Origin of the sequence: Streptomyces inhibens (genome assembly GCF_022221585.1) — a bacterium.
Classification (GTDB): domain Bacteria; phylum Actinomycetota; class Actinomycetes; order Streptomycetales; family Streptomycetaceae; genus Streptomyces; species Streptomyces inhibens.
This window is the reverse complement of record NZ_CP084681.1, coordinates 8,494,259-8,550,217: the sequence shown is the minus strand read 5'-3', so window position 1 is coordinate 8,550,217 and position 55,959 is coordinate 8,494,259. Positions and strand designations below refer to the sequence as shown.

The following is a 55,959-nucleotide window of genomic DNA, read 5'->3' as shown; positions in this document are numbered from 1 at the left end:
CCGTGGTGAACGATCCGATGTACGCGCGCCGGCCGCTGTCGTTCGTCCCCACTGGTCCACCCTTCGTCCGCCTGCCCGTTGAGGTGCTGCGGCGACGCTAACAGCCACGGCCGGGGCGTCCGCGGTGATGGCCGATTCTCGCCCATCGGCTCCCGCACACCGGCCCGCGACCGTACGATCCGCCGGTCAGGCCCCGACCAGCGGGGAGGGCCGGGTGCTGCGCAGGGGCGCCGCCAGTTCGGCCAGTGCCTGCTCCAGGCCGTGCAGATGGGTGAGCGCGGGCTCGGGCGCCGGCTGCTCCGGTGCCGCCGTGACGACCCCTGCCGTGTCGCGCGCCTTACCCGGTGTGGTGAGTGCTTCCACGGCAGCCTCCACCCGCCAGCAGGCGGCGGCGAGCCGGTCGTCGTGCGAAGCCTCCGGGTCCGCGGCGATGGACGCCAGTCCACGGACTTCGCGGGCGCAGTCGTCGAGGAGCGCCAGGACGCGACGGGCCTTCTCCTTGCGGGTACGCAGCGGACTCAGCGGATGCACCAGCGGAGCGAGCGAGAGCCGCACCCTGCTGAGCAGCAGCTCCAACTCGGCGATCCGAGGGGCGGGGTCGGCGGACTCGGAGCCGGCGAGACGGGCCGCGGCCTCGGCGGCGCAGGTGTGTACGCAGCGAAGGGCGCGCTGGATCCAGGCATCGGTGGCGGCATGGGTGGTCACGGGCAGCACCACGAGAACGGCAAGTGCCGCGCCGATCGCCCCGACGCCGGTCTCGGCCAGCCGGAGCGCGAGCAGACTTGAGTCCAGGACCCCGAGAAGCCCGTAGAGCAGGCCGGCCATCACCGTCACCGCGAACATCATCCACGTGTACGAGACGGCGGCCGTGTAGAAGATCCCGAAGACGCATACCGCGACGAGAGCCACGGTGGGGACGGCGGCCCCGTGCAGCGGTATGGCGACGACCGCTCCGACGGCGATGCCGATCACCGTGCCGAGGATCCGCCGGAAACCGCGTACCAGGGTCTCGCCGCGGGAGGCGGTGTTCACGAAGATCCACCAGGTGGCGCCCACGGCCCAGTACCAGCGCTGGTCGGACAGCAGTTGCCCCGCCATGAGGGCGAAGGCGCCGCCGAAGGTCGCCTGGATGGCCTGGCGGGTGGTCGTACGGGCGAGACCGGTCCCGCCCGGCGGAGCAAGCGCGACGACGGGAGGCAGCCGCCGCTCGTAGCACCACAGGCCGAAGCGCACGGTCGAGGACGCCAGCAGGGAGAGGACGACGGCGGCAAACAGCTCGGGCAGTTGCGCGGGCACCGCGTGCAGGAACTGCGTCGCGAAGAAGGTCATGAACGCGAACACCCCGAGGGCGTGACCGCGAGGCCCCCAGCGCCGGGCATGGACGCCCGCCCCCATGACGGCGAGAAACGCCACGTCCCGCACCAACGGCTGGTCGTGCAGTCCTGTCGCGAGGGCGAGCACCGGGAGTCCGGCCGCGGGCAGCAGGGCCGTGGTGAGCGCCTGGTCGCGGACCGTCGCGTCGGTCACCGTGAAGAGCGCGAGAAGCGCGGCGAGCCCGCCGGTGATGGCCGCGACGAGTGAGTGGCCGGCGAGGCCACAGACGGCCACGGCCAGACTGATGCCGAGGACCGCCCGAGTAGCGCTGCGCAGCCGCAGCCGACCCGGGTCCGGAACCACGAACACCCTCTTCAGCACTGCTTCCCGCCCCTTCTGTGCCCGCATGTTCCGTGCCTGCACGAAACCCGCATGAAAAAGGCGCCGCGGAGTTCCGCAGCGCCATCGACGACCCCATCAGAGCATCACTTCGGCTGATGGCTCAACAGAGCCGAAAAGTACTGAGCCATTGGCACAGTCCTGGGCTCTTCGGCTGGGCCAGGAGGGTGCCAATGGCAGAGCGGCGAGCGAGGGCGCCACACAGGGACTCCGCCGGGCCCGCGCGCGGGTGCGGGCAGATCGACCGAGGGACCGGGATGTAAGGAATCACGGTTCGGCTGGTTCAATGTCCGTCGAGGTGAGAGACATGGTGTCGACCGACCGGCTGCTGGCTTTCGCGGCGATGTCGCTGCTGGTGATCGTGATCCCGGGACCGAGCGTGCTCTTCGTGATCGGCCGGGCGCTGGCCCACGGCCGCCGCACGGCGCTGGCAACGGTCCTGGGCAATGTGCTGGGCTCGTACCTTCTGGTGGCCGCGGTGGCGCTGGGCCTCGGCTCGCTGGTCGAACGGTCCGTCACGGTCTTCCTGACCGTGAAGCTGGCGGGTGCGGCGTACCTGGTCTACCTCGGAGTGCAGGCGTTCCGGCACCGCAAGGACATGAAGATGGGTGCCGCGGAGGCACCCGGGCAGCCGGCACGCGGCGACCTGCGGACGGTCGTCGACGGCATCCTGGTCGGCGTCACCAACCCGAAGGGCATCGTCTTCTTCGCCGCCGTACTCCCCCAGTTCGTGGACCCCACGGCAGGCGGGCTGCCCACCCAGATGCTCATCCTGGGCCTGGTGCCGATCTGCATCGGCCTGATCACGGACACGCTGTGGGGGCTGACGGCCTCGGCGGCCCGCAACTGGTTCGCCCGGTCCGAGCGCCGGCTGTCGATGATCGGCGGCGCGGGCGGCTTCGCCATGATCGGCCTGGGTGTGACGGTGGCGGCCACCGGCCGCGCGGACTGACCACCGCTCGCGTCGGCATCGGCGCCCGCGTCCGCCTGGCCGAAATGGCGGCCCCGAGGGACCTCACCCCGTCAGCCGGCTCAGCCGGCGCTGGGTGTAATGGGCCGTTGGTACAGTCGCAAGACGATTTCACCGACAGCGAGGGGACCGTTGGACCATGGCCGTGGATGCCCTGGACGCCAAGATCCTCGGGCTGCTGCTGGAGCAGCCGCGCACCAGCGTGCGGGAGTATGCGCGCCTTCTCGGAGTCGCCCGGGGCACGGTCCAGGCGCGGCTCGACCGGCTGGAGCGGGACGGTGTGATCACCGCATACAGCCCCCGCCTGTCCCCCGCCGCGCTCGGCCACCCCGTACTCGCCTTTGTGCACATCGAGGTCACCCAGGGGCACCTGGAGGAGGTGGCCGCCGCGCTGGCGGAGGTGCCGCAGATCATCGAGGCGTTCTCGACGACCGGCGGCGGCGATCTGCTGACCCGGGTGGTGGCCCGGGACGCGGCGCATCTGGAGGATGTCATCCAGCGGCTGATCAGCCTGCCGGGCGTGGTCCGTACCCGTACGGAAGTGGCGCTGCGCGAGCGGGTGCCGCATCGGATGCTGCCACTGGTCGAGACGGTGGGCGGTAGCGCGAAGCCGCGCTGAGCCACCTGGGGCAGGCTCGCAAGCCGTGCCGGACGGTGTCTTGGCATGCTGGTGGGCATGAGCACTTCCCCCGCTTCCCAGATCGCGCCCGTCACTCCCGCCCCGCCCGCTCCGGTGATCTTCGATCTCGACGGCACGCTGGTGGACAGCGAGCCGAACTACTACGAGGCGGGGCGCCGGCTGCTCGCCAACTACGGCGTGGCGGACTTCAGCTGGGAGCACCACACCCGCTTCATCGGCATCGGCACCCGCGAAACGCTGGAGATCCTGAGCCGGGAGTTCGGCCTCGACGCACCGATCGAGGAGCTGCTGGCCGGCAAGAACCGCACCTATCTGGAGCTGGCGCGGGCGCGCACCCAGGTCTTCCCCGAGATGCGCGCGTTCGTGGAGCGGCTGTCCGCGGCCGGGCATCCGATGGCGGTGGCGTCCGGTTCGTCGCGGGCCGCGATCGAGGCGGTGCTGGCCGGTACGGGGCTCGACGCGCTGCTGACCACGCTGGTGTCGGCCGAGGAGGTGGCGCACGGCAAGCCCGAGCCCGATGTCTTCCTGGAGGCCGCGCGCCGGCTGGGTGTCGATCCTGCCGACTGTGTGGTGCTGGAGGACGCGGCGCCCGGCGCGCTCGCGGCACACCGGGCGGGGATGCGGTGCATCGCCGTCCCGTATGTGGCCGGCACCGCCGACGACCCGGCGTTCGCGAGCGCCGGGCTGCTGTTCAGGGGCGGTCAGGGAGAGTTCACGGCGCGGGCGGCATACGACTGGCTCGGGCAGCCGGTTCGGTCTTCCTGATCTTGCCGGTGGCGGTCATCGGGAACGCCTCGACGATCTCCACCAGCGGCAGCTTGTCGCTCGCCGTGCTGCCGCTCGCCCAGCCGCGCAGCGCCTCGGCGGTGAGTGCGCTGCCGTCGACGGTACGGACGTAGGCGTACGGGCGCTCGCCGCGGATCGGGGAGTCGACGGCGACCACGGCCGCGGCGAGGACGTCCGGATGCCGCCCGCCAGCGTCCGCGTAGCTCGGGCGTGAGCTTGCGGATGAAGGAGACGGTGAGCGGCGTGGTGAGGGTGGACCGATCGCGCTGCGGCAGATCGGGGTGGTCGAGGAGGGCGAGGTGGTTCTCGACCGTGCCTGCCATGGTGGCGACGTGGTGGCGTTCGACGGCGGCGAGGACGGGACGTCGGCTATCGCAAGGAGCTGGCGGCGGTGGCGGACCCCGCCGAGCGGCAGCGGGCGTTCGAGGCGCGGGTGACCGAGCTGTACGAGCACGGCAAGGCGGTGAACGCGGCGGCGGCGCTGGAGATCGACGCGGTGATCGGCCCTGCGGGAACGCGGAGTTGGGTGACGGCGACGCTGGGCGGCCACGCCCCGCGTCCGTTCACGGAGGTGGCCGCCAAGCGCCGGCCGTTCATCGATACCTGGTGACGAGCTGACTCACAGTCCGTCAGCCCCGGTAACTGAGGGTCTGTCACTCCAGGCCCAGGGACTTGCACACGGAGGCGAGATCGTCGGCGCAGAGCAGATCGGTCCGGACCACGCCGTCGCGGACGACGGTGTCCTTCAGATTCTTCTTGGTGACGATCTGCGCCTTGAAAAGCTGGGCGGGAATGCCGGACTTGGTGTTGTTACCGGCGGTCGTTGTGGTAAGGGAGTTGATGCTCTTCCCGCGCAGCAGACGGAAGGCGATTTCGGCGGCGGTTTCGGCCTCCGGCCTGACTTCCTTGTAAATGGTGAAGGACTGAGTACCGGCTACCAGCCGCTGCAGCGCAGGGAGTTCGGCATCCTGACCACCGAGCGGAACATTCTTGATACCGGCCGCCTTGAGCGCCTCGGCGATGCCGCCGGCCATACCGTCGTTGGCCGAGTAGACCGCGTCAAAACCCTGCGCGCCACGGACGTTGATGACATCGGTCATCTTCTTCTTGGCCGTCGCCGCCGACCAGTCGGGGATGTCCTTCTCGTAGACGACCTTGTGGACCTTGCCGTCGAGGACGTCATGGGCGCCCTTCTTGTAGGCCGGCGCGTTCGGGTCGGTCGGCGAGCCGTTCATCATGACGACGTCGGCGGCGCCCGCCTCGGAGCCGAGGGCGGCGAGAATGCCCTGGCCCTGGAGCCGGCCGATCTTCTCGTTGTCGTAGGAGACATAGGCTGCGACATCGCCCTCGGCGAGTCGGTCGTACGCGACGACCTGGACGCCCTTCTTGGCGGCCGAGTCCACCCAGCTCTTGGCCGCCTGCGCGTCGACCGGGTCCAGGATGATGACCTTGACGCCCTTCTTCACCAGGGCTTCGAACTGTCTCTTCTGGGTATTGACTTGCTGCTCGGCATTCCCGTAATCGACCTTGCATTCGAGGCAGAGTGACGCTATACGGGCCGAAATGATGCGGTGGTCGAATTTCTCGTAACGAGCCGCCTTGTTCTCCGGGAGGAGTAGACCAATCGCATCCTTGCCTGCGCCGGCGTCCTGGTGATCTTTTCCACAAGCCGCCAAGGGCGCTGCGAGCGAAAGCGCCATCGCGCCGGTGAGGGCGCGCCGCATTATTGCATTCATTTTCCGGTACCTCCCAAGGGGCCGCCTGACCGGCCCAGAACGGCTGAAGTGAACGTCACCGTCCACCCCACCGTCAAGAATCGAAGCAAGAACGATATGAAAGTGAGCTGTCGACTGGCGCCCTGAACGACCCTTCACCGACCGGGCGTTCGGGACCGTACCCAATCGTTCAATTCATCTGGATCATCAAGATCACCGGCAGATCACCACGGATCACTTCGGATGGCTCTATATGGCTGCGGATAGCTCTGTATCGTTCTCTTCCCACCGGAACTCGACGGCTCGGGTCATCTCGGGTGCTATCTCCACAGCGCGGATGCACCCTTCGACCCCACATGTCAGACTTATGGCTGAGACGTCGGACCGGCCGGGCTCCGCGCCGGAAAGCGGCGATCCGCCCCCCTTCGCCGCCGGGTTGAGTACGCGTGTGCGCCCCGCCCTCGTCCGCACCCCTCCACGGCCGATACCGCCCCCTGCCACCCCGCCGCACCAAGTGATCTTCGTTCGGGTTTGGGGCAAGGTGACACATATCGGGTTTGGGGCAAGGTGACACATATGAGCACGGTGAGGAACCACACTCCCGTCTCCACTTCCGGGCGCCTGGGCCGCCCGGACCAGCACCCCGGGCGTAGCGACCCGGCGTATCTGCGGCGCCGCGGCGCCCTGGCCGCACCGGCCGACGCACACCGTGTCGGGGCGCCCTACCCGGCCGTCGACTACACCGAGGAGGAGCAGCGCACCTGGCGCGTGGTGCACCAGGCCCTCGTCCCGGCACACCGCGCCCACGCCTGCCGTGCGGTCCTGGAGGCCGGGGAGGAAGCCGCCATCCCGGGCGAGCGGATCCCGCAGCACGCGGAGGTCAGTGTCCATCTCATGGCCCGCACCGGGTTCGCCTTCACACTGGCCGGCGGAGTGGTGCCCAACGAGCGATTCCTGGGCGCGATGGAGCACGGCTACTTCCACGCCGTGCAGTTCGTCCGCCACCCGGCCGTCCCGCTCTACACACCCGAACCCGATGTGCTGCACGACGTCTTCGGACACGGCGTCCATCTGTCCTGTCCGCGCTTCGCCCGCCTCTACCGGCTCATCGGCCGGGCCGCCAACCACGTCACCACCGAGGAAGCCCTCGACATTCTCAGCCGGGTCTACTGGTTCACCCTCGAATACGGGCTGATCACCGAATCCGGCATGCCCAAGGCCTACGGCGCGGCCCTGCTGTCGTCCTACGGTGAGATCGCCGCGCACGACCGGCGGGAGGTCCGCGAGCTGGACCTCCGCACCGCGGCCGGCACCCCGTACCGCATCTCCGGCTACCAGCCCGTCCTGTACGCCGTGCGCTCCCTGGAACACCTCGAAGACACCCTCGGCGCCTTCTGCGAGGACTTCGACGACGACACCGCGCACCGACTGGGCATCCCGGCGCTCTCGCGCGATCGGGCCTAAGGGCTGTCCCGCAACGGCTGGTCATGGTGCCATGATCTTGACGTGTCTGGTGTGATCACGGCGTCGGAGCCGTCTTGGACAGCCCCGTTCACTGGACTGAGCCCACAGCAGTTCGGCAAGTTGGTCACCGCGCTACGGCGCGAAGGCGTGGACCCGACCTGCAAGGGCAGGCCGTGGAGTCTGCCGCTGCAGGACCGGGTTCTGCTGGTCACCGTGTACTGGCGCACGAACCTGATGCTGCGGCAGCTGGCCCTGCTGTTCGGGGTGTCCAAGTCGGCTGCCCGCCCGGATCGTCGATCATCTGGGGCCGTCACTCGCCCTGCAGCAACGCAAGCGGTTCCGCAAAGAGACCGTGCTGATCGTGGACGGCACCCTGATCCCCACCCGTGATCACACGGTCGCCGAGCAGTCGAAGAACTATCGGTACTCCACCAACCGCCAGGTCGTCGTCGACGCCGACACCCGTCTCGTCGTCGCCGTCGGCAAGCCGGTCCCCGGCAACCGCAACGACTGCAAGGCGTGGGAACTGTCCGGCGCCAAGGCAGGCGTTGGCCGTACCACGGTGATAGTCGACGGCGGCTACCGAGGCACCGGCCTGGTCATCCCGCACCGACGGGAAGATCCTCCGAGACTGCCGCCTCAAAGAGGACGGCGTCCACCACGCCATGCTCGGATCGCTCGCCTGCACAACCCCACCCTCGCCGGGTGACCGGCAGGGAAAAGACGGGACGGCCAGCACGGCAGAGACCCAGGAAACAGGCCGGCTACAGCTCCTCTCTCAATCGCGCCCAGGTATGCGTGTCCAGGCTGTCATGGGGGCCAAAGCGGGAGAGTTCGGCGCCATCGCGTCCCAGAGCCACGATGACGGGACGGACTCCGCGGCTGATGCGGGGGGACTTCCAAACAGCGATGAGCCTGCGCTGCTCGGGAGCCACGATCCGGCGGGCGCCGATGAGGACGTGACCCACGTCCCGCCCGAGGCGAACTTTGACGTAACCGATCCATGGGGCCGCGGCGATGGAGTGCGGAAGGTCCAGGCTGCGGGTGAGGCTGAGTACGCCACCGCCGTTGCATACGTCGAGCACATCGACGTCAACAGGATCGTCTCCGGGGCCGCTGCCGCCCCCCACGTACCGCCACTGCTCGCCGTACCACTCCACGAGCTCAATGTGCTCACGCATCCGCGGTGACTTCGGACGCCGCACGATCCAGATCGCCCCGACACCGGCAGTGCCGTCGACATCGGCCGACACCACGGTCAGCACGCGCCGAGGCATCCACCACGGCTGCGGCTCATCTCCCGCCAGCGCCCGCCTCACAACGCCCCGCAGAAAGGTCTCCAACCAGGGTCCCGTCCACACGGCCTCTCCCCACGCCTGCATGCACCTGCGATACCCGGCGTGCGAGGGCATCAAGCCCCAAGCCGCTGAGGCAACGCCCCACAACTCTCCGACCAAAGGATCATTAAGGGACAGCCCTTAGGTGTGTTGTCCGGCCCAGGATCCTCGCGGTCACCCGGACCGGCCGCACCGGCCGCACCGGCCGGGATGATCCGGCGGCACGCCACGTATGCCCGGCCTCAGTGCCCGATCGTCCGGGCGATGTCCAGAGTGAGCCGCTGCCAGGGGTCGCGTGGGTCGCGGGTGGTGAGGTCGGCGATGCGGCGCAGGCGGTAGCGCAGCGACTGGGGGTGCAGGCCGAGGCTTCGGGCGGCGGCGGTGGCGGAGCCCGTGTCGAGGTAGGTGGTGAGCGCTTCCAGCAGATGGCGCCGACCGGGGTGGACGAGCGGGCCGAGGATCAGACGGCCGATCTGTTCGGGAGTGGTGGCCGGGCGTCCGGCGAGGAGCGCGAGCACATGGGCGTCCCCGTCCGTGAGGACGCGCGCGGGGTGGTGCGCATGTGCGGGTGCGGCGTCCAGGGCGTCGGCGGCGAGGCGATGGGCGACGGCGATCCGGTCCAGGCTCTCCCCCGAGATCGCACAGCCGCGCAGGGCCCGCTCGCGCAGCGCCTCAGGCGCGGTCGCACCGGCCGCGGCCGGCAGCATCAGGACGACCCGCGAACCGCGGACCGTCGCCAGAGAAGTGACATCACCGCCGCGGCCGGTGAGCGAGGCGAGGAGCTCACCGGCCGCCTCCTGCGTCACGCCCGGACCCTCCGCGTCGAGCGGCTCCGCCACCAACAGGCAGTAGGGGTCCGGGAGTTGCATGCCGAGTCGGGCGGCCCGGTCGGTCAGCGCCCCGATGGAGGCATGCCGTCCGGCGATCAGATCGTCGAGGAGCAGGCGCAGCGCCCGCGCGCGGTCCGCGGTGAGGTCTTCGCTGGTGGCGGTGTACGCCGTGGCCATCTCTTCGGACAGCGTGTCGAGGGTGGTCAGCGCCGTACGGGCGAGCGCGAAGGCGTCCGCTGCGCTCGGCGGCGGCGTACAGGCCGCGACCTCGTCGGTGATGACCGTCGCCGCGACCCGGTAGGCGCGCAGGACCGACTGCACGGGGCGGCCGTCCGCGGCCCGTGCCGCCGCGATGCCGCGCAGCCGGCGGAGATCGGCGGAGGTGAGATCGCCGTCGGTGGCCCACAGGTGGAGCATCCGGTCCAGCGCCCATGCGGCGATGGCCCGCACCTCGTGGAGCCGGCCGTCATCGAGGACGGCGTAGGCCGGTACCTGCTCGCGCACCGCGGCGACGATCGTCGCGACGACCCGCGGGGCGGCGATCAGCTGCTGCCGGATCCGTTCGCGTTCCTGCCGGACACGTTCGTGCTCCGGCCGGATCCGTTCACGCTCCTGCCGGACACGTTCGCGCTCCTTTGTCACAGGGTGATGATTTCACCCGCGCGTTGTGCACAGCACGGTGGACGGGTCTTGTCACTGTCGCCAGGATCTCGGGAGAAGCACGCAGTCTCAGGACGAGAGGCGGGACGTACGGATGGCGAAGCACTGGGCGGACTTCCAGTACGAGATCTATCTCCACGGCATGACGGGCACCGTGCCACGGCTGCCGACCGATCTGACGCGGCTGGAGGAGCTCACCGCACGGCGCCTCGGCCCCGGTCCGGTCGGCTATGTGGCGGGCAGCGCGGGCACCGGCAGCACCGCCGACGCCAACCGGGCCGCGCTGGACCGCCGGCGGATCGTCCCGCGGATGCTCCGTGATGTGCACGAACGGGACCTGTCCGTGGAGGTGTTGGGCCGCGCCCTGCCCGCACCGCTCGCGCTCGCGCCGGTCGGCGTGCTGTCGATCATGCACCCGGACGCCGAGCCCGCCGCCGCCCGGGCCGCCGCGGCGCAGGGCGTTCCGTACATCCTCTCCTCCGCCTCCAGCACCCCCATGGAGCAGGTCGCCGAGGCGATGGGCGACGGGGAGCGGTGGTTCCAGCTGTACTGGGCCAAGGACCGCGAGGTCACCCGGAGCTTCCTGAACCGGGCGAAGGCGGCCGGCTACACCGCCCTGTTCGTCACGCTCGACACCCCGCTCCTCGCCTGGCGCCCACGCGATCTCGACCAGGCGTATCTGCCGTTCCTGCACGGTGTGGGCACCGCCAACTACTTCACCGACCCCGCGTTCCAGGCGGGGCTCGCCAAACCGGTCCACGAGGACCCCAACGCGGCCGTGATGCACTTCGTCGGGATGTTCGCCGACCCCGCGAAAACCTGGCCCGACCTGGCGTTCCTGCGCGAGCACTGGGACGGCCCGATCGTCCTCAAGGGCATCCTGCACCCGGACGACGCGCTGCACGCCGCCGAGGCCGGTGTGGACGGTGTGGTCGTCTCCAACCACGGAGGACGCCAGGTGGCGGGCTCCGTCGCCGCCGCCGACGCCCTGCCCCGCGTCGTCGAAGCGGCCGCCGACCGGCTCACCGTCCTCTTCGACAGCGGCATCCGCACCGGCGACGACATCTTCAAGGCACTCGCACTCGGCGCGAAGTCGGTGCTGGTGGGACGCCCGTACGCGTACGGACTCGGCCTCGACGGCCAAGCGGGCGTCGAGCACGTCATCCGCTGTCTGCTCGCCGAGTTCGACCTCACCCTGGCTCTGTCCGGACACTCCCGCCCCGGCACGCTGACCGCCGACGACCTCATCAAGGAATCCGCATGAACGCCGGGACGAGCGACGTGAAGAACATCCTCGCCATCGTGTCCCCGCACGTGGGCGGCCGCACCGCCGGCGCCGCGCTCGCCGGAGTCTTCCCCGGCCAGGCGCACGTCACCGTCGTCGAGACGGCCGACGAGGACCCCGCGGCCCTGCGCGACGCACAGATCATCATCACCGGCCTGGGCCCGGTCACCGCCGAACACCTCGCCGCCGCACCACACTTGGAACTCGTCCAGTGCGCCAGCCACGGCTTCGAATACGTCGACCTGGAGGCGGCCCGCGGCAGGGGAATCCCGGTCTGCAACATCGGCTCCAGCGGCGCGGAGAAACAGAACGTCGCCGAGCAGACCTTCGCCCTCATGCTCGCTCTCGCCAAGCAACTGGTCCCGGCCCACACGGCCCTTGTCGAGGCCGACTGGGCCCTGCCGCGCCTACAGCAGTCCCTCACCGAACTGTCCGGCAAGACCCTCGGCATCATCGGCCTCGGCCACATCGGTGTGGAAGTCGCCCGCCGCGCCGTCGCGTTCGACATGAACATCGTCTACACCGGACCGAAGTCCGCCGGCCCGGAGACCGAGGCCCGTCTCGGCGGCGCCCGCCGTCTGGACCTCGACGAACTGCTCCGCACATCCGACTACATCACCCTGCACGCCCCGCTCACCGAAGAGACCCGCAACCTCCTCGACGCCGAGCGCCTCGCCCTCCTCAAGCCCACCGCCTTCGTCATCAACACCGCCCGTGGCCCCCTCATCGACCAGGACGCCCTCGCGGACGCCCTGGCATCCGGCACCCTGGCCGGCGCCGGCATCGACGTCTTCGACCCCGAACCGCCCACGGCGGCCCTGCGCCTGCTCAAAGCCCCGAACGTCGTCCTCTCCCCGCACGTCGCGGGCGTCACCCGCGAAACGCTCGTCCGCATCGCACTGGCCGCCGTACAGAACGTCCTTGACCACCTGGCCGGAAAGCCACTGCGGGACATCGTCTCGTAACGGCGCGTCCGTCCTGCTCGGTCTACAACAGGGCAGCAGGTTCCCGGGCTCCCCACAGGCGGACCGTACGGTCCCCGCCCGCGCTCGCCAGGAGACGCCCGTCAGGAGAGAAGACCACCGCCTTGATCCCGCTGGTGTGACCGGTGAGCGGCGCACCAACGGGCCGGCCACCGGCGGGATCCCACAACCGGACCGTACGGTCCATACCGGCGCTCGCCAGCAGGCCGCCGTCGGCGGAGAAGGCCAGCGCCCTTACGGCATTGCGGTGGCCCGTGAGCGGAGCGCCGATGGGTCGACCGGTGGCCGCCTCCCACAACCGCACCGTCTCGTCCCAGCTGGCGGTGGCGAGCAGCTGGCCGTCGGGTGAGAAGGCCACGGCCCGAACGGCGCTGCGGTGGCCGGTCAGCGGAGCGCCGACAGGCCGGCCGGTGGCCGAGTCCCACAACCGCGCCGTCCGGTCCTCGCCGGCGCTCGCCAGCAGCCGGCCGTCCGGCGCGAACGCCACCGCGTCGACACCACTGGTGTGACCGGCGAGCGGCTCACCCACAGCCCGGCCCCCGGCCGGATCCCACAACCGCACGGTGCGATCCATCCCGGCCGTCGCCAGCAGACCGCCCCTGGCGGAGAACACCATCGCCCACACCGCGCTGGTGTGACCGGTGAGGGGTTCCCCGACCGGCTCACCGGTGGTGGGGTTCCACAACCGCACCGTACGGTCCATACCGGCGGTGGCAAGCAGCCGGCCGTCAGGAGAGAAGGCGACCGCCCGCACGCCATCGCTGTGCCCGGTGAGCGGAGTACCGACCGGAAGCCCGGTGGCCGAATCCCACAACCGCGCCGTCCTGTCGTCGCCGGCGGTCGCGAACAGCCGGCCGTCCGGCGAGAACACCACCGCCGAAACGCCACCGGTGTGACCGGTGAGCGGCTCGCCAAGGGGGCCGTAGGGCGTCGCGCCGGGCTCGGTCACCGTGCTGCTGAGTCGACGTCCGTGCCGTACGGCGTCCCCCGCCGACATCAGATCGCGCGGTCCGCCTCCGCCGCTGCCGCTGCCGCTGCAACTGCCACCGCCACCGCCACCGCCACCGCCACCGCCACCGCCACCGGAGTGACGCTGCGCCAGCACCTCGCCGATCCACATACGCGCCAAGGCCTCGTCGTAGAACTCGATCGTCTCGCTGCCGCCTTCCCTCCGGATGACCACTCCGGGCTCTCTGGGCGGCGCGATACCGAGCGGAGGCGACGGGGATGACGGAGACGGCGGGGATGACGGAGCCAGCAGCGGCGACGCGGGTGGTCCGACGGCCGGCGCGGGCGACGGGTAGATGTGCACACCGCCCTTGATCTCTCCGGCCTGCACGCTCGGGCCGAGAATCCGGGAATGCCCGTCGACGACATTGCCGCCCTGGGCGGGAGCCCGTCCGCCCTCCCCGTCCTCTCCCATCGCGTCATCCACCTCTCCGCATGCCCCTACAACGGCCGTGCACCCACAACGGCCGCGCACCTATGACGGCCGTGCACCCGCATCGGCCGTGCACCCACATCGGCCGTGCGCCCACACCAACTCGGCGCCACGACAACCGCATTGGCGCAACAGGCTAACGGGCGCCACCCCTGATGCCGCGCCACCTCACGCCTCTGATGGCCGAGTGGGTGTGCTGCCGGTCGACGCCCGGGCGGTTCCGGACTCAGCCGACCCCCGGGCCGCCGTCGCCGGACGGTGCCTGTACGGGCACGAGTTGGGGACGCTTGGCGGTGCGGCCGTCGCCCGAGGAGCGCCCCCGGAGGCGTCTGGCGAGCCAGGGTCCGAGGAAGGCGGCGGCCCAGCGGACTTCGGTGGCCGCGGTGCGCCAAGCGGTGGGAGCCGGGCCCGGGAGCAGGGGCAGGGGGTGCGTCCAGGAGTCGTCGCTGCCGGGCAGTTGGAGGGCGTGGGCGACGGCCGCCGCGATACGCGCATGGCCGAGGGGGCTCGCGTGGAGCCGGTCGGCGCTCCACAATCGCGGGTCGGTGACGACGGCGTGGTGGGAGGTCTCGGCGACGGTCACCCCGTGACGGTCGGCGGCGGCGCGAATGCGGTCGTTGAGCGCCGTGACCCGCGATCCGATCGGGCGGGCGAGCGGGGTGATGCGCGCGGCGTCGGGGAAGGTGAGGGTGGCCACCCGGGCTCCGGCGGCCGTGAGCGCGGCCAACATCGCCTCCAGATGGCCGGCCACCTCGTCGGCGTCGAACCGCGGCCGCAGCAGATCGTTGACCCCGGCGACGACGGTGGCCAGATCGGGCCGTAGCGCGAGTGCGGGAGCGAGCTGTTCGGCGTGTACGTGGGCGGCGAGCCGTCCGCGTACGGCCAGATTGGCGTACCGGAGATCGGGGGTGGTGACCGCGAGGCCTTCGGCCAGCCGGTCGGCCCACCCCCGCAGGCCCGAGCGGTCGTCCCCGTCGCCGAGGCCCTCGGTCTGACTGTCCCCCAGCGCGACGTACCGAAGATATGGAGCGCCTGACACGAACATCCGCCTTCCTTACGGGCATTGCTTCTTACGGCTGGCCACCGACAGGTCTTACGGCATCACCACGCAGGGGGCTTACGGGACGGCTGCTTTCGGGACGGCCGCGGGCCCTCAGCTCCGGTCGGCGGCCGCCGCGCGCCGGGCCAGGATGTCCAGGGCCCGCTCGCCCCAGCGCAGGTTCTCCTCCTCGAAGGCCCGGCCGCGCATCAGGGTCAGATAGGGGCCGATGCGCTCGGCGTCGCGCACGTACGCGTCCTCGCTGCGCCCGTCGAGGAGCCGGTCGCGCAGCCGCTCGTAGTGAGCGATCTTGCCGCGTGCCCACTCCATGCGCTCCTCGATCAACGCGCGCGCCGCATCGAGCTCTCCCGTGTCCACGGCCTGGATCTTGACCATGAGTTCGTCCCGGATGGCGGTGGGCCGGGGCGGCGCGGTGGTGAAGGCCCGCAGATCCTCCCGGCCGGCCTCGGTGAGCGTGAACATCCGCTTGTTCGGCCTGCGTTCCTGCTGCACGAGTCGCGCGTCGATCAGCCCCTCGTCCGCCAGTCGCTCCATCTCCCGATAGAGCTGCTGCGGCGTCGCCGACCAGAAGTTCGCCACCGCGACATCGAAGACCTTGGCCAGGTCGTAGCCCGACGCCTCACCTTCCAGCAGGGCCGCGAGGAGCGCGTACTTGAGAGACATCTGGACACGTTAGCACTCACGCGAATAATCTCCTTCTTACCTACTCAACAAATTGACTATCGCTACGCCTACGAGGTGAGAGCATGCACGCATTCCGCAAGGCCGTGGAAGCGAACGACCACGACGCCGTCGCCGCGCTCCTGTCCGAGAACGTCGTCTTCACCAGCCCCGTCGCGTTCCGGCCGTACACCGGCAAGGCCATCACCGCGGCGATCCTGCGCGGCGTCTCCCGGGTCTTCGAGGACTTCCGCTACGTACGCGAGATCATCGGCACCGACGGTCATGACCACGCGCTGGTCTTCACCGCCCGCGTCGGCAGCCGCGAGATCAACGGCTGCGACTTCCTCCATATCGACGAGGACGGACTCATCGACGACTTCACGGTCATGGTGCGCCCGCTGTCGGCCGCCCAGGCGCTCGCCGAGGCGATGGGCGCCCAGTTCGAGCGGATCGAGCAGGAGGCGGCCGGCGCCCTAGCGACCGACGGCTGAGCGACCGACGGCTGAGCGACCGACGGCCGGCCTCCAGGTGCACTGCTGTCAAGCACACCGCTACCAGGTGCGGCCGGCCTGGAGAAGGTGGTCACGGACCAGATCGACATGGGGGTTGTCGGCCGAGCCGGGGCGCTGGACGAGGAAGCCCGTGTTGATCGGGGGGTCCTCGGGGTCGAGCAGCGGGACCAGCGCGCCCGAGGCGAGCTCATCGAGGCACAGATAGCGGGGAAGCACCGTGAAGCCCGCACCCGCGGTGACCGCCGACAGCACGCCCCGCAGATCGGGGACGGTGACGGCCGCCTGGCAGCTGAGGCGCTTGCCGAACACGTGCCGCCAGTAACGGCGGGCGATAGGCAGATCCTCGGCGTACGTCACGAGCGGGATGCCGTGCAGCGCCGCCGGGCCGTCGGCGGCAATCCGGGCCGGGCCGCCGATGCGGTCCGCCCAGACGGGCGCGGCGACCAGGACGAACTCCTCGTCCATCAGCGGTACGGCGGTCAGACTGCGGCCGCGTGGGCGGATGGTGGCGATGACCAGGTCGTGGCGGCCGGCGCGCAGTCCGTCGAGGAGCGGTTCGGTCAGGCCGGTGGTCACCCGCAGACGTACCCCGCTTTCGACGAGAGGCGCGAGCGCCGGCAGTGCGCGTACGCAGAGCAGCTCGGCCGGGCCCGCCAGATGGACGGGCGCGGCGGGGCCGTTCTCGCCGGGGCCGCCATGGCCGGTGACGGACGCGAGCGCGTCGAGGGGCGCGACGACGCGGGACGCGAGGTCGTCCGCGAAGGGTACGGGGGCGACGCCGCGCGGCAGCCGTTCGAACAGCTCGCGGTCCAACTGCCGCTCCAGGGCGCGGATCTGGGTGGTAACGGTGGGCTGCGACAGACCCAGCAGACGGGCGGCGGCCGTGAAGGACCCGGACCGGTACACGGCGAGGAAGGTGCGCAGCAGGTTCAGGTCCGGCGGTCCCGCGACGGGTCCTTGGTCCGCCGCTTCCGCCGACCCATTGGATTCCCTATCCCTCATACAGGCGATCCTATTGGATTCCTATGGGAGGCCCGCTCTACCTTCAAGGACATCACCACGCTGACGATCCGGGTTCGGAACGTCAGGGATTCCAGAACGCCAGGCGCCCGAAACTCCCCCTGGGCCCCGGCGGGCCCGCACCACCCCGAAGGAAACAAGAGATGCCCAAGATCCTTTTCGTTGTCACCGGCGTCGATCACTGGACGCTGGCCGACGGCACCCAGCACCCCACCGGCTTCTGGGCCGAGGAGGCCGTCGCCCCGTACGAGGCGTTCAAGGCCGCGGGCCATGAGATCGTCGTCGCCACCCCCGGCGGCGTCGTACCGACCGTGGACAAGGGCAGCCTGGCGCCCGAGGTCAACGGCGGCCAGGAGGGCGCCGACAAGATCGCGAACACTCTCGCCTCGATCACCGAGCTCCAGCACCCGGTCGACGTGGCGGACATCGACCTGGCCGGCTACGCCGCGGTCTTCTACCCCGGCGGCCACGGCCCGATGGAGGACCTGGCGGTCGACGCCGACTCCGGCAAGCTGCTCACCCTGGCCCTGGAGTCCGGCAAGCCGCTCGGGGTGGTCTGTCACGCCCCGGCCGCGCTGCTGGCCGCCACGAAGGAGGACGGCACCAACGCGTTCGCGGGTTACCGGCTGACCGGCTTCACCAACGCCGAGGAGACCCAGGCCGGCTTCGCCGACAAGGCGAAGTGGCTGCTCCAGGACCGTCTCGTCGAGCTCGGCGCCGACTTCCAGGAGGGCGAGCCGTGGGCCCCGAACGTCGTCGTCGACCGCAACCTGGTCACCGGGCAGAACCCGTCCTCCTCCGCCCCGCTCGCCGCCGAGCTGCTGAAGAAGCTGGCCTGACAATGGGCACCGCCGGCTCACCGAGGTCCTCGACCGCGGACGCCCTCATGGCCGGACTCTTGCCCACTACGGTCATCGCCCCGCACCGACCGACTCCCGCCACCCCTCCCGCTGCTCCCCCGCACCCCCGCTCCCCGGGCGAGATGGCTATCCGGCCATCACGTCCGTCGGCGCGTATACGGTGGCGGAATCGAGATATGAACATCCGCGCCGGGTTGAGGTGTGGGCAACTCGTTGAAGTACGAATCGGCTTCGTCGCGACGAATCCGCATGACTGCGTCGATCAACCCCCGTGTGGCAGCGGCGCGCTCCGCAGGATCAATGTCGTGCGGCGCCTGTTCCTCTTCGCTGCGTGTGAGTTTCCAGTTGAGGTACGCCTCGCTGACCGCTATCTCGGTATTGCGTAACAAGATCCACGACTGGTCGAAACGGTAGAACGAGCGCAGCGCCGTGACCGCCGAGACGGCCACACCCGCCAGGGACACGATCAGCTGTTTGTGGGGGTAGGACGCGGTGGCCAGAAGGGGCAGCAGGGCACCGACGCCGATCACGATGATGCCGCTGGTTCGGTAGCCTCGTCGATGCCAGCGGGCACGGACATCGTAAAAATGCCGCATTTGCTGCACATAGCGCTCGGCCGCCATATCCAGCTGCCCATCGGCGGCTTCCAGGAACTCCTCGACGGCAGGGGCCCGAAAACCCCGCCATGACACACGCATGGTCCTCCTCACGCTCGCGCACGCCTGTCGACAGGGCTACTGCTGCTGAGCCGGCGGCACGACGGAATGCTGGTAGGCGGTCGGCAGATACCCGTCGAAGAAGAAATTGTCGGCCACCTGCGCCGCGCGTGCCTCGCTTTCCGAGGAACTGACCGTCCAGGCCAGGAGCGGTATGCCGCGTCGATGCCAGAAAGCGGCATACCGGGACGGGAGCATATCGAGCTCGTAGGAGATGAAATCCGGTGACGTCAGGACGTTGGCGGCCATGGTGCTGCCGATCAGCGCGGTTACTCGCCCCGCGGACCGCAGGGCTCCTGAAACCTGACCGACGGGCCTGCCGTCGACGAGCCGACGAAGGCGGTGGACGGCAAGCGGGTCGAAGGACTGCACGGCGACCGGCCCCGGGTAGTCGCGAATACTGCCGGCTACCGCCCGCTCCAGACGAGGACTGGACTCGATGCCCCAGCGCCGCACATCGACGATGACGGGAACCCGGCCGTCGATGATCTCCCACACCTGCTGCAGCGTGGGGACCGGTTCATCGGATTCGCCGAGCCGGAGCCTGCTCAATTCCTCGCGGCCGAGTTCGGAAATGCGCTTCGGGCAGCCTGCCATACGGGCCAGAGTCGCATCGTGCGCGACAACGAGGGTGCCGTCACCGGACAGTTGAACATCGAGCTCGAAGGGGATTCCTCGCTCTGCCGCCAGCCGAAAGGCAGTCAGGGAGTTCTCCGGTACACCCGCCTCTGGACCGAACAGCCCACGGTGCGCGATCGGCCCTGAAAACAGCCAGTCGAAGTCCTTCACCGGCGCCTCCCTCGGGTGCGGGCCACCTTCCGTCAGATACCCGCTGAGGCCACCGGGAGAACCCGAGCCCCGCTCTCCGATACGCCCTCACTCCCGGGGTGCTCGGCGCCTGCCCACATGGACGAGAGGGCTATGCCCCGGCCCCGCCGTCGACATCGAGCACCGCACCCGTGAGGTAGGACGCGGCCGGTCCGGCGAGGAAGACGATTGCCGCCGCGCTCTCCTCCGGACGGCCGTAGCGGCCGAGCGGCACCTGCGCCATGAGGGCGGGGTGAGTTCGCCGTGCGCCGGGTTCATGTCGGTGTCGACGGGGCCCGGCTGGACGACATCGATGACCGTCAGCTGCCGGGCGAGCGGAACTCGACGCTCTTGCTCCTCTTCGCCGCCTCGTCGATCTCCTCGACGGCCAGCAGGGGAATCGCCTTGGACTGCACCGCCCCGGAAGCTCGGACCGCCATCGCGACAGCAGCCATCGACAGGCGGTCGGGGAAGTCGACGATGCAGTACAAGTCGGCGTCCCCGTAAGCGAAGTACATCGCCTCAAGTGTGCCGCCACAGGATGCGACGGCCTGCTCCGAGGCAGCTCGGCGCCCGCTTCCGCCCTCGGTGAGCAGTCCCTTCGCTCCCTCGGGGGTGTAGCTCGCCTGAACCAGGTACTTCGGCATCCCGCTCTCCCCTACTCCAATGGGCCGCTACCACTGCGTTTACACCCCACTATGACCCGCAACAGTCCGATTCGACCCTTTGTATTCCGCCAAACGAACCGCGAGCCAAGCGCCGTCGCGTGGATGCCCCGGCCGCCCCGGCCGCCCCGGTTGCCCACGGTCGGCTCAAGCCGTAGCACCGATTTCGGTTGTCCGGTCCTCAGGCCAGCAGGTCGACGGTGGTTCCGAGGCCTCGGCGTTCGGCTTCCCCGTGGGCCGTCCAGGTGAGCGCGAGGTCCTGCCAGGGCAGGCCGACGGGGGCGTACACGGTGATCTGATCGGGGTGGGTGCGGCCCGGGTGCCGTTGACGAAGGATCTCACTGAGGGTGGCATCGGCAGCGTCTGCCGGAAGGCCCGCGTTCGCGAGTGCTCCCGTGGTGGCGGCCAGATGGCGGTCGTCGACCGTGAGTAGGGCAGCCTCCAGGAGTTCGGAGGTGAGCTCCTGCTTTCCGGGTTCGTCGGCGCCCAGGGCGGTCAGGTGCCGGCCCGGCCGGATGTCGGCAAGGCCGAGCAGCGGCTGACGGGACCACGTGGCGAGCAGCAGTATCTGTGCACGGGAGGCGACTTCGGCTGCGGAGTCGGCGGTGGTGCCGTGGTGGCGCGCGGCGAACTCGGCGGCGCGTTGTGGGTCGGTGTCGTGGACGATCAGCTCGCCCCAGCGGCGCATCTCGCGCAGGCCGCGGACGGTGAGTTCGGCCTGCGCGCCGGCGCCGATGATGCCCAGCGCGGCCGCACCGTGGGGGTCGGGCGCAGCAAGCAGATGCGTTCCCAGGGCGGCGCCCAGTCCGGTGCGCCAGGCGGTGATGGTGGCGGAGTCGACGAGGGCGAGCAGTTCACCGTCCCGGCCGCTGTGGAGGCAGATGACACCACGCAGGGCCGGTCCGGCACCGGGGAATTTCGCGTTGACCTTCACGGTGTACGCATCGATACCGGGGAGGAGGCCGGGGATCAGCGCAGTGGCGGTACCGTCGAACGGCAGGTCGGTACGGACCCGTTGCCCAGGAATTGCCGCGGCATCCACGCGACGAAAGCCCTCACGGAGCGCCTCAAGGCAGCCACGGGGGTCGAGCACCTCAATCAGATCGCGATGAGTCAGTATGCGCGTCACACCGATCATGCTGTCAGGCCAGGCAACCGGCCCATTGGCGGGCCCCGGAACAGTCACTTTCCCAAGCAGGTGGTGAATGGGGGTGGTTCACGGGGTAGAGAGTACGCAAGGATGGTGCTTATGACCGCGGCCGATCGCGCCATGGCTCAGTTGGAGTCGTGGCCGAACCTGGTAAGTGGCTCGCCCCGGTGCGCCGTTGGACGTGCCTTCGGAACAGCCGGAGACGAAATCGTCCATTTCCACTCCAACGATGCCGCGGATCTGCACCTCACCCGCGCGGCGATCGAACGCCTCCTCCCACAGCTGCGGCTGAGCACCGCGATCCGGGTACGGCCCGGGGCGTCGTGGATCACCGTACTTCTCGACTGCGACGCCGACATCGCTCTCCTGCTCACCCTCGTCAGCGTCGCTCTGAAGGAGCACGGCGCCGCACACGCCGACTGCGCCCCTCCCCCGTGCGACTGGGAGCTCCCGACCATCCCCTCACTGCGCACGGCGGCATCGCCGGGACCCGTCGCACCGGATCCCGTCCATCGGGGGATGCCCTCCGTATGGAAGACGGTCGGACGCCTGATCCCGCACGGCCACTGACCGCTCACCTGTCCAGTATCCAGGCGATCGCGAAGACCGGGCGAACTCACGGGCGGGCAGTCAGTGGCGCCCGCACCCTGAACGAGCCTTGAGCGAGCCCTGTACGACTACGGCTTCGGACCTGACCCGCCGGGCGACATCCGGTCGAGTGCGGTGGCCCAGCGTTCGGACCATCGATGCAGCCCCCGCAGCTCATCGCAGGCTTCCTTGCCGAGAGCTGTCAGGCGGTAGCCGTCCTCGGCATCGCGCTCTACGAGCTGGGCCTCTTGCAATTCGGTGAGGCGCTGCTGAAGCACGCTGGAGGACATGCCGTCGCACTGCTGCTGCAACGGCCTGAAACCAAGGGTCTGGCCGCGCAGTTCCCACAGGATGCGCAAGGTCCATCGCCGTCCGAACAGGTCGAGCGCAGCCATGAGAGGGCGGCCTGTTGTGGAGCCGCGGACGGGACGTCGGGGTTTCGGTGCTGCCGTCATGATGCTCGCCGTTCCTCTCCACTCAGGGGTAGCGCTTCGATTTCCGAAACACTACCCTCCCTCCGGGCGCTTCGAAATTCGAAGCACCTGAAGGGAGGGAACAATCATGACCGTTCGGATCCCGCCGGTCGAAGCCCCCTACCCCTCGGAGGGGGTTGCCGCGGTGCTGCGCCGCATGATGCCCGGCGAGCAGGAGCCCATCGCCTTGTTCCGGCTGTACGCACGCAACGTGCCGCTCGCCGAGGCGCTGCACGGCTGGGGCGCGTACGAGCTCAGTCGCCGGCTCAGTCTCGGACTGCGGGACCGGGAGATCGTCATCGACCGCACCTGCGCCCTGTGCGGCTGCGAGTACGAATGGGGCGTGCACATCGCACGCTTCGCCTCCCGCGCCGAACTCACCGACGCGCAGATCAGTTCGCTGACGCACGGATCGAGCGTCGACCCCTGCTGGACGACCGAACGGGACCGGCTGCTCCTCGATGCGGCCGATGCACTGCACACCCACCACGACCTCGACGACCCGCTGTGGGACCGACTCAGCGGTGCATTCGGCCCGGAACAGCTCCTGGACCTGCTCATGCTGTGCGGTTGGTACCACGCCATCAGCTTCACCGCTCGCGCCACCAGACTGACCCCGGAAGCCGGCGCACCGCAGTTCCGCGATTTCCTGCCTACGTCCCATGAGGCACCCTGACCCACGAAGGCACGTTTCCGCTGCTGCCAAAGCTGCCAGTTCACGCCGAGCCGGGCCACGAACGAGGAGAGAACGCGTGCCGGAGACCGATTCACCGGAGCCCGAGAACGCCGTGCCGACGACCGCCGAGGAAGCGCTCGCAACGGCCCGCACCAGCTTCCAGCCGCGCTGTCACGATGGCACCCCGGCGTCCGTGCACGTCCAGGAATTCGACATCGGCTACCTCATCTACGCCACCTTCCCCCCTACCGAGCCACGCTCGTTCGGTGGCAGCCACCTCGTCATCTCCAAAGCTGACGGGGCACTCACGTTCGTCCCCAACTTCCCCCCGAAGTCCGCGATCGCCCGGTATCGCAAGCGCCACCACCCCAACCCGGAGAGCTGAAGAGCCGAGGAACCGAAGAGCCGAGGAGCCGAGGAGCCGAGGAGCCGAGGAACCGAAGAGCCGAGGAGCCGAGGAGCCGAGGAACCGAAGAGCCGAGGAGCCGAGGAGCCGAGGAACCGAAGAGCCGAGGAGCCGAGGAGCCGAGGAGCCGAGGAGCCGAGGAGCCGAGGAGTGGGACCGGGTCATGCCGGCCGTTCCCGATGCGCCTTCAGGCCCTCGACAAGCAGCCGCAGGCCGAACTCGAAGTGCGCCGTGAAATCCGTACTGGTGAGCACGGGCAGGGTGGCGGTGAGGTGCGGATACGCCCCTGCCGTCACCGCTTCGCGCAGTCGCCCCGCGTCCGCGGGAGCCTCGTTCCCCGGTTGCAGGGCGGCTTGTTCTTCCAGGGTGTGGCCGAGGGTGAAGTTGGCCATCGCCATGAGGGTCCGCGCGGCGCCTTCGTCGCCGAATCCCGCCTCGCGCAGCACGCCGACCGCCGCGTCGGCGAAGCCCAGGGTGTTCACCCCTGTCGAGTGCGTACCGGCATACACCCGCGCACCGTCGCGATGGGCGAGCAGGGCCGTACGCATCGACCTCGCCAGGCCGGTCAGGCGCTCGCTCCAGTCGCCGTCATCCGTCGGCGGGATGACGTCGGCCAGCATCCGCTCCGCCATCGCGGTCAGCAGGTCCTGCTTGGTGGCGAAGTACCGGTAGAGCGCGCCCGCCTGCACGCCCATCGCGTCGGCGAGGCGCCGCATGGTCAGCGCGTCGAGGCCGGATTCGTCGAGCAGTTCCAGGGCGGTCTCGATGGTGCGGGCCTGGTCGAGCCGTGCGGGCCGGCCTCTGGTCGGGGTTGACGGGGAGCTCATGGACCTCACTATAGTGAACAACGTTCACGTGAACGTTGTTCACTAAATGCTGGTTCGATAGATGAGGGGTACCGCCATGGACACCGATGTGATCGTCGTGGGCGCCGGCCCGACCGGGCTGATGCTCGCCTGCGAGCTGGCTCTGGCCGGCGTACGCACCCGGATCGTGGAGCGCCGCACCGAGCCGCAGCGGGATTCCCGCGCGCTGACCCTGCACCCGCGCAGCATGGAACTGATGGACCTACGAGGCCTGGCCCCCCGCTTCCTGGCCCTCGGCAAGACCGTGCCGGGCTGGCACTTCGCCGCCCTGGACACCCAGCTGAACTTCGCCGCGCTCGACAGCCGGCACGGCTACACCCTGTTCCTGGCCCAGGCGCGCACCGAGGCGCTGTTGGCGGAGCGGGCGCACGAGCTGGACGTGGAGATCAGCCGCGGGTACAAAACCGTCGGGCTCAGCCAGGACGCCGACGGGGTCGAAGTGGAGGTACGCGGCCCCGGCGGCGGCATCGAGACCGTACGGGCGAAGTACGCGGTCGGGTGCGACGGCGGGCGGAGCACGGTGCGGGAGGCGGCCGGGATCGGCTTCCCCGGCAGCGACGAGACGGTGACCGGGGTGCTCGGGGATTTCACGGTCGTGGACGCGGATCCTGGCGTTCTCGACGCCGCACGGGCCCATGGCGTACTGATCGTCCCGTTGGAGGGCGGGCTGACGCGGTTCGTCTGCATGGATCCGGAGCGGATGCGGACGCCGGCCGCGGAACCGGTGACCCTGGAGGAGTTCCGTACGTCGCTGACGCGGATCTGCGGCTCGGACTGCGGGGTCGACGGGCCCCGGTGGCTGTCGCGCTTCGGCAACGCCACCCGGCTCGCGGCCAGTTACCGTTCCGGCCGGGTCCTGCTGGCGGGCGACGCCGCCCATATCCACTTCCCCGCGGCGGGCCAGGGGCTCAACACCGGCCTCCAGGACGCCATGAACCTGGGCTGGAAGCTGGCCGGCGAGATCAACGGCTGGGCGCCGTCCGGACTGCTCGACAGTTACGACGCGGAGCGCCGCCCGGTCGGGCAGGCGGTCACCGAGAACACCGAGGTCCAGACCCTGCTGGCGGAGCTGACGCTCGTCCCGCGGTACCGGCGCCCCGCGACCGCCCTGCGCAAGCTCTTCGACGAACTGCTGGGCATGGAAGAGGTCAACCGCCGGCTGGCCGCTCTGGTCTCCGCGCTCGGCATCTGCTACCCGCCCGCCACCGCCGACGCCGATCCGCTGGTGGGGCGGCGTATGCCCGACATCGGACTGACCGCCTCCGGTTCAGCGGCGGTACGGGTCTATGAACTGCTCCCCCACGGCCGCTTCGTCCTGCTCGACCTCGCGGGGGATCCGGGCCTGCGGGAGGCCGTCGGGGCCGGACGGAGCTCGCGGGTCACCGCCGTGACCGTCACCCGACATGACGAGCACCCGGACCTGGACGGGGTGTCCGAAGTCCTCGTACGCCCTGACGGCCACGTCGCCTGGGCCACCCGCACCGCCGATGCGGACGCCCGGCGGGCCGAGCGAGCGGACGCGCTGGCAGCCTGGGCCGGACCGTCGTCGGGGAGGGACAAGGACGGCGCACGACCGTGACCCGAGTCGGTCCCTCGCACGCCCGGTAGGACCTATACGCCCACCCGGTAGGACCGCATACGTCCTATACACCCAGTGCGCCCAGTACGCCCCTTGTCGCCCTGCGGGATGCCGTACGTGCGCGCAATGGCCATCATGGAATGGCCCGGCCGGCAGGACCACCGGGCAGGAAGGGGAACGCGATGGAGCTGTTCCCGCCGATACCGCTCGCGGAGTGGCAGGACACCAAGGAAACGCTGCACCGTTTCGCGCAAGTCGTCGGCAAGATCCGGCTCGCCGCGAGTGCCCGGCGCAACCATTGGTGGAATGTGCCGTTCCACCTCACCGGACGGGGCATCACCACACGTCCGATGGGACTGGTCGACGGCAATCCGGTCTTCACGATCGACTTCGACTTCGTCGACCATCAGCTGGTCGTCTCGACGCTGGACGGCAGAGCGCTCTCCATCCCGCTGCTGGGCCAGTCCGTGGCGTCCTTCCACGACAGCACGCTGGACGCACTGGCCGCGCTGGGGATCCGGGTGAACATCGATATTCCCCGGCCGTTCGACCTGCCCGATGCCACCCGGCCGTTCGCCGAAGACACCGAGCATGCGGCCTACGATCCCGCACACGCCAACCGCTACTGGCAGGTCCTCAGCCAGGTGGCGCTGGTGCTGGAGGAATTCGCCGCCGGCTATTCCGGGAAGGCCAGCCCGGTGCATCACTTCTGGCACACCTTCGACATCGCCCACAGCCGGTTCTCCGGGCGGCAGATCGACCAGCCGCCGCAGGTGGATCCGGTGACCCGAGAGGCCTACTCCCGCGAGGTGATCAGCTTCGGATTCTGGTTCGGTGACGACACCTTCGCCCAGCCGGCTTTCTACTCGTACACCGCTCCCGAGCCCGCGGCACTGGCCGAGGAGCCGCTCACCCCCGCGTCGGCACGCTGGGTGACCCGCAACGACAGCCACCTGGCCGTGCTGCCGTACGACGAGGCCCGTGCGGAGAGCGATCCTCGGGCGGCCGTCCTCGCCTTCTACGCGAGCGCGTACCGGGCGGGGGCCGGACGCGCCGGCTGGGACATCGACCGCCTCGCCTGCCCCGGCGGGACCACCGACCCGCAGGCGCCGTCTCCGGATGCCTGATGCCGGGTGCCCCGGGTGCCGCCTCACCCGGCACCGTCAGTGCAGCTGCCGCTCCCAGTCCGCGGGAACCTTGCCCCGCGGGCCCGGCGTCGGCTGGGAGGCCGGATGCGCCGTGGGCCGGGGCAGCTGCGGCCCCTCGTAGTACTGGTCGGTCTCGATGTTCCAGAACCAGTCCTCTCCCGGCTCGAAGCTGGTCAGGAAGGAGTGGCCCGCCTCGCGCGCATGCTTCGTACCGTGCTGCGAGGGTGAGGAATCGCAGCATCCGATGTGCCCGCACGCGGCGCAACGCCGCAGGTGAAACCACCAACCCGGCCCGTCGCCCGCCAAGCACTCCACACAACCGTCTCCGCTCGGAGCCGCGGTGGGATCGATACCGGGGATCTGGTCAGATGCCATGGGAAACGCCCCTCGGATGAGCTTGAGGCAAGCCTTCGAACGAGCTTGAGGCAAGAGGCCGCAAGGGCCGGTTCGGCCTGCTCCTGCTGAGCCGTCGACCTGCCTGCTTCCAACGTAACCAACCTGCCTGCCGACAGCATGGGGGCCGGATCGCCCCGCCCGGCCTCGCCCACGCTGTGGCGGACCGGGAGATACGCGCGGACAATTCAAGCTGTACAGCCGTACAGGAAGCAGCGCGATGCGCATCGACTGGGATGAACCGATCACGATGGACGACGGGGTCGCGCTCCGCGCCGATGTGTACCGGCCGGACGACGGCGGACCCCATCCCGTGATCATGACGCACGGCCCGTACGCCAAGGGGCTTGCCTTCCAGGAAGGCTTCCAGCCCATGTGGCACAACCTGGAGACCGAGCACCCGGACGCGCTCGCCGGCTCGTCGAACCGCTACCAGAACTGGGAGACGGCCGACCCCGACAAGTGGGTACCCGACGGCTACGTCGTGATCCGCGTGGATTCCCGGGGTGCCGGACGGTCACCGGGCTACCTGGACATCTTCTCGCCCCGGGAGACGCAGGACTACTTCCACTGCATCGAGTGGGCGGGCGTCCAGCCCTGGAGCAACGGCAAGGTCGGCCTGCTCGGCATCTCCTATTACGCGGTCAACCAGTGGCAGGTCGCGGCGCTACGGCCCCCGCACCTCGCGGCCATCTGCCCCTGGGAGGGCGCCTGCGACTTCTACCGTGAACTCACCCATCACGGCGGGATCCTGCACATCTTCCTCCAGCAGTGGTACCCGGTGCAGGTCGCGTCCGTACAGCACGGTGTCGAGAACGGCCCGCGGCACCCGGTCACGGGAGTGCGGGTCGCCGGCCCCGATGTGCTGAGCGACGCGGAGCGGGCGAAGAACGCCGCCGATTCGGTGACCGCGTTGTACGAACATCCGCTGCTCGACGCGCACTACCGGGACCGGACCCCGGACCTGTCGAAAATCACCGTCCCGGTGCTCTCCGCGACCAACTGGGCGCACCATCTGCACACCCGGGGCGGGTTCGAGGGATACGCGGGCGTCGCGAGCGACCAGAAGTGGCTTGAGGTGCATGGCCTACAGCACTGGGTCGAGTTCTACACCGACTACGGCGTCGGGCTGCAGAAGCGCTTCTTCGGACACTTCCTCAAGGGTGAGGACACCGGCTGGGACGACCAGCCTCCGGTCTTCCTCAACGTGCGGCGGGTCGACGGCAGTTTCGAGCAGCGCGCGGAAACGGAGTGGCCGCCGGCGCGGACGGAGTGGACGAAGTTCCATCTCGACCTCGCCCGTAACGCGCTCTCACCCGAGAGCGACCCCACCGAGAGAAGCGCTGAGTTCGACGCGCTCGGCGACGGCCTGACGTTCTGGACCGAGCCCTTGGCCGAGACCCTGGAAGTGACCGGGCCGGCGGCCGCGTCGCTACGGGTTGCCTCGTCGACGACGGACGCCGATGTGTTCCTCACCCTCCGCGTACAGGACCCCGACGGGCGCGATGTCGCCTTCACCAGCGCCATGGACCCGAACGGCGCCATCGCACTGGGCTGGCTGCGTTCCTCACTCCGGAAGCTCGATCCCGCGCGCAGCGAGCCGTACCGGCCGTGGCACACCTACGACGAGCGGCAGCCGCTCACCCCCGGCGAACCGGTCGACCTCCAGGTCGAGATCTGGCCGACGTCGGTGATCGTCCCCGCCGGCTACCGCCTCGGCGTATCGGTGCAGGGGCGGGATTTCGAGTTCCCCGGCGAGGGGCCGTGGCCGTCCGCGTTCGGTATCTCCATGCGCGGCAACGGCCTTTTCCTGCACAACGACACCAAGGACCGGGGCTCCGACGTCCACGCCGGCCGGACGACCCTCATCAGCGGCGGGAAGCACCCTTCCTACCTGCTGCTTCCGGTCGTCCCGGCGCGGGCGGACGCCCTGCACGTCTAAATCTCCCCGTGCGAGGGCGCCCTCCCAAGCCGCAAAGTGCCGCGCTCACAAGGCGGTTGTCGGGCCGGACCCGGTCATGACGAACGACGGACCCGTGCGGCCTTGCGGGCCTCGGTGAGCTGGCGGGCCTCGGCGGACCGGCGGGACTCGCCGCCTGAGCGGCCGGGCCGGCCCGGGCGGGTGCCCCGGCCGCGGAACGGGGCGCTGCCGCCGCTGCGCTTGGGGCGCTCCGTGACCGGCGCGGCGATGATGACCGGGACACCGGAGGGCGCCTGGGCGCCGGTGATCCGGCTGAGTTCGGCCTCACCGGAGCGGACCTGGGTGGTCTGCGGGGTGATGCCGGCGTCGGCCATCAGGCGCGCCATGTCGCGGCGCTGGTTGGGCAGGACCAGGGTGACGACGCGGCCGGACTCGCCGGCGCGGGCGGTGCGGCCGCCGCGGTGCAGATAGTCCTTGTGGTCGGTGGGCGGGTCGACGTTGACGACGAGGTCGAGGTTGTCGACGTGGATGCCGCGGGCCGCGACGTTGGTGGCCACCAGCGCCGTGACCTCGCCGGTCTTGAACCGGGCCAGGGTGCGGGTGCGCTGGGGCTGGGACTTGCCACCGTGCAGCGCGGCGGCGCGTACACCGCTGTTCAGCAGGTGCTTGGTGAGCTTGTCCACGGCGTGCTTGGTGTCCAGGAACATGATCACGCGGCCGTCGCGGGCGGCGATCTCGGTCGTGGTGGCGTGCTTGTCCGCGTCGTGGACGTGCAGCAGGTGGTGTTCCATCGTGGTGACGGCGCCGGCCGAGGGGTCGACGGAGTGGACCACCGGGTCGTGGAGGTAGCGCCGGACCAGGAGGTCGACGTTGCGGTCCAGGGTGGCCGAGAACAGCAGCCGCTGGCCGTCGGGGCGTACCTGGTCGAGCAGGGCGGTGACCTGGGGCATGAAGCCCATGTCGGCCATCTGGTCGGCCTCGTCCAGGACGGTGATCTTCACCTGGTCCAGACGGCAGTCCTTGCGCTCGATGAGGTCCTTGAGGCGGCCGGGGGTCGCGACGACCACCTCGGCCCCGGCGCGCAGTGCGCCGGCCTGGCGGCCGATCGACATACCGCCGACCACCGTGGCCAACCGCAGCTTGAGGGACTGGGCGTACGGGGTGAGCGCGTCCGTGACCTGCTGGGCCAGCTCGCGGGTGGGGACGAGGATCAGGGCCAGCGGCTGCCGGGGCTCGGCACGCTGTCCGGCGGTACGCACCAGCAGCGCCAGGCCGAAGGCGAGCGTCTTGCCCGAACCGGTGCGGCCGCGGCCCAGGACGTCACGGCCTGCGAGGGAGTTCGGCAGCGTGGCCGCCTGGATGGGGAACGGCTCGTTCACGCCGAGGCCGGTGAGCGTCGTCAGCAGCTCGGCCGGCATGTCGAGTTCGCCGAAGGTCGCAGCGGCGGGCAGGGCCGGGGTGATGGTGACCGGCAGCGCGAACTCCGCCGGCACGGAGGGGCGACGCCCGTTTCCGCCGGAACGGTTGCCGGAGCGGCTCTGGCCCTTCGGCCGGAAGCGGGCGCCCCGGTCGGAACCGGCGGAGCTGCTCTTGCGGGAATTGGAGTAGCGGTCGTTCGTACGAGCTGAGCGGTTCATGGAGAACCTTCCTCGATATGGCACGTATCGAGGAATTCTCGGCAAGAATGCGCCGAACGAATTGCAAGAACGAGCCGGATAAAAGACTGAAAAGTAGCCGGCCGCATCGGACGGAAAAAACAGCGGCGTCGGCGGCAGAATGCCGGGTGTCCACCGGAGTGGGCAGCTTTGGCCGGCTCATAGGCCGTGGATGCACTTGCATCCGGCCGGAACCGTGCACGTCGGACAACTCTGCCAACAGCAAGGAGCTGGAGCCCGCACGAGTGCGGGCTCCAGCTAGGTCCTACGCGTCAGCGTCAGGCGGGAACGATGTTCTCGGCCTGCGGGCCCTTCTGGCCCTGCGTGACGTCGAAGGTCACCTTCTGACCTTCCTGGAGCTCACGGAAGCCCTGGGTGGCGATGTTCGAGTAGTGGGCGAAGACGTCGGGGCCGCCACCCTCCTGCTCGATGAAGCCGAAGCCCTTTTCCGCGTTGAACCACTTCACGGTGCCAGTAGCCATATCAAAATCTCCTTCGGGGCAGTGCCTGTGGGTCCGCACTGCGCGGACCCGGCGTCGCCGCGATGATTGCCCCGTCCGGAAAGCAGCACCGGAAATAAAAAAGCGCCCGACGACATAAAGCCATCAAAGGCGCTATGGGAACCACAACTGCAACTGGGATCAACAGTAGCACGGCACGAGCGCCGGCAGCGCCAATACTGCTATTTTCCCGTTCCACCATGCCTCCCCACCGCAAACTGCGCAAAATCCGGCACCGACGGCAAGAGGCACTCGGTCGCCGGCCTCAGGGGAGACCGAGCCGGGTCACGCGGCGGCGTGCGACCCGGCCCCGCCGGCCTCCCGCTCCTTCGCGTCGTCACGGTGAATGGGTGTCCGCGAGCCGGTCAGTGGAGCGCCCGTGCCGCCCTGGCGGGCTGCGACGATCTCCGCTGCGATGGAGAGGGCGGTCTCCTCAGGGGTGCGGGCACCGAGGTCGAGGCCGATCGGTGAGTGGAGCCGGGCCAGTTCGTGTTCGGTGACGCCGGCGTCGCGGAGTTTGCGGTGGCGGTCCTCATGGGTGCGGCGCGAGCCCATCGCGCCGACGAACGCGACCGGCAGGCGCAGGGCCACCTCCAGCAGGGGGACGTCGAACTTGGCGTCGTGGGTGAGCACGCACAGGACCGTGCGGCGGTCGGTCTCGGTGCGCTGGAGGTAGCGGTGCGGCCAGTCGACCACGATGTCGTCGGCCTCGGGAAAGCGGGTCCGTGTGGCGAAGACGGGGCGGGCGTCGCACACGGTCACGTGGTAGTTGAGGAACTTGCCCGTACGCACCAGGGCCGCGGCGAAGTCGATCGCACCGAAGACGATCATCCGGGGCGGCGGCACGCTCGACTCGACGAACAGTGTCAGATCGGCCTCGCAGCGCGATCCGTTCTCCGCAAGGGCGAATGTGCCGGTACGGCCCGCGTCCAGCAGGGCGCGGGCCTCGCCGACCACCGTGCGATCAAGGTCCGGGGGGCCTTCGAGACTGCCTTCGTACGATCCGTCGGGGTGTACGAGCAGCGCCCTGCCGAGGAGTTCGGCCGGGCCCCGGGCCACGCGGGCGAGCGCTGCCGTCTCCCGTCGGGCGGCGGCCGACAGAGCCGCCGCGAACACCTGCCTGTCCGGTGCGGCCGCGCTCACCGGCGTGACCAGGACCTCGATGACCCCGCCGCAGGTCAGTCCCACCGCGAAGGCGTCCACATCGCTGTAGCCGAACCGTTCGACCACCGCCTCGCCGTCCTGGAGCGCCTGGACGCACAGGTCGTACACCGCCCCCTCCACGCAACCGCCGGAGACCGAGCCGATGGCCGTGCCCTCGCCGTCGACGGCGAGGGCGGCGCCGGGCCGGCGCGGCGCGCTGCCGCCGACCGCCACGACGGTGGCGACGGCGAAGTCCCGGCCCTGCTCGACCCATCGGTTCAGCTCGTCGGCGATGTCAAGCATCGCGCTCTCCCGCTGGTCGGGTTCCCGCCAGCAGGACCCGGTCGGGCCGGATCGGCAGGTCCCGGTGGCGGACACCGGTCGCGTGCCAGACCGCGTTGGCGATCGCCGCCGCGGCTCCTACGATCCCGATCTCGCCGATGCCCTTGATCCCGACCGGGTCGTCCGCGTCCGGGTCGTCCACCCAGTCCGCCTCGATGAGCGGTACGTCGGCGTTCGCGGCGAAGTGATAGCCCGCGAAGTCGGCGCCGACATGGCCGCCGGACGCCTGGTCCCTGATCGCCTCCTCGTGCAGAGCCATGGAGAGACCCCAGGTCATTCCGCCGATGAACTGGCTGCGCGCGGTCAGCGGGTTGATGATCCGGCCCGCGGCGAAGATGCCGAGCATCCGCCGTACGCGGACCTCGCCGCTGGTGACGTCCACGGCGACCTCGGCGAACTGCGCTCCGAAGGAGTGCCGTTCCTTCTTCGCCAGCGCGCTGATGGCCGCGCCGGTGTCCGACCGTGCCGTGATGCCCTGCGGCGGGATGTCACCGCCGAGGACCAGTTGTTCGCGCAGCTCGCGTGCCGCGGCCATGATCGCCCAGCCCCAGGAGCGGGTGCCCATCGAGCCGCCGGCGATCATCGCCGGGCCGAAGTCGCTGTCCGCGATCTGGATGCGGATACGTCCCGGCTCCACCTCCAGCGCGTCCGCGGCGATCAGGGCCAGCGCGGTCCGCGCGCCGGTGCCGACGTCCGCCGCGGTGATCCGTACGGTGAAGGTGCCGTCGGCCTCCGCCGTCACGGCCGCCGTGGACGGGACGACCCCCGAGGAGTACGTGGCCGCGGCTGTACCGGTCCCGAGCAGCCAGCGCCCTTCGCGGCGCGTGCCGGGACGTGGATCCCGGTCCGCCCAGCCGAACCTGCGGGCGCCCTCCTGGAAGCAGGCGAGCACGTTGCGGCTGCTGAAAGGGAGTCCGGAGACGGGCCCCGCGTCCGGTTCATTGCGTGCGCGCAGCGCGATCGGGTCCATACCGATCTTCTCGGCGAGTTCGTCGAGTGCGGACTCCAGCGCGAACGAGCCCGGTGCCTCGCCCGGCGCACGCATCCAGGTCGGCGTCGGCACGTCGAGCGGTACGACACGGTTGACGGTGTGGTGCGCGTCGGCGTCGTACATCACACGCCCCATATCGGCGCTGCGCTCGATGAATTCATGCACGGTCGAGGTGAGGCTCTGCGCCTGATGGTCGAACGCGCGCAGCCGCCCGTCGGTGTCGGCGCCGAGCCTGACCCGCTGCGCCGTGGGGCTCCGGTAGCCGACGAGCGAGAACATCTGACGGCGGGTCAGTACGACTCTGACCGGGCGGTGGAGGACGGTCGTGGCCATCACGGCGAGTATCTGGTGCGGGCGGAGCCCCTTGGATCCGAAGGCGCCGCCGACGTGTTCGGACCGCACGCGCACCGAGGCAGGATCGAGGGAGAAGAGCTTCGCGATCTCGTCCGCCACCCACATGCTGCCCTGGTTGGAGTCGACGACGTCGAGACGGCCGCTGTCCCAGCGGGCCGTCGCCGCGTGCGGCTCCAGGGAGCTGTGGTGCTCTTCCGGTGTGGTGTAGGCGGCGTCCACGACGACGGCGGACGCGGCGAGTTCGGCCTCGAGGTCCCCCTTCGCCGTCTCCGCCTGCGCGGCCGGGGAGTTCTCCGGCGTGTACGTACCGGGGCGGCCGGCGAAGAACGCGATGTCGTGCGGTTCCTCGTCGTACTGGACCACCAGCGCTTCGGCGGCCTCCCTGGCCTGCTCGGACGTCTCGGCGACGACCAGCGCCACCGGCCAGCCCACAAAGGGCACCCGGTCGTGCTGGAAAACCTCGACGATCGGGTCGGGCCGGCCCAGCATGCCCGTGTAGCTCCCGTCGACACGCGGGGCGTTCCCGTGGTGCAGGACGGTGAGGACGCCGGGCATCGCAAGGACGGGGGCGGACTCCACGGAGCGGACACGGCCCCGGGCGATGGTGGACAACACCAGCCAGCCATGGGCGAGTTCGGCGAAGGGGATCTCTCCCGCGTACCGGGCCGCTCCGGTGACCTTGTCCCGGCCCTCCAGGCGGGTGTGTGCGGCGCCGACGGCCCGTGTCACCGCGGTGGTTCCGGTTGTCGTGGTCATCGGGCGGCCTCCTCGGTGAGTTCGGTCAACATGGCCACGACGAGGTTGCGCATCAGCGTCACCTTGTATCCGTTGTGGGGCAGCGTCTTGGCGGCTGCCAGTTCGGCGTCCGCGGCGGCGGCGAACGCGTCGGCGCTCGCCGGACCTCCCGTGAGCACCCGTTCGGCCTCCCGGGCCCGCCACGGCCGGGACGCGACCGCCCCGAGGGCGAGGCGCACCTCGCGTACGACTCCGTCCTGGACATCGAGGGCGGCGGCGATCGAGCCGATGGCGAACGCGTACGACGCGCGCTCGCGCACCTTCCGGTAGCGGGAGACGGCGGCGACCGGAGTCGGCGGCAGAGTGACGCCGGTGATCAGCGCGCCGGACGGCAGCGCGGTCTCCACGTGCGGGGTGTCGCCCACGGGCAGATAGAACTCCGCGAGCGACAACTCGCCCGGCCCGTCTGCCGTTTCGTACGAGATGACGGCATCGAAGGCGGCGAGCGCCACCCCCATGTCCGAGGGGTGGATGGCCACGCAGTGCTCGGAGGCGCCGAGAATCGCGTGGTTGTGGTGCTCGCCCTCGATGGCGGGGCAGCCACTGCCGGGGACGCGCTTGTTGCACGGCTTCGCCAGGTCGGCGAAGTAGCCGCAGCGGGTGCGCTGGAGGAGATTTCCGCCGACCGTGGCCATATTGCGCAGCTGGCCCGAGGCGCCGGCCAGGACCGCCTGCGCCAACGCCGGGTAACGGCGCCGGACTTCGGGGTGGGCGGCGAGATCGCTGTTGGTGACGGTCGCGCCGATGCGCAGGCCGCCGTCGTCCGTGGTCTCGATCCCGTCGAGGGGCAGCTCACGTACGTCGATGAGCAGCGCGGGCCGCTCCACGCCGGCCTTCATCAGGTCGACGAGATTGGTGCCGCCACCGAGATAGCGCGCATCGGGATCGGCGCCGAGCTGGGCGACCGCGCCGGGGACGTCGAACACGCGCTGATAGCCGAATTCCCTCATGCCGTCATCTCCGCGTCCTTCGTGCCGGCAGGGTCGGCAAGGTCTCCAGGACCGGAGGGTCCGCTGAATTGCCGTGCCGTGGTCGGGGTTTGGGCGGCCTCGGCCTCCGCCGCCTGCGCGACCGCCTGCACGATCGACACATACGCGCCGCAGCGGCACAGATTGCCGCTCATCCGCTCCCGGATCTCGTCGGCGGTCAGCGGCGGCGCTCCCGCTTCGGGCCGTACGTCGGCTGTCGCGGCACTCGGCCAGCCCGCCGCGTGCTCCTCGATCATCGCTATGGCCGAACAGATCTGCCCCGGTGTGCAGTAGCCGCACTGGTAGCCGTCGAGGTCGAGGAAGGCCTGCTGCACCGGATGCAGCCGCTCACCGTCCGCCACGCCCTCGATGGTGGTGATCACGCGCCCCTCGGAGGCGATCGCGAGCTGAAGACAGGAGACGGCCCGACGTCCGTCGATCAGCACCGTACAAGCACCGCACTGGCCCTGGTCACAGCCCTTTTTGGTACCGGTCAGATCGAGATGCTCACGCAGTGCGTCGAGCAGGGTGGTGCGATGGTCGACGGGCAGCGTGTGCTTCTCGCCGTTGATGTTCAGGGTGATGGCGCTGGACGTCGATAGGGCCATGATCAGCCTTCTTTCGCGTATATGTGGCGCGGTGGGCGTCGGGGCGCGGGCCCTGATGCCGACGTGGTCCGCCAGGAAGTCGAGCCTTCGCAGTCACGCGGGAGCGAGAGCGTCGAACGGGGTGATCCCGGCAAGACGGTTCGGTAGGTGGTGGCGCTGTGCGTAGCGGCGTCAGCTTGGGCGCCTGCGGCGTATGCGGTGGGCGAGAAGTCGGTCGCGATGGCCACCGAGCATCCACACCGGCCGCATCTGCCGCTATGGTGGGCTTAAGCGGACAGCTGTCCGTTAGCTTCAAATCTACCGGACAACTGTCCGGTTATCAAGACCGGACCAGCCGTGATTTCCGGAAGGAGGACGAGTGCAACAGAGGAAAGACGCGCCGATGCGCTCGGACGCGCAACGGAATCGCGAGCGCATCCTCGAAGTGGCGCTGGAGGAGCTGACGCAGTCGGCCGACGCCCCGCTGAGCTCGATCGCGAAGAAGGCGGGCGTCGGGCAAGGGACGTTCTACCGGAACTTCCCCAACCGCGAGGCACTCGTACTGGAGGTCTACCGCTACGAAGTCCAGCAGGTCTCCGACACCGCATCCCAGCTGCTTCGGACCCGCGCACCCGACCAGGCCCTGCGGGAGTGGATGGACCGCCTCGCCCAGTACGCCATGGCCAAGGCCGGCCTGGCCGACGCGATGCGCCAGGCCACCAGCGCGCACGGCAGCCTGGCCGGACTGGGGCGCGGCTCGGTGACCTCGGCCGTCGCGCTGCTGCTGAAGGCGAACGAGGAGGCCGGCACCATCCGCCCGGGGGTGACCCCCGACGACTTCGTGCTCGCCATCGCCGGCCTCTGGCAGATCGATCCGCACGGCGACTGGCAGTCGCGCGCCGGACGACTCCTGGACCTCGTCATGGACGGACTCCGCGCCGGCGCTCCCGGCCCCTGAGCGACCGGGCCCGTCCGGCCGGGCCAAGGACTCGATCATGCGGGGGACGCCCCGGGGAGGTCGGCGGGCCGGTTCGGCATGTGCGCCGGGGTGAGGCGCCATCCTGCCGGTATGGACACACCTCTGCGTTCGTGGGCCGGGGATCGGCCCGTCACCTCGCCGTTCGCGCGCCCGGTCGGCACGCGCGGGCGCCTCGCCGGGCGGTTCATGCTGTGGACCAACAAACAGGACGACGTGCTCCACATCCTGGACGTCCAGCCGGGAGACCGCGTGCTGGAGGTGGGGTACGGCCCCGGTGGGCTGGTCCGGCTGCTGGTCGCCCGTTCCGAGGCCGCCGTCATCCGGGGAGTGGACCCCTCGCCCGAGATGCGCCGTGCCGCGACCAAGGCCAACCGCGGAGCGGTCCGCTCCGGACGGGTCACGTTGGACCTCGGCACGGCGGACCACACCGGCCTTGCCGATCAGAGCATGGACCGGGTCGCCTCGGTCAACAACGTGGGCATCTGGCCCGACCTGGAAGCCGGGCTTCGGGAGCTGCACCGTGTCGTGCGTCCCGGAGGTGCGGTGGTGATCGCGTGGCACGGCGGGGTGTCCCCGGGACGCATCACCCGGCGACTGCGTCTGCCCGAGGCCAAGCTCCAGCGCATCGAGAGCGCTCTGCAGAAGCTCTTCGCCGACGTGTCCCGTAAGGATATGCGAAGCCTGGTCGTCTTCAAGGCCGTGCGGTGAATGCCGTCACGGCAGTTCCTGCGTCCGCCCAGGCATGCGCGAGGACCGACCAACTCCAGCCGGCGGTCGTGTCGCCGTTCCGGCGGGGCGTCACGAACTCTGGGCCGATGGCAGGCGCCATTGCCCTGAATGGCCGGGCGGGAGCGCCAGGTCGGCCCGGACCGCCTCGTAGTACCGCTCGCGCGCGGTGCGCTGCTGCTGGAGCAGGGCCGACCAGGCCTCCGGGCTCTGGGTCCCGTCGCGCAGAAATCGCTCCATGTCCATGACCACGACAACCCATTCACGCGCTCTCTGCACCACGTCAGGGGGGCCGAGCAGCAACAGAGCCTCTCCGGCCGGATCCCGGGCGTCCGTCGCTTCGGCCAGGTGGGGAACGGCTTCCTCGGGCGACAAGGGGTACGGGTGCGGGTCGTTGCCGACGTGGGCCGCGATCCGGCACGTCAACGTGACGGTCTTCTTCAGCGACCTCGCGTAGTCGGTGTAGGCCGCAAGCCGCCGCTCGTCCCAACGAGCCGCCTGCTCACGACGGAAGCGGGCCTGATCGCCGCGAGTGATCGCCAAATATGAGCCGACGGCGCCGATTACCACGCCGATCAGCGCAGGAAGCTGTTGTATGAACACGGACATGGCCACACGGTATATCGCGTACGCAGACGCGGATTGAACGCCATTTCAGGTGACTGCGGGCGGGCAAGCGGCGCCGACGGTGCGACCGAGGTTGCCAACCGCACCGACCGCGGGAGGGAAAGTTCAGGCCTGGAGAATCAGCCCTTGAGGACGCCCAAGACGGAGGTCAACGCCCGGTGGCTGTTCGGCAGTTGATTCTGCACTTCCATGCTGACCGTCGTGAGCACGACCGGCACCTCGGCCGCTCCCACTGCGACCCGGGCCCTCCGTGCGCCAGGAGTGGCGCGCTCACCGCCTGGTGAGGGCAGGGCTCGGCGCATCCAGGGCGGCCGCGTTCCCGGATCGGTCGTCGCGAGACCGTCGCGGCATGGCGGCGCGCTCCCGTGGTTCCTTCCCGGCCTTTCCATGGAGGACATCAACCGGGTCGCGATCATGCACCTCGGCTCCGTGGTCGCGTTCGGCGCCCTGGCCGCCTCCCGCACGATGGACAAGCGGGTGACGGCTCCCGGGGTGGTCGGGACGTGGGTGCCGATGCCTGTGCTCGCCGCGGCGCATCTCGCCGGCGCGGTCGCCCTGGAGTGGATCGCCAGGTCCTACCTGAGGTGGGGCGCCGAAGGGCAGCGCCTGCTGGTCGCGTATCTGATCCCGTACGCCGTGACGTACGTCGTCATGCTCGTCCGCCAGCGGCGCGCGGGCCCGGAAGGAAGAAGCTGGGCGCGCGAGGAGTGGCGCCTGCGTCTGGCCGCCCTGTGCCTGGCTCCGGGGACGGCGATGCCGCCCAGCGCTGCTCGCCCTGCCCGGCGTCCGACGCCCCACTACGGGCCTATGGCGTGACCCGGCGCGCTGCCTCGCATATCGCCGCCTGAACTGCCAGTAATTGCGATCCGGATGCTCCTTATCACTGTGACGCGTAGTTGAATTCCTCGAACTCCCCGGCGACGACTGCGAGGTTCTCTCTCGTCACACGGTTGGCGCGGCCAACGCGGCGTTGCTGCCGGGACTGTTGGGGCATTCAGCCCCCGGCGGCGCGGAGGGCGGGTCGGGGAGAGCCCAACACGTGGCCGAAAGTGGACTATTGGCGCTCTCGCTCGGCCACGGAGATGGATTTTCGGCACGGCCGTAACAACCATATCGGCCGCATCAGAAACCTCTTTTTTCAACTCCTTTGCGGAAACGTTCCGTTGACGAGCAGGGAAACACGCATCCGCATTTTTCGATTGGGCGTTCCCTGATATGCCGTCTGTGGCGACTCGTTCGGGTGAACCGTCTGTACATCGGGGTACCAGATGTCAATCACGAGCGAATACCGTGAGTGACATTCCGTGCTCCATCGAATGGGAGGGGGACCGCATGGCGGACCTTCAAGAATGGCCCGTAGCGGGCAGCCGACAGCCGCACTCCATCACCATTGGTCCGGACAAATACTTATGGGTGACCACACACAACAACGCCCTGGTGAAGGTCCACCCGAATTCGCCGGGAACGCAGTCCCCCATCGTCCGGGACATCCCGAAACTGACCGCGGGAATCATTCCCGACCCTGACGTCAATCGCGACCGCAAGTGCGTGTGGTTCGCCTCCCCGGCCACCGAACAGTCCCCCGACCCCATCTACGAGTTCGACATCGAGGACGAGGAGTTCAGGAAGCACGATCTGGAGCCTGACGCCAGGGCCCAGACCGTCACCTCGATGCGGGTCCAGGACCTGGGCTTCCGGTCGGTCGCCGGGAACCCGGAAGACAACGATCCGACCTACTCGTACTACATCGTCTTCGCCGAGCCCGTCTATTCGTACGTGGGTCACATCAAGTGCGGGGAGCGGCCCGTCACCAAGTTCCACCTGCCGAAGAACGACGACGAGTTCAGCACATGGCTGTGGTCCGTGGCCGTCAGCGTCGAGGACAAGTACTTCACCTACTGGGCCACCGGGCAGAAGCGCAACGGGCGGAAAACCAACGGGCTCTATTTGTGTACGCCGCGGAGGACCGGATTGCAGTGGCAGCGGATCGAAATGCCACAGTCCGCGGATCAGACCCCGATCCACGTCATCACGGATTCCCGGTACGTGTGGTTCGGGACGAGCAACCCCAATAAACTGTGCCGCTACAACATTCTGGACCCCGGAATGACGCAGAGCGAGTACACGCTTCCTGACGAGCCCCGCCAGCTTGCGTTCGGGCCCGACAACATGATCTGGGTGGCGGGCAAGACCCATATTCATCGTTTCAGGAAGAACGCGGCGGTCAAGCACGAGTCTTCCGTTGCGCTTCCCACCGGCAGCGAGGCACAGGGGCTCTGTATCAGCCCCGGACGGGTGGCCACCCACGGCAGTCCGGAGACGAACGCGGTGGTCTGGTACACCAGCCCCGTCAACAAGAAGGTCGGCAGGTACGTCGTCCCCAACGACCCCTCGCACGTGCTCGGCAAGACCCAGCTCGTGAGGCAGCCGGTGGACACCGTCGCTCCCGGGGAACGCGTGGATGTGCCGCTCGTGGCCTCGTACGTCGCCAACGCCTCCCCCACTCCCGGCATTCCGCTCACCTGCCGGCTGGTGGTGGAGGATCCGCTGCACAGCACCACCGCCTTCACCGACGGCAGCCGCGAGTGTGTCATCACCACGGACGCGAACGGCCGGGCCTATGTGCCGCCGCTGCGCGCCGGGGTGGAAGAGGAGGAGGTCCAGGTACAGATCGCCTACTCCGACACCGAGCCGCCCACCTCCGTCCCGCTCACCATCAAGCAGCCGGAGCAGCCGTGACACCCCCGCCGCGGAAGGAGAACGCGGTGACGGCACCTGAGTCCCCCAACCACTACCCCCTCAGCGGGGGTGCCCAGCCCGTCGCGGTCGCACCCCCGCTGACCGGCGACCCGTACCTGTGGTTCGTGACGGGCGATGCGAAGATCGGCCGTTTCCGGACCGGCAACCCGTACGACAGCAGGGTCTTCACCCCCAACTACTCGGCCAGGAAGGCCGAAACGCTGACCACACTGAGCAGCACGGTGTGGACGTACGCGCACACCAGCGCCGACGGCCGCGTGGTGAGTTGTACCGCCTCCGGTGACTTCGGGCTCCACGGCACCGGACCCGCCGTCGCCTGCCATGCGCTGGCGGTCGGCCGGAACAGCGAGGACCGGGAACGGCTCGTCGCGACGCACGCGGGCCGGAAGTCCCTGGTCTTCATCGATACCAGGAAGGGCGCGGTGGAGTACTCCACCACCTACAAGCACGCCCTGTACGGCCTGGCCATCAGCTCCGACACCCCCACGGAGTACTGGGTCTCGTGCCCGGAGGCGAAGGAGCTGCTCACCTTCGACGCCACGGGCGGAGGGTTCTCCCCGCATCCGATCGGCCTCGAATTCGAGCCGCGTGACGTTGCCGTCTCCGAGGCGATGATGCGGACCGTGTGGGTGGGAACCTCGGCCAAGAAGATCGCGAAGTACCACGTGGACGACCCCGGGACGGTGTACATCGACACTCCCGCTGTCCCGGGGCGGCTGCTCGTCCTGCCGGACGGGACGCTCTGGTTCACCATGCCGGACGCGGACCAGATCGGCTACATCAATCCGGGCGAGGCCGAGGTGGCCGGCAGCGTCGCGACGGGCAAGGGCACCAGGCCCTCGGGCCTCGCCCTCGACAGGAACGGGCAGCTGTGGGCCGGCCTGGAGGGCACGGGGCAGATGTTCCGGGTCTCCGAGTACCAGCTCAAGGCCGTCTCCGGACAGGGGCAGGAGGCCACCGTCGGCCAGGACTTCCCCCATCCGCTCACGGTCCGGGCGGAGAGGCTGGACCGGACGCCCGAGCCAGGGGCGGCCATCACCTTCACGGTCGTCGGTGACAACGCCCGCTTCTTCCCGGGTGACCGGCAGACCGACCAGCGGACCACCGGGGAGGACGGTACGGCGCAGAGCTCCTTGCTGCGCGCGAAGGAGCCGGGCACGTTCGCGGTCACCGCCGAATGGACCGATGAACAGGGGTACACGCGCTTCGAGAACCTCGTTGTCCGGGCGACCGTCGACAAGGCCGACTCCACCCGCTACCACTCGGGCGCCGGCCAGCACACCGATCCCGGGGAGGACTTCGACCGTCGGCTGAGGGTGGTGGTCGTCGACAAGAACGGCGCTCCCGTGCCGAAGGTCCGGGTCACCTTCCGCGTCATGGGCTCGAATCCTGCGAGCTTCGACGGCAATCCCTCGGCCAACGCCACCAGCGGGGACGACGGTATCGCCACCGCTCCGGTCCTGACGGCGGGCCAGCAGTCCGCCTCGTTCAAGGTCGAGGCATGGGCCAAGGACGCCCAGGCCGGAACCGTGTTCCGTGAGTACATCGACTGACGGTCCCGACCCGCTGTCCGCCCCTTCTTCTCTGCCGGGAGAATCACCTATGCAGGAGCAAGCCCCCGGGCTGCGCACCGAGTTCGAGTTCGAGCTGCCCCACGGCTACGTGGACAGCGGCGGCACCGTGCACCGGCGAGGCCGTATGCGGCTCGCCACCGCCCGGGACGAACTGTCGCCGCTGGTCGACCAGAGGGTGCGGGAGAACCCGGCGTATCTCGGGGTCGTGCTGCTCAGCCTGGTGATCACCAGGCTGGGGACCCTGACCGATATCCATGCCGACGTGGTGGAGCGGCTGTTCGCCGCGGACCTGGCCCATCTCCAGGACTTCTACCGCGAGATCAACGGCTTGGGCCCCGACCACCAGGCCGTCGCCTGCCCGTCCTGCGGCACGCAGTTCGCCGTACCGGGTCGAACGGCAGGTGACCGCCTGGGGGAAGGATGACGCACCCCGCGCAGCGGCTGCGGGAGGAGTCCGCGTACCTCGCCTACCACTTCCACTGGTCGCACGCGGACATCCTCGCTCTCCCGCACGGTGAACGGCGCGCATGGGTGCGGGAGATCGCCCGGATCAACACCTCACGTACGGAGCAGGGAGGGATACCGTGAGACTGCGTCTGCCCCGGCGCCACCGCGCGACACAGAGTGCGACACGTGGTGCGACGCGGAGTGCGCCGCCCGCGACGGGCGGCGGGCCAGTGTCCGTCCACCGACCCCCTGTCGCAGCGCTCATGAGGCTGCCCTCGGGTCCGGGCAGCCGGCTCCCGGGTTTCCGGCACGAGCTCGCCGCCTGGCGTCGGGCGCCCGCAGTGTCCGCGGCGGGACGACTGCTGCCGCGCGGGGTGCCGCTGGGTGGGCGCGGCGCGGTGCTGGGGGTGCCGCGCGGTGCCGGCACCGGCGCCGAAAGCGGTGCGACGGGGGGCGCTGCCCTGCCGCGCCTCCCGTACGGACCGGCGTCCGAGGAGCCGGACGACCGCCCCGGCACGACGCGCCCGGGCGGGGAGGCCGCGTCCACCACGCGGGGCTCTCTCCTGAGGGCGGTACGAGGCGCCCTGCGGGCGCTCCGTGCGGTGGGCTCCAGTAGTAGCCCCAGCAGTAGTGGTGGCGTACGCCTCGGAGTTCGCCGAACGGGGGCCCGGGCGCGGGGTGTTGGGGGGTCTCCGCCTCCGAAAACGCCACCGCCTGTTGGGGGCGTGCACGGGATGGGCGCGTACGGAGAGGGGGCATGCAGAGAGGGCGCGAACGGGCGGGAATCGCCAGGGGAATCGCGGCCCCTGCCCACCGGGACGGCTCCCCGCCCTCCCCGACCGTTACCCGTGGACCGTGGCAACCCGCTGTACGGGGAGGCGGGATCCGGGCCGCCCGTGTCGCCGACACCGGTGGCGCCTCCAGCCGCGCCGCCAGCCGTGGCCCCCGCGGTGCCTCCAGCAGCGCCCCCTCCCCCACCGGTTGAGCGGTCCGGGGCCCCCACGGCCGCCCCGTTCGAGGGAGCACCACCCGGTCCGCCTCCACACGCCGCCGATGTCCCGACGCCCGTAGACGTCACCACCCCGTACCCGCGTGCGGCCCCCGGGCCGCACAAGGCCCCCGCTCCCCCCGGCACCCCGGTGCCCGCGCACCACGACGTCCCGTACAGGCCGGAGGCCTCTTCCGTCTCCGAACGGCCCACGGAGCAACCCGATGGGTCGGCCACTCCGTACGAGAAGGCCTGGATGCCTTCCTTGACGGGAGCGGACCGGCCCCCTCCGGAGTACGGCGGTCCGGACGGCCCCGCCCCCGAGGTGATGCCCCGGCGGCCGACGACTCCTCCTGGCCACGCGCACCCGACGCCCGCTCCCGATGGCCCCCCGCTCGCCGCAGATACCGCCGCACCCGGCGGTGCGCCCCCGCTCCCCACCGACGCCGCCCTTCCCCTGCCAGATGCCGTGCCCCTCCCGTACACCGCCGCCCCGCGCCACGGGCCGGCACGGCTCGGCGAACCGATGCGTCAACTGCCCGGATCAGCCGTGCCGTTCGCCGCGCCGCCCTCCCTGCGGTCCTCCGCGCCGCCCTCCGTGCCGTCCTCCGAGCCGCTCGCCATGCCGACCGCCCGGCGGCCACCGTCCCCCCACACCGACAGCCGCACGCCGGCCCCGCCACCCACCGGAGCGAACCCTCGCCCCGACGGCCCCGGCACCACGCCACCCAATGGACCGGCCCCCCGCCCCGACACAGCCGCCCTCGCACGGGACATCGCGCTGGGGCACGCCGATGTGCTCGCGGAGGCCGTGCTTCCGGAGCTGGAGCGGCCACAGATTCCGGTCTGGCCGGTGCCACCGGCCGCCCCGGGGAGCGAGCGCGCCCCCCGGTGACCGCCCGGCGGGCGGTGCGCCCCCTCCACGGACACCCCCTCCACCGACACCTCCCTCCCCCGACACCGGAGCCGCCGCCATGCCGGACCAGCCGTTCGCCGTCAGCTCGATGTTCCAGCTCTCCATCGGGCCCCACGCGCTGGGTGCGTTCAGCTCGTGCGACGGGCTGGGGTGCTCCATGGACGTGGAGGAGCGGGTCGAGGGTGGGATGAACGGGCGGGTGTGGCATCTGCCGACGCGGCTGCGCTACTCCAACGTCGTACTGAGCCGGCCGCTGACCCGGCAGACCACGCTGGTGTGGGCCTGGCTCCAGCTCCAGGTGAACGAACCGATCCGGATGCCGGGCCAGTTGGTGGCGCTGGGCCCGGACCGCAAGCCACTGGTCAGATGGCTGCTGGACGGGGTGCTGCCGGTCCGCTGGAGCGGGCCCTCCTTCGATACGGAGCAGTCGCAGGCGGCCCGCGAAACCCTGGAGATCGCCCACAACGGCTTCCTGGAAGTCCTCGTCTGACCGCTCTCACCCACGTCCCCGAAAGGACCGCATGCCTACCCTGCCCCTGGGAGGCGCTCCCGTACGAGCCGTCCTGGTGATCTACGATCCGCCGGCCGGCACCGGGAACACGCCGGGCCCCGAACACGCCCGCGTCAAGCTGCACTTCAACCCCGAGCGGATCGCGGTGACCAAGGCCGCGAGCTGGAAGCGCGGCCGGGCCCCGTCCAACGCCTCGGCGGCACGCGCCCAGTTCGTGTCCGCGCAGCCCCGCACCATGACCCTCGATGTGTTCCTGGACGCGCCGGGCAGCAAGGGCGGGGTGCAGGAGCAGGTCGAGCGGCTGCTGGGCTGCTGCGTGCCCACCTCGCAGAGCGTGGCGGCCAAGCCGGCCTCGGCGCCATGGGTGCGGCTGGAGTGGGGACGCGCGCAGACCACGGCCTTTCTGGCGCTGGTGACGCAGGTCAACGCCACCTATACCCGGTTCGGCACGGACGGTACGCCGCTGCGCGCGGAGTGCACGGTGACGCTGGAGGAGGCGGGCGGCTCGCCCGCACGGCAGAACCCCAGCTCGGGCGGCGACGGCCCGGTCGGCACGCACCGCCTGGTCGCGGGTGACACGCTGCCGGGTCTCGCCTGGAAGGCGTACGGGGACCCGACGCAATGGCGCGCCATCGCCCGGGCCAACGACCTCGACGATCCGCAGGGCGTCCGGCCGGGGACGGTGCTGGTCCTGCCGACGCTCGAAGAGCAGGCCCCGGGGGGTGCGCGATGACGGTCAGGTCCTACGCCGCCGAGCCGGTCGTCTCCTTCGGCGGCACGCCTCTGCAACAGGCGTGGCACGAGCGGCTGGTGAACGCCGTCGTCGAGTCGGCCACGCATCTGCCGTCCACAGCGGAGCTGCGCTTCAGCGACCCCGACCACCAGCTGCTGTCCGCGGCCCGTATCGCCGTCGGCCGCGCGGTGACGGTCGCGGTGGCGGCGGAGCGCCGCAGGGCGCGGGCGACGGTCTTCGACGGGGAGGTCACGGCGCTGGAGGCGGAGGTGGACGCGGCGGGGTCCTTCACGGTGGTCCGCGCGACGGACCGGGGGCACCGGCTGATGCGGGGCCGGCGCGTGGCCGCATATGTGAACCGTACGGTCTCGGAGATCGCCGCCGAGGCGGCGGCGCGGCATGGGCTGCGGACCGGGCGTATCGAGGCCGAGACCGCACGGGTGCCGCATCTGGCGCAGCCCAATCTGACCGACTGGGAGCTGCTGGCGCACCTCGCCGACCAGCGCGGTCTGCATCTGGCGGTCGAGGGCTCGGAGCTGACGATGCGGCGGCTACGGCCCGCTTCGGAGGCGCCGGCGCCGTCGACGGGCGCGGACCGCAGCCCGTTCGTGCTGCAGTACCGCGTGAATCTGCTGTCGCTGCGGGCCTCCGTCAGTTCGGTGGGCCAGGTGGGCGCCGTGGAGGTGCGCGGCTGGGACGAGGGGTCGAAGGCGCCGGTCGTGGCGAAGGCGTCCGCGACCGACAGCGCGCGCGTGCGGATCGGCGCCTCGCCCGGCGAGCTGGGCCGGGCGTTCGGCGGCAAGGGCGGGGAACTCCTGGTCACCGGGCGGCCGTACACCACGGCGCCGGAGGCGGGGGCGGCGGCGAACGCCCTGGCGGCGGACGCTGCCGCCGCCGTTGCCGGACTGGAGGCGACGGTCGCCGGTACCCCGCAGCTGCGGGCCGGGTGTCCGGTCACCGTGAGCGGCACGGGTGAGCCGTTCGCCGGGCGCTATACGACGACCGCCTGCCGCCACACCTTCGACGGCGACCACGGCTATCTGACGCAGGTGCGGGTGGGCGCGCTGCCGCCGCCGGTCGTACCGCATCCGCCGCCGCTGTGCGGGATGGGTGTGGCGGTCGGGATCGTCACGGATACCAAGGAGCCGGGCCGTGGCCAGCGGGGCGCCGTACGTCTGCAGCTGCCGTGGCTTTCCCAGGACTATGTGACGGACTGGGTGCGCACCGTGCAGTGGGGCGGCGCGGGCGGGGGCGGGGTGGTCAGCCCGGAAGTGGGCGACGAGGTACTGGTCGGGTTCGAGCACGGGCGGCTGGACCGGCCGTACGTGCTGGGCGGGCTCTACAACGGCAAGGACGCGCCCACCGACCACGGCCTGCCGCTGGTGGATGCCAACACGGGCCGCGCCAACCGGTGTTCGGTCACCTCGCGGTCCGGCGACCGGCTGGAGCTGCTGAGCGCGGCCAAGGGCCCGCAGGGCGTCCGGCTCATTTCCGGCGACGGCAAGCTGAGCGCGCATCTGGACCGCAAGGACACGGCCCTCACCCTTGAGGCCGGTGCGCCGGGCGAAGGGCTGAAGGTCTCGCTCGACGCGCCCAAGCGGAAGATCACCATCGACGCGGGCGCTGACGGCGAGGTCGTCATCTCGGCGGGCAAGGTCACCCTCCGGTCCGGGGGTGAATCGATCACGCTCGACAGTGGGGGGACGCTCACCATCGGCGGCACCACGACCAAGATCACCGGCAATCCGGTGGACATCAACTGACTTTCGGATGCTGCTCGTTGGGAGTGCGTACGTGAACGGCACAGACATGGCGGGCGGCGCCCTCACACCGGGCCTGGACGCGAGCGGAGTGATCGGCGCGGGCTGGTGCTTCCCCGGCGCGCTCACCCACACCGGACGGGTGGCGCTGGCGTCCGGCACGGACGAGGTGGAACAGGCCGTCCGTCTGATCCTCGGCACCGCGCCGGGCGAGCGGCCGATGCGTCCCGAGTTCGGCTGCGGTATCCACCGGCTGGTCTTCGATCCGCTGAACGCGGGCACCGTGGCTCGTGCCGACACCGAGGTGCGGCAGGCGCTGGAGCGCTGGGAGCCGCGTATCGAGCTGGACGAGCTGCGGTTCAGCACCGATTCGGAGGTCAACGGCGTGCTCTACATCGACATCCGCTACCGGCTGCGCGCCACCAACGAGCCGCGCAATCTCGTCTTTCCCTTCTACACGCTGCCGGAGTGAGCCCGATGCCCGAGCTGCCCCTCCCCGATCTGGACGACCTCCGCTTCCAGCCGCTGGTGGACGCCGCGAAGCGTGCGCTGCCCGGCCGGGCGCCGGACTGGAGCGACCACAATGTCTCCGACCCGGGCGTGACGCTGATCGAGGCCTGCGCCGAGCGCGTGGACCTGCTCCTGTACCGGGTGGCGCGGATGACACCGGCGCAGCGTGACCGGCTGCTGCGGCTGATGGGCGTCACGCCGGTGCCCGCGACGCCGTGCCGGGTGCGGGTGCGGTTCAGCGACACCGTCGGTGTGCGGGAGACCACGGTTCCCGAGGGGACCGAGCTGAGGTCGGAGGGTGAGCCGGCCGTCGTTCTGCGTACGGTGTCGGAGGTCAAGGTTCCGCGGGGCGGCTCGGCGACGGTGGAGGCCGTGGAGCAACCGGAGGACGTGCGCGAGGTGCTGGGCACCTCGGCCCATGTCCCCGCCCAGCGCTTCCGGCCCGCACGCCGCCCGTGGTCGCCGCCCGTCCCCCTGCCGGAGCCGCCGGCCTCGCCGCTCACCTCGGTCACGGTCGGGGGGCGGGTGTGGGCTCCCGTACGGAGCTTTGCGAAGGCGGGCGACCAGGAGGAGTGCTACTGGTGGGACGAGGCGACGGGCGAGGTGGTGTTCGGACCGCTGGTGCCGTTCGCGGGCGGGTCCCGGCAGATCGGCGCGGTTCCGCCGCAGGGCGCCACGATCGCCACCGAGTACACCGCCTGCCGGGGCACGCTCAGCGAACTGCCCCCGGGCACCCCCCTGTACGGAGCGGCCGGGGTGCCGTCGGCGAAGGCCGACCACATTCTGGCCGCCGGTCAGGACGCGGAGACCTGGCGGGAGGCCCTGGACCGGGCGGCGCTCGGCCTGGCGCCGCTGCGTCGCGCGGTGACGGTGCAGGACCACGAGCGGCTGCTGTCCGAGCATGCGTCGCTGGTCGCCCGCTGCCGGGTCAGCGCGACGGTCCGCCCGGCGGACACCACCGTCCCGGCGGGGCTGCTGGCGCCCCCGCGCCCGGTGCCGCTGTCCGCGTGCGCGGTGCCCGTACGGCCGGAGCAACAGCCGTGGGCAGTGCACTACTTCCCCGGCGACACCGGTGTGGCGTACAAGCGGGTGCTGCTGCTGGACGGCAGTGAGCACACGGCCTCGGGCGACGCGCCTCCGGAGTTCGCGAAGGCCAGGGTCGACGCCGTGCTCCACCTCAAGAACGCCGTCGACCGGCTGTGGTTCGTCGGTGAGCGGTGCGCATGGGGGGCCGCGGCGAGCAAGCTGATCTCGGCGCAATTCCTCGGCCTGCCCGAGGAGTTCGCCCAGGACCTCAACGCCGTCGCGGCCCTGCCCGTCCCTGACGCGGACGATGAGTACGAGGTGTTCCTCTTCAAGGGGGAGGCGTTCTACCACCGGCGCTACAAGTATGCGCAGAGCACGCTCTTCCCCTCCGTGGGCCGTGGCGTGCGCTCGCTGATCGCGGAGTCCTTCCCCGGTCTATCGCCCGACTGCCAGCGCTCGCCGGATGCCGTGGTGACCGTGGGCGGGGTCTTCTACTTTCTCAAGGGCCCCAGGACCGAGCCCGCCGTGTGGCATTCGGAGGAGGCCGCGCTGCGGGTGCTGCTCGTGCCGCCCTTGCCCTCGGCGTCCTCTCATGCCCTGACGGAGGACGAGCTGACGGTGCCGCGGGCGGCGATGGAGGAGACCAAGTCCGTTCTCTCCGGTGCCCGGCTGCTCGGTGAGCGCCTGCACGCCGGTCCGCCGGACTACGCCGGCTTCAAGGTGAAGGCCACCGTCCACCCGTGGGCGCGGAATACCCAGGCGGTCAAGGATGCCGCCGTACGCGCCCTGTTCGGCTACTTCCACCCCACACAGGGCGGGCCGGACGGGCAGGGCTGGGCCTGGGGACGGCGGGTGCACGCCGGGGATGTGTTCACCGCGCTGGAGAAGGTCCCGGAGATCCGTGCCGTCGGCGACGCGCAGGTGACCGACGAGGAGGGCGCCACCCGCACCGCGATCGAGGTGTCGGACAGCGGGCTCGTCCACCTGCTGGCCGTGGACATCACCGTCGAGAAGAGCTGAAGGGCGGCACCGTCATGCCGAAGAAGCACCAGGACGCGCCGGCCGTGGAACCCGTGCCGCTGCCCGCCGTGTACGCGCACGACCAGGTGACCCGGGCCTTCGCCGACGGGGTCGGCGCGGCGATCGGCCCGGTCGGCGGCCTGCTCGACCGGCTGGAGGAGGTCCTCGACCCCTGGCGTGCCCCGCCCGCCTTCCTCGACTGGCTCGTCCGCATCACGGGCGCGCGCGTCGAAACGGACTGGGACGAGCGGCAGCGGCGTACCGCCGTCGCGCTCGCGCCCTGGCTCGCCGCGCACCGCGGCCGGCCGTACGCGCTCCGGCGCGAGGCCGAGGAGATCTACGGCTGGCTCCCGAAGCAGCTGCACATCTCCGATCCGGGCGGGGTCTACGAGGGGAACGAGAAGCCGCCGCCCGGCCGGATGCTCACCGTCACCCTCCAATTGCCGGACCGGCGCGAGGACTTCGAGCTGCCGCTGTTCCGGCTGGTGGCAGCGCACTGTCCCGCGCATCTCCCCTTCAAGACCGAAGTCACCGGAGGCGCGTGACGATGACACTGCCGATGCCCGAGTACGACGGGCGCAGCCGCGCGGACATCACGGGCGCCGCGGTGGCCTCGGTCCGCGCGGCGCAACCCCTGTGGGCGGGCCGGGACCGCACCGATCCGGGGCACGCGCTGATCGAGACCTGCGCCGACATGGTGGAGGCGCTGCGCGACCGGTTGAACAGGGCGCCGGACCGGCACCGGCTGGAGCTGCTGCGCATGCTCGGCGTCCGCCCGTACCGTGCCTCGGCCTCCCGCGCCGAGGTGCTGTTCCAGCTCGCGGCGCCCTCGCCGGAGCCGGTCCCGGTCCCGGCGGGTGTGGAGGTGGCCACGCGGCCGGTGGGCGAGGAGGAACCGGTCGTCTTCAGCACGGTGTGCGAGGCGCTGGTCAACCCCTGTGTGCTGATCGCGGCGGGCCGGTTCGCCGAGAAGGGTGCGCAGGGCGGTGTGGTGCACGGCTCGCTGACGCGGTTCGGCGCTCCCGGACGGGATGCGGTCGAGCCGGGCGGGCTGCCCTTCGCGGGGCCGCCCTTCCACCTCAACCTCCCCTACTTCGGGGACTATCCGTTCAGCGCGGACACTCCGGTGCGGCCGCCTTCCGTCACCACGTCGCCCGGTCCGGACGTCACGCTGGCCGTGTTGTCGGTGCCGGTTCCCGACACCCGCGTCACCTTCGAGGTCGGCTTCGGCAAGGGCCTGGCCGAGGAGAAGGAGGTGTGGGAGGCATGGCAGGGGTCGCACTGGGCCCCGTGCACGCTGGTGGCACACACGGTCGGCGAGGACAGGACGACACGGATCACGCTCGACATCCCCGCCACCCATGCCCCGGCGCGGCTGCTGATCGACCCTTCCGGATCCGAACATGACGCGCGTCCCTGGCAGTTACGGGATGTCGGGCTCGTCAGGCGCACCCCTCAGGTCGGCCCGGCGTTCCGTCATGAACCGACCTCCCTCGCCCTGCAGCCCGTGCTCACCGTCAAGGTGCCCGCCGTGCAGGCGTGTCTCGTCCAGGACGAGGAGCTGGGCCGGGCGACCGGCCGGGCCGGCGAACGCTTCCGCTTCGCGCACCCTCCCCTGCTGCACGCCACCGACACACTCACCGTCGAGGCGCTCGGCGCGGACGGGGCGCGGCGGCGGTGGTCGCACGTCCCCTCGCTGGCCGCCTCCGGCCCCGACGACCGGCACTTCACCCTCGATCCGCGCACCGGAGAGGCCGTGTTCGCGCCGGTCACCCGCACCGGACGGGGCCTGCGCCGGCACGGCGCCGCACTGCCCGAGGGCTCTCTCGTACGCGCTCCGCGCTATCTGACCGGCGGTGGCACGCGCGGTAACGTGCCGGCCCGCACGGTCACCACGCTGCGTACGCCGCTGCCGTACGTCTCGGCCGTGACCAACCCCGCACCGGCCACCGGCGGCACCGAGGAGGAGACACCGGAGGCGTACGCCCGGCGGCGGCCGCTCGGCTCACCCGTGCCCGAACGGGCCGTCACCCCGCTCGACTACGAGGAGCTGGCGCTGGCCGCCTCGGCGGGGATGGCACGCATCCACCATGTGCGCACCGTCACCGACAACACGCTCGATCCGGCACGGAACCTCCTTTTCGCCCAACCGGCCGACACCATGGTCGAGTTCACTCTGGAGTCGGACACCTCGTCGGTTCCCCAGGACACCGAGATCACCGCGGACGGCATGGTCTTCACCACACAGGCCGAGGCCACACGCAGCGGCGTCACGAGGGCCGGGGTGGCGCCACTGCGCCTGGATTCGACGGTGACCGGTGCCACCGATCTCTTCAAGGCGGGCGACTATCAGGCACTGGGCACGGCGAGCGGCGCGTTCCGCCCGGGCGGCAAGCTGGTGCTCTGTCTCGTCCACATCCCGGGGAGCGTGGCGCCGAAGGGACTCGCCCTGTGGGTCAAACCGCACACCGACGTCCCCGGCCGCCGCCTGGCCCTCTCCGTTTTCCTGCCGCGCACGGGCATGCCGTGGTGGAACCCGGACGCGCCCGCGGCGTACACGTCCGTGACCGCCGATACGAAGGTGCTGGGAGGGGCCTTTCCGCTGCGGCTGGACGCCTCGCGCCGCTGGCGTCCGAAGGACGATCCGCCGGAGACCGAGATCGACAGGGCCGTTGCCGACCACGGCAGCTTCCCGCCCCTGCACGGGTCGTGGCTCGCGCTCCAGATCCACGACCCGTCGGGGGACGAGACCACCACGTACGAGGTCCACTTCGATGCGGGCACCACGGGTGAGGTGGAGGCGCTGCAGTACGCCATGGTCCACGAGCCGGCGACCGCCACCTCGGACGGAACGCCGGGCCAGGTCTTCCAGCTGTTGCAGCCCAAGGTGTACGTCGCGCCGGAGCAGGAACTGCCCGACGTCGTGGTCGGCGCAGACACCCGCTGGACCGCGGTGGACTCCTTCCACGACTCCACGGCGAACTCCCAGCACGTCGTGATCAACGCCCTGACCGGCCGGGTGCACTTCGGACCGAAGGTGGGGAAGGACCAGCACGGCGCCGTCCCGGGCAAGGGCCTGCAGATCTCCGTGGAGCCGTACCGCACCACGCTCGGCGCCGACGGCAACGGCGTGGAACGGGGCACCGCGTGCACGGATGTGCCGCCGGGCATCGTCTCCGCGCGGATCACCAAGACCTCGGCGAACGGCAGCGACGGCTACACCGACACCAGTGGCGGTACCTTCCAGGCGGGTGTCCGGCTGCGGGTGATCCCGGCCGTCACCGCCGACGAGCGCGGCTGGTTCCCGTTCCATATGCTCACCCCCACCCAGGATGCCTGCGACACCCTGCGCAGAGCGCTGCGGGCCCGGCAGCCCGCAGGGGTTCCGGTGTGGCTGGAGACACCCCGCTACGTGGGCATCCGTATCGAGGCCCAGGTGCGCCCCGCCGACTACCAGACGGCGACGGAGCGTTCGGAGCTGGCAGCCGCGGCGGAGCGGGCGCTCTACCGCTGGTTCAACCCCGTCGACGGCGGCCCGGACGGCACGGGCTGGCCGCTGGGGCGGCCGGTGTACGCGGGCGAGGCGTACCGCGTGCTGGAGCAGGTGCCGGGCCTCGCGTGGGTCGCCTCGGCGGCGCTCTTCCAGCTCGAACCGACGGCGGGCGGAGGCGGCTTGCGGGCCGAGACCATCGCGTTCGACGACGACCAGACCGTCTACTCCGTGGAGCACCGCGTCACCGTCGCGGAAACCCCCTGACCCCGTCCCCGGAAGGAAGGCACTCATGGGCCCGACAGTGCAGCGCATCCTCGCCGTCGACTGGGCGGCCGACAAGCTGGTGATCGCCGTGCTCGATGCGGACGGCACGGTGCGGGAGGTCACCACACCTGCCGTCGGAGCGAACCCGCGTGCGGTGGCGGCCGATGCGGCGGCGGCCACGGCGTATGTCGTCAACCACGCGGACAATGCGTTCTCCGTGGTCGACCTGAGCACGGGGTCCGGTGTCCCGAAGAGTGCGCCCGGGGCACCGAGCGCGGTGCTCGCGGGGCTCGCCGGGGACCAGGTGTGCCTCGCGGCCTGGGGCGACGGCAAGGTGTACCTCCACACTCCGGGTACGACCGACACGGTGCCCGTCGACGTCGCCGCCGGGCCGTTCGCGCTGGCGGCGGCCGGTGGAGCGGAGTTGCTCTGTGTCGCGCACGACAAGGACGACGCGGCGGCGAAGGTACTGAAGATCGTCAAACTCGGCACCGCCGACCCGCCGGCCACCGTGGATCTGCCCGGCCCCGCCCGCGCGCTGGCCGTCGCCCCTTCGGGGACGTACGGCTATGTGGCGTGCCGGGGTGCGAGCCCCGCCGCTCCGGGCACCGTGGCGGTGGTGGACCTGACCCGCGGCCAGTACTCGACGCTTGCGGTGGGCCACGAACCGCTGGCCGTGGCGGTCAGTGGCGCGGGCGACCGCATCTGCGTCGCCAACGGCGGCTCGGCCTCGCTCTCCGTCGCACCGCTCACCGACAACCACCCCGGCACCTTCACCACACTGCCGGTCACCCCACAGCCGCACACGGTGGCCTTCTCACCGGACGGCACCCTGCTCTATGTCCTCAGCCGGACCACGGGCCTGCTGACCGCCGTGCATCTGGGCGTCGTCGGCGGTGTGCTGAGCGGCACCCGTACGGATGTCGCCCTGGGCGCCGCGGTACCCGCCTCGGTCGTGTTCGC

Annotated in this window: 55 protein-coding genes and 2 pseudogenes (2 of these 57 only partly in view); 32 read left to right on the top strand and 25 right to left on the bottom strand. The window is 70.6% G+C overall.

Annotated elements, in window-relative coordinates; genetic code table 11:
- Together KI385_RS38265 and KI385_RS38260 are read right to left on the bottom strand one after the other, a co-directional pair.
- Positions 1–52 carry the start of a lactonase family protein gene (locus tag KI385_RS38265; RefSeq protein WP_238576612.1) on the bottom strand. Its footprint begins 998 nt before the window's first position, so only the first 52 of its 1,050 coding nucleotides appear in the window; it begins with the start codon at positions 50–52; its stop codon lies beyond the left edge, outside the window.
- Positions 53–186: 134 nt separating this feature from the next.
- Positions 187–1,695: an FUSC family protein gene (locus tag KI385_RS38260; RefSeq protein WP_238578026.1), complete on the bottom strand. Its 1,509-nt coding sequence runs from the start codon at positions 1,693–1,695 to the stop codon at positions 187–189.
- 325 nt (positions 1,696–2,020) lie between these two features.
- On the opposite strand from KI385_RS38260, the gene KI385_RS38255 reads away from it, so the two are divergent.
- The 3 genes from KI385_RS38255 to KI385_RS38245 all read left to right on the top strand — a co-directional run bounded on the left by KI385_RS38255 (position 2,021) and on the right by KI385_RS38245 (position 4,088).
- Positions 2,021–2,665 (top strand): LysE family translocator, encoded by a 645-nt coding sequence (locus KI385_RS38255; RefSeq protein WP_238576611.1) that lies wholly within the window; start codon positions 2,021–2,023, stop codon positions 2,663–2,665.
- Between the two features lie 157 nt (positions 2,666–2,822).
- Entirely contained in the window at positions 2,823–3,302 is a 480-nt protein-coding gene (locus KI385_RS38250) for an Lrp/AsnC family transcriptional regulator (protein ID WP_238576610.1), read from the top strand.
- A 57-nt stretch (positions 3,303–3,359) separates the two neighbouring features.
- Complete coding sequence (locus KI385_RS38245) at positions 3,360–4,088, top strand: HAD family hydrolase (protein WP_238576609.1); 729 nt, start codon at positions 3,360–3,362, stop codon at positions 4,086–4,088.
- Here KI385_RS38245 and KI385_RS38240 read toward each other — a convergent pair.
- A complete protein-coding gene (locus KI385_RS38240) occupies positions 4,036–4,266 on the bottom strand; it encodes an AMP-binding enzyme (RefSeq protein WP_238576608.1) in 231 nt (76 codons plus the stop codon). The two genes, KI385_RS38245 and KI385_RS38240, sit on opposite strands and share 53 nt — an antisense overlap.
- Positions 4,267–4,500: 234 nt before the next feature.
- On the opposite strand from KI385_RS38240, the gene KI385_RS38235 reads away from it, so the two are divergent.
- Positions 4,501–4,719 (top strand): hypothetical protein, encoded by a 219-nt coding sequence (locus KI385_RS38235; RefSeq protein WP_238576607.1) that lies wholly within the window; start codon positions 4,501–4,503, stop codon positions 4,717–4,719.
- A 43-nt stretch (positions 4,720–4,762) separates the two neighbouring features.
- On the opposite strand, the gene KI385_RS38230 is transcribed toward KI385_RS38235, so the two are convergent.
- A complete protein-coding gene (locus KI385_RS38230) occupies positions 4,763–5,845 on the bottom strand; it encodes a sugar ABC transporter substrate-binding protein (protein WP_238578025.1) in 1,083 nt (360 codons plus the stop codon).
- Positions 5,846–6,400: 555 nt separating this feature from the next.
- On the opposite strand from KI385_RS38230, the gene KI385_RS38225 reads away from it, so the two are divergent.
- Both KI385_RS38225 and KI385_RS38220 read left to right on the top strand, forming a co-directional pair.
- Positions 6,401–7,288, top strand: coding sequence for a phenylalanine 4-monooxygenase (locus tag KI385_RS38225; protein WP_238576606.1), 888 nt, complete (start codon positions 6,401–6,403; stop codon positions 7,286–7,288).
- Positions 7,289–7,330: 42 nt separating this feature from the next.
- A pseudogene (locus KI385_RS38220) lies at positions 7,331–7,997 on the top strand (transposase family protein).
- A 55-nt stretch (positions 7,998–8,052) separates the two neighbouring features.
- Here KI385_RS38220 and KI385_RS38215 read toward each other — a convergent pair.
- Both KI385_RS38215 and KI385_RS38210 read right to left on the bottom strand, forming a co-directional pair.
- The gene (locus KI385_RS38215) at positions 8,053–8,565 is read right to left on the bottom strand and encodes a hypothetical protein (RefSeq protein ID WP_238576605.1); all 513 of its coding nucleotides are present in this window, start codon (positions 8,563–8,565) and stop codon (positions 8,053–8,055) included.
- A gap of 302 nt (positions 8,566–8,867) precedes the next feature.
- Positions 8,868–10,097: a PucR family transcriptional regulator gene (locus KI385_RS38210; RefSeq protein ID WP_238576604.1), complete on the bottom strand. Its 1,230-nt coding sequence runs from the start codon at positions 10,095–10,097 to the stop codon at positions 8,868–8,870.
- A gap of 112 nt (positions 10,098–10,209) precedes the next feature.
- Between KI385_RS38210 and KI385_RS38205 the strand changes: the two genes are divergently transcribed.
- The gene (locus tag KI385_RS38205) at positions 10,210–11,379 is read left to right on the top strand and encodes a lactate 2-monooxygenase (RefSeq protein ID WP_238576603.1); all 1,170 of its coding nucleotides are present in this window, start codon (positions 10,210–10,212) and stop codon (positions 11,377–11,379) included.
- On the top strand, positions 11,376–12,365 hold the full coding sequence (locus KI385_RS38200; protein ID WP_238576602.1) for a 2-hydroxyacid dehydrogenase: 990 nt from the start codon (positions 11,376–11,378) through the stop codon (positions 12,363–12,365). Before KI385_RS38205 ends, KI385_RS38200 begins: the two co-directional genes overlap by 4 nt.
- 22 nt (positions 12,366–12,387) lie before the next feature.
- Here KI385_RS38200 and KI385_RS38195 read toward each other — a convergent pair whose 3' ends face one another.
- The 3 genes from KI385_RS38195 to KI385_RS38185 form a co-directional block, all read right to left on the bottom strand.
- Positions 12,388–13,806 (bottom strand): WD40 repeat domain-containing protein, encoded by a 1,419-nt coding sequence (locus tag KI385_RS38195; protein ID WP_238576601.1) that lies wholly within the window; start codon positions 13,804–13,806, stop codon positions 12,388–12,390.
- A 244-nt stretch (positions 13,807–14,050) separates the two neighbouring features.
- On the bottom strand, positions 14,051–14,863 hold the full coding sequence (locus tag KI385_RS38190; protein ID WP_425357025.1) for an SGNH/GDSL hydrolase family protein: 813 nt from the start codon (positions 14,861–14,863) through the stop codon (positions 14,051–14,053).
- A 114-nt stretch (positions 14,864–14,977) separates the two neighbouring features.
- A complete protein-coding gene (locus KI385_RS38185; RefSeq protein ID WP_238576599.1) occupies positions 14,978–15,547 on the bottom strand; it encodes a PadR family transcriptional regulator in 570 nt (189 codons plus the stop codon).
- Between the two features lie 83 nt (positions 15,548–15,630).
- On the opposite strand from KI385_RS38185, the gene KI385_RS38180 reads away from it, so the two are divergent.
- Positions 15,631–16,038, top strand: coding sequence for a nuclear transport factor 2 family protein (locus KI385_RS38180; protein WP_238576598.1), 408 nt, complete (start codon positions 15,631–15,633; stop codon positions 16,036–16,038).
- A gap of 60 nt (positions 16,039–16,098) precedes the next feature.
- Here the strand turns inward: KI385_RS38180 and KI385_RS38175 are convergent, their stop codons facing one another.
- A complete protein-coding gene (locus tag KI385_RS38175) occupies positions 16,099–17,061 on the bottom strand; it encodes a LysR family transcriptional regulator (protein ID WP_238576597.1) in 963 nt (320 codons plus the stop codon).
- A gap of 161 nt (positions 17,062–17,222) precedes the next feature.
- Between KI385_RS38175 and KI385_RS38170 the strand changes: the two genes are divergently transcribed.
- Complete coding sequence (locus KI385_RS38170; protein ID WP_238576596.1) at positions 17,223–17,918, top strand: type 1 glutamine amidotransferase domain-containing protein; 696 nt, start codon at positions 17,223–17,225, stop codon at positions 17,916–17,918.
- A 158-nt stretch (positions 17,919–18,076) separates the two neighbouring features.
- On the opposite strand, the gene KI385_RS38165 is transcribed toward KI385_RS38170, so the two are convergent.
- From KI385_RS38165 to KI385_RS38145, 5 genes and pseudogenes are all read right to left on the bottom strand, one after another.
- On the bottom strand, positions 18,077–18,637 hold the full coding sequence (locus tag KI385_RS38165; RefSeq protein WP_238576595.1) for a DUF4231 domain-containing protein: 561 nt from the start codon (positions 18,635–18,637) through the stop codon (positions 18,077–18,079).
- Between the two features lie 36 nt (positions 18,638–18,673).
- Complete coding sequence (locus KI385_RS38160; protein ID WP_238576594.1) at positions 18,674–19,444, bottom strand: glycerophosphodiester phosphodiesterase family protein; 771 nt, start codon at positions 19,442–19,444, stop codon at positions 18,674–18,676.
- 130 nt (positions 19,445–19,574) lie between these two features.
- Positions 19,575–19,798 (bottom strand): annotated as a pseudogene (locus tag KI385_RS38155) (SDR family oxidoreductase); the annotation flags it as partial.
- Positions 19,783–20,109, bottom strand: a complete 327-nt coding sequence (locus KI385_RS38150) for a GYD domain-containing protein (protein ID WP_128510889.1) — start codon at positions 20,107–20,109, stop codon at positions 19,783–19,785. The gene KI385_RS38150 and the pseudogene KI385_RS38155, both read right to left, overlap by 16 nt.
- 199 nt (positions 20,110–20,308) lie before the next feature.
- Positions 20,309–21,256: an ornithine cyclodeaminase family protein gene (locus KI385_RS38145; RefSeq protein WP_238576593.1), complete on the bottom strand. Its 948-nt coding sequence runs from the start codon at positions 21,254–21,256 to the stop codon at positions 20,309–20,311.
- Positions 21,257–21,376: 120 nt separating this feature from the next.
- Here KI385_RS38145 and KI385_RS38140 point away from each other — a divergent pair, with 120 nt between their 5' ends.
- A complete protein-coding gene (locus KI385_RS38140; protein ID WP_238576592.1) occupies positions 21,377–21,847 on the top strand; it encodes a luciferase domain-containing protein in 471 nt (156 codons plus the stop codon).
- Between the two features lie 107 nt (positions 21,848–21,954).
- On the opposite strand, the gene KI385_RS38135 is transcribed toward KI385_RS38140, so the two are convergent.
- On the bottom strand, positions 21,955–22,260 hold the full coding sequence (locus KI385_RS38135) for a winged helix-turn-helix transcriptional regulator (RefSeq protein WP_238576591.1): 306 nt from the start codon (positions 22,258–22,260) through the stop codon (positions 21,955–21,957).
- Positions 22,261–22,426: 166 nt separating this feature from the next.
- On the opposite strand from KI385_RS38135, the gene KI385_RS38130 reads away from it, so the two are divergent.
- Positions 22,427–23,014, top strand: a complete 588-nt coding sequence (locus KI385_RS38130) for a carboxymuconolactone decarboxylase family protein (protein ID WP_238576590.1) — start codon at positions 22,427–22,429, stop codon at positions 23,012–23,014.
- A gap of 76 nt (positions 23,015–23,090) precedes the next feature.
- Complete coding sequence (locus KI385_RS38125) at positions 23,091–23,399, top strand: hypothetical protein (RefSeq protein ID WP_238576589.1); 309 nt, start codon at positions 23,091–23,093, stop codon at positions 23,397–23,399.
- A 182-nt stretch (positions 23,400–23,581) separates the two neighbouring features.
- Here the strand turns inward: KI385_RS38125 and KI385_RS38120 are convergent, their stop codons facing one another.
- A complete protein-coding gene (locus KI385_RS38120; RefSeq protein WP_238576588.1) occupies positions 23,582–24,247 on the bottom strand; it encodes a TetR/AcrR family transcriptional regulator in 666 nt (221 codons plus the stop codon).
- A 76-nt stretch (positions 24,248–24,323) separates the two neighbouring features.
- Here KI385_RS38120 and KI385_RS38115 point away from each other — a divergent pair, with 76 nt between their 5' ends.
- Together KI385_RS38115 and KI385_RS38110 are read left to right on the top strand one after the other, a co-directional pair.
- Positions 24,324–25,865, top strand: a complete 1,542-nt coding sequence (locus tag KI385_RS38115; protein WP_238576587.1) for a monooxygenase — start codon at positions 24,324–24,326, stop codon at positions 25,863–25,865.
- 182 nt (positions 25,866–26,047) lie between these two features.
- Positions 26,048–26,992: a DUF5996 family protein gene (locus tag KI385_RS38110; RefSeq protein WP_238576586.1), complete on the top strand. Its 945-nt coding sequence runs from the start codon at positions 26,048–26,050 to the stop codon at positions 26,990–26,992.
- 36 nt (positions 26,993–27,028) lie between these two features.
- On the opposite strand, the gene KI385_RS38105 is transcribed toward KI385_RS38110, so the two are convergent.
- Positions 27,029–27,388 (bottom strand): UBP-type zinc finger domain-containing protein, encoded by a 360-nt coding sequence (locus KI385_RS38105; RefSeq protein ID WP_238576585.1) that lies wholly within the window; start codon positions 27,386–27,388, stop codon positions 27,029–27,031.
- Positions 27,389–27,626: 238 nt separating this feature from the next.
- Here KI385_RS38105 and KI385_RS38100 point away from each other — a divergent pair, with 238 nt between their 5' ends.
- Complete coding sequence (locus tag KI385_RS38100; protein ID WP_238576584.1) at positions 27,627–29,348, top strand: CocE/NonD family hydrolase; 1,722 nt, start codon at positions 27,627–27,629, stop codon at positions 29,346–29,348.
- A gap of 74 nt (positions 29,349–29,422) precedes the next feature.
- Here the strand turns inward: KI385_RS38100 and KI385_RS38095 are convergent, their stop codons facing one another.
- From KI385_RS38095 to KI385_RS38070, 6 genes are all read right to left on the bottom strand, one after another.
- Positions 29,423–30,964 carry a DEAD/DEAH box helicase gene (locus tag KI385_RS38095; protein WP_238576583.1) on the bottom strand — a complete coding sequence of 514 codons (1,542 nt, stop codon included), beginning with the start codon at positions 30,962–30,964 and terminating at the stop codon, positions 29,423–29,425.
- A gap of 296 nt (positions 30,965–31,260) precedes the next feature.
- Positions 31,261–31,464: a cold-shock protein gene (locus KI385_RS38090; protein WP_046247661.1), complete on the bottom strand. Its 204-nt coding sequence runs from the start codon at positions 31,462–31,464 to the stop codon at positions 31,261–31,263.
- Between the two features lie 303 nt (positions 31,465–31,767).
- A complete protein-coding gene (locus tag KI385_RS38085; RefSeq protein ID WP_238576582.1) occupies positions 31,768–32,928 on the bottom strand; it encodes an XdhC family protein in 1,161 nt (386 codons plus the stop codon).
- Positions 32,921–35,068, bottom strand: coding sequence for a xanthine dehydrogenase family protein molybdopterin-binding subunit (locus tag KI385_RS38080; protein WP_238576581.1), 2,148 nt, complete (start codon positions 35,066–35,068; stop codon positions 32,921–32,923). Before KI385_RS38080 ends, KI385_RS38085 begins: the two co-directional genes overlap by 8 nt.
- Positions 35,065–36,057 carry an FAD binding domain-containing protein gene (locus tag KI385_RS38075; protein ID WP_238576580.1) on the bottom strand — a complete coding sequence of 331 codons (993 nt, stop codon included), beginning with the start codon at positions 36,055–36,057 and terminating at the stop codon, positions 35,065–35,067. The genes KI385_RS38080 and KI385_RS38075 overlap by 4 nt, the downstream gene beginning before the upstream one ends.
- Positions 36,054–36,683, bottom strand: coding sequence for a 2Fe-2S iron-sulfur cluster-binding protein (locus KI385_RS38070; RefSeq protein ID WP_238576579.1), 630 nt, complete (start codon positions 36,681–36,683; stop codon positions 36,054–36,056). Before KI385_RS38070 ends, KI385_RS38075 begins: the two co-directional genes overlap by 4 nt.
- Positions 36,684–37,065: 382 nt before the next feature.
- On the opposite strand from KI385_RS38070, the gene KI385_RS38065 reads away from it, so the two are divergent.
- Both KI385_RS38065 and KI385_RS38060 read left to right on the top strand, forming a co-directional pair.
- Positions 37,066–37,620, top strand: coding sequence for a TetR/AcrR family transcriptional regulator (locus KI385_RS38065; RefSeq protein WP_238578024.1), 555 nt, complete (start codon positions 37,066–37,068; stop codon positions 37,618–37,620).
- A gap of 111 nt (positions 37,621–37,731) precedes the next feature.
- Positions 37,732–38,349: a class I SAM-dependent methyltransferase gene (locus KI385_RS38060; RefSeq protein ID WP_238576578.1), complete on the top strand. Its 618-nt coding sequence runs from the start codon at positions 37,732–37,734 to the stop codon at positions 38,347–38,349.
- Positions 38,350–38,439: 90 nt separating this feature from the next.
- On the opposite strand, the gene KI385_RS38055 is transcribed toward KI385_RS38060, so the two are convergent.
- Positions 38,440–38,976 (bottom strand): hypothetical protein, encoded by a 537-nt coding sequence (locus tag KI385_RS38055; protein ID WP_238576577.1) that lies wholly within the window; start codon positions 38,974–38,976, stop codon positions 38,440–38,442.
- A 405-nt stretch (positions 38,977–39,381) separates the two neighbouring features.
- Between KI385_RS38055 and KI385_RS38050 the strand changes: the two genes are divergently transcribed.
- The 14 genes from KI385_RS38050 to KI385_RS37985 all read left to right on the top strand — a co-directional run.
- Positions 39,382–39,810: a hypothetical protein gene (locus KI385_RS38050; protein ID WP_238576576.1), complete on the top strand. Its 429-nt coding sequence runs from the start codon at positions 39,382–39,384 to the stop codon at positions 39,808–39,810.
- Positions 39,811–40,407: 597 nt separating this feature from the next.
- Positions 40,408–41,733, top strand: coding sequence for an NHL repeat-containing protein (locus KI385_RS38045; protein ID WP_238576575.1), 1,326 nt, complete (start codon positions 40,408–40,410; stop codon positions 41,731–41,733).
- A gap of 26 nt (positions 41,734–41,759) precedes the next feature.
- Positions 41,760–43,307: an NHL repeat-containing protein gene (locus tag KI385_RS38040; RefSeq protein ID WP_238576574.1), complete on the top strand. Its 1,548-nt coding sequence runs from the start codon at positions 41,760–41,762 to the stop codon at positions 43,305–43,307.
- On the top strand, positions 43,291–43,752 hold the full coding sequence (locus KI385_RS38035; protein ID WP_425357024.1) for a hypothetical protein: 462 nt from the start codon (positions 43,291–43,293) through the stop codon (positions 43,750–43,752). Before KI385_RS38040 ends, KI385_RS38035 begins: the two co-directional genes overlap by 17 nt.
- On the top strand, positions 43,749–43,916 hold the full coding sequence (locus KI385_RS38030) for a DUF6760 family protein (protein WP_238576573.1): 168 nt from the start codon (positions 43,749–43,751) through the stop codon (positions 43,914–43,916). Before KI385_RS38035 ends, KI385_RS38030 begins: the two co-directional genes overlap by 4 nt.
- A gap of 1,103 nt (positions 43,917–45,019) precedes the next feature.
- Positions 45,020–45,658, top strand: a complete 639-nt coding sequence (locus tag KI385_RS38025) for a hypothetical protein (RefSeq protein ID WP_238576572.1) — start codon at positions 45,020–45,022, stop codon at positions 45,656–45,658.
- Positions 45,659–45,737: 79 nt separating this feature from the next.
- The gene (locus KI385_RS38020) at positions 45,738–46,169 is read left to right on the top strand and encodes a phage tail protein (protein WP_238576571.1); all 432 of its coding nucleotides are present in this window, start codon (positions 45,738–45,740) and stop codon (positions 46,167–46,169) included.
- Between the two features lie 31 nt (positions 46,170–46,200).
- Complete coding sequence (locus KI385_RS38015) at positions 46,201–46,923, top strand: CIS tube protein (protein WP_238576570.1); 723 nt, start codon at positions 46,201–46,203, stop codon at positions 46,921–46,923.
- Complete coding sequence (locus tag KI385_RS38010) at positions 46,920–48,686, top strand: VgrG-related protein (RefSeq protein ID WP_238576569.1); 1,767 nt, start codon at positions 46,920–46,922, stop codon at positions 48,684–48,686. The genes KI385_RS38015 and KI385_RS38010 overlap by 4 nt, the downstream gene beginning before the upstream one ends.
- A gap of 46 nt (positions 48,687–48,732) precedes the next feature.
- Entirely contained in the window at positions 48,733–49,155 is a 423-nt protein-coding gene (locus KI385_RS38005) for a GPW/gp25 family protein (protein WP_238578022.1), read from the top strand.
- A complete protein-coding gene (locus KI385_RS38000; RefSeq protein ID WP_425357023.1) occupies positions 49,152–51,239 on the top strand; it encodes a baseplate J/gp47 family protein in 2,088 nt (695 codons plus the stop codon). The genes KI385_RS38005 and KI385_RS38000 overlap by 4 nt, the downstream gene beginning before the upstream one ends.
- A 14-nt stretch (positions 51,240–51,253) precedes the next feature.
- Positions 51,254–51,784 (top strand): phage tail protein, encoded by a 531-nt coding sequence (locus KI385_RS37995; protein WP_238576568.1) that lies wholly within the window; start codon positions 51,254–51,256, stop codon positions 51,782–51,784.
- A gap of 2 nt (positions 51,785–51,786) precedes the next feature.
- Positions 51,787–54,996: a putative baseplate assembly protein gene (locus tag KI385_RS37990; RefSeq protein ID WP_238576567.1), complete on the top strand. Its 3,210-nt coding sequence runs from the start codon at positions 51,787–51,789 to the stop codon at positions 54,994–54,996.
- A 25-nt stretch (positions 54,997–55,021) separates the two neighbouring features.
- On the top strand, positions 55,022–55,959 hold the 5' end (the start) of the coding sequence (locus tag KI385_RS37985) for a beta-propeller fold lactonase family protein (RefSeq protein WP_238576566.1). 2,662 nt of this gene lie beyond the right edge of the window; 938 of the gene's 3,600 nt are visible here — the first part of the coding sequence; the start codon lies at positions 55,022–55,024; its stop codon lies beyond the right edge, outside the window.

Bases quoted from the DNA above. Each gene is read 5' to 3' on its own strand.
- KI385_RS38050 (WP_238576576.1), top strand. From the start codon at position 39,382: ATGGAGGACATCAACCGGGTCGCGATCATGCACCTCGGCTCCGTGGTC.
- KI385_RS38165 (WP_238576595.1), bottom strand. From the start codon at position 18,637: ATGCGTGTGTCATGGCGGGGTTTTCGGGCCCCTGCCGTCGAGGAGTTC.
- KI385_RS38150 (WP_128510889.1), bottom strand. From the start codon at position 20,109: ATGCCGAAGTACCTGGTTCAGGCGAGCTACACCCCCGAGGGAGCGAAG.
- KI385_RS38070 (WP_238576579.1), bottom strand. From the start codon at position 36,683: ATGGCCCTATCGACGTCCAGCGCCATCACCCTGAACATCAACGGCGAG.
- KI385_RS38055 (WP_238576577.1), bottom strand. From the start codon at position 38,976: ATGTCCGTGTTCATACAACAGCTTCCTGCGCTGATCGGCGTGGTAATC.
- KI385_RS38130 (WP_238576590.1), top strand. From the start codon at position 22,427: ATGACCGTTCGGATCCCGCCGGTCGAAGCCCCCTACCCCTCGGAGGGG.
- KI385_RS38185 (WP_238576599.1), bottom strand. From the start codon at position 15,547: ATGTCTCTCAAGTACGCGCTCCTCGCGGCCCTGCTGGAAGGTGAGGCG.
- KI385_RS38075 (WP_238576580.1), bottom strand. From the start codon at position 36,057: ATGAGGGAATTCGGCTATCAGCGCGTGTTCGACGTCCCCGGCGCGGTC.
- KI385_RS38010 (WP_238576569.1), top strand. From the start codon at position 46,920: ATGACGGTCAGGTCCTACGCCGCCGAGCCGGTCGTCTCCTTCGGCGGC.
- KI385_RS38065 (WP_238578024.1), top strand. From the start codon at position 37,066: ATGCGCTCGGACGCGCAACGGAATCGCGAGCGCATCCTCGAAGTGGCG.
- KI385_RS38230 (WP_238578025.1), bottom strand. From the start codon at position 5,845: ATGAATGCAATAATGCGGCGCGCCCTCACCGGCGCGATGGCGCTTTCG.
- KI385_RS38100 (WP_238576584.1), top strand. From the start codon at position 27,627: ATGCGCATCGACTGGGATGAACCGATCACGATGGACGACGGGGTCGCG.
- KI385_RS38015 (WP_238576570.1), top strand. From the start codon at position 46,201: ATGCCTACCCTGCCCCTGGGAGGCGCTCCCGTACGAGCCGTCCTGGTG.
- KI385_RS38005 (WP_238578022.1), top strand. From the start codon at position 48,733: ATGGCGGGCGGCGCCCTCACACCGGGCCTGGACGCGAGCGGAGTGATC.
- KI385_RS38245 (WP_238576609.1), top strand. From the start codon at position 3,360: ATGAGCACTTCCCCCGCTTCCCAGATCGCGCCCGTCACTCCCGCCCCG.
- KI385_RS38205 (WP_238576603.1), top strand. From the start codon at position 10,210: ATGGCGAAGCACTGGGCGGACTTCCAGTACGAGATCTATCTCCACGGC.
- KI385_RS38175 (WP_238576597.1), bottom strand. From the start codon at position 17,061: ATGAGGGATAGGGAATCCAATGGGTCGGCGGAAGCGGCGGACCAAGGA.
- KI385_RS38090 (WP_046247661.1), bottom strand. From the start codon at position 31,464: ATGGCTACTGGCACCGTGAAGTGGTTCAACGCGGAAAAGGGCTTCGGC.
- KI385_RS38170 (WP_238576596.1), top strand. From the start codon at position 17,223: ATGCCCAAGATCCTTTTCGTTGTCACCGGCGTCGATCACTGGACGCTG.
- KI385_RS37990 (WP_238576567.1), top strand. From the start codon at position 51,787: ATGACACTGCCGATGCCCGAGTACGACGGGCGCAGCCGCGCGGACATC.
- KI385_RS38120 (WP_238576588.1), bottom strand. From the start codon at position 24,247: ATGAGCTCCCCGTCAACCCCGACCAGAGGCCGGCCCGCACGGCTCGAC.
- KI385_RS38250 (WP_238576610.1), top strand. From the start codon at position 2,823: ATGGCCGTGGATGCCCTGGACGCCAAGATCCTCGGGCTGCTGCTGGAG.
- KI385_RS38180 (WP_238576598.1), top strand. From the start codon at position 15,631: ATGCACGCATTCCGCAAGGCCGTGGAAGCGAACGACCACGACGCCGTC.
- KI385_RS38095 (WP_238576583.1), bottom strand. From the start codon at position 30,964: ATGAACCGCTCAGCTCGTACGAACGACCGCTACTCCAATTCCCGCAAG.
- KI385_RS38215 (WP_238576605.1), bottom strand. From the start codon at position 8,565: ATGCCTCGGCGCGTGCTGACCGTGGTGTCGGCCGATGTCGACGGCACT.
- KI385_RS38225 (WP_238576606.1), top strand. From the start codon at position 6,401: ATGAGCACGGTGAGGAACCACACTCCCGTCTCCACTTCCGGGCGCCTG.
- KI385_RS38135 (WP_238576591.1), bottom strand. From the start codon at position 22,260: ATGGCTGCGCTCGACCTGTTCGGACGGCGATGGACCTTGCGCATCCTG.
- KI385_RS38030 (WP_238576573.1), top strand. From the start codon at position 43,749: ATGACGCACCCCGCGCAGCGGCTGCGGGAGGAGTCCGCGTACCTCGCC.
- KI385_RS38060 (WP_238576578.1), top strand. From the start codon at position 37,732: ATGGACACACCTCTGCGTTCGTGGGCCGGGGATCGGCCCGTCACCTCG.
- KI385_RS38115 (WP_238576587.1), top strand. From the start codon at position 24,324: ATGGACACCGATGTGATCGTCGTGGGCGCCGGCCCGACCGGGCTGATG.
- KI385_RS38110 (WP_238576586.1), top strand. From the start codon at position 26,048: ATGGAGCTGTTCCCGCCGATACCGCTCGCGGAGTGGCAGGACACCAAG.
- KI385_RS38105 (WP_238576585.1), bottom strand. From the start codon at position 27,388: ATGGCATCTGACCAGATCCCCGGTATCGATCCCACCGCGGCTCCGAGC.
- KI385_RS38140 (WP_238576592.1), top strand. From the start codon at position 21,377: ATGACCGCGGCCGATCGCGCCATGGCTCAGTTGGAGTCGTGGCCGAAC.
- KI385_RS37995 (WP_238576568.1), top strand. From the start codon at position 51,254: ATGCCGAAGAAGCACCAGGACGCGCCGGCCGTGGAACCCGTGCCGCTG.
- KI385_RS38085 (WP_238576582.1), bottom strand. From the start codon at position 32,928: ATGCTTGACATCGCCGACGAGCTGAACCGATGGGTCGAGCAGGGCCGG.
- KI385_RS38080 (WP_238576581.1), bottom strand. From the start codon at position 35,068: ATGACCACGACAACCGGAACCACCGCGGTGACACGGGCCGTCGGCGCC.
- KI385_RS38200 (WP_238576602.1), top strand. From the start codon at position 11,376: ATGAACGCCGGGACGAGCGACGTGAAGAACATCCTCGCCATCGTGTCC.
- KI385_RS38025 (WP_238576572.1), top strand. From the start codon at position 45,020: ATGCCTTCCTTGACGGGAGCGGACCGGCCCCCTCCGGAGTACGGCGGT.
- KI385_RS38255 (WP_238576611.1), top strand. From the start codon at position 2,021: ATGGTGTCGACCGACCGGCTGCTGGCTTTCGCGGCGATGTCGCTGCTG.
- KI385_RS38195 (WP_238576601.1), bottom strand. From the start codon at position 13,806: ATGGGAGAGGACGGGGAGGGCGGACGGGCTCCCGCCCAGGGCGGCAAT.
- KI385_RS38020 (WP_238576571.1), top strand. From the start codon at position 45,738: ATGCCGGACCAGCCGTTCGCCGTCAGCTCGATGTTCCAGCTCTCCATC.